This window comes from Mitsuaria sp. CC2, assembly GCF_048957715.1.
Classification (GTDB): Bacteria; Pseudomonadota; Gammaproteobacteria; order Burkholderiales; family Burkholderiaceae_C; genus Roseateles.
On record NZ_JARVXN010000015.1, the window covers coordinates 114,629 to 171,438 of the forward strand.

The 56,810-nt window shown below is 69.5% G+C and carries 47 protein-coding genes and 1 riboswitch (2 of these 48 running past the window's edge); of the genes, 20 read left to right on the top strand and 27 right to left on the bottom strand.

All coding sequences use genetic code 11. The features are described from left to right. Positions 1–1,610, bottom strand: the 5' portion of a protein-coding gene (locus tag PV762_RS10950; RefSeq protein WP_421035063.1) for an efflux RND transporter permease subunit. It extends 1,576 nt beyond the left edge of the window; 1,610 of the gene's 3,186 nt are visible here — the first part of the coding sequence; it begins with the start codon at positions 1,608–1,610; its stop codon lies beyond the left edge, outside the window. A 29-nt stretch (positions 1,611–1,639) separates the two neighbouring features. Continuing rightward, on the bottom strand, positions 1,640–2,839 hold the full coding sequence (locus tag PV762_RS10955) for an efflux RND transporter periplasmic adaptor subunit (RefSeq protein ID WP_421035229.1): 1,200 nt from the start codon (positions 2,837–2,839) through the stop codon (positions 1,640–1,642). A gap of 282 nt (positions 2,840–3,121) precedes the next feature. On the opposite strand from PV762_RS10955, the gene PV762_RS10960 reads away from it, so the two are divergent. Together PV762_RS10960 and PV762_RS10965 are read left to right on the top strand one after the other, a co-directional pair. Beyond that, on the top strand, positions 3,122–3,871 hold the full coding sequence (locus tag PV762_RS10960; RefSeq protein ID WP_421035064.1) for a TetR family transcriptional regulator: 750 nt from the start codon (positions 3,122–3,124) through the stop codon (positions 3,869–3,871). A gap of 235 nt (positions 3,872–4,106) precedes the next feature. Continuing rightward, positions 4,107–6,416 (top strand): YgiQ family radical SAM protein, encoded by a 2,310-nt coding sequence (locus PV762_RS10965; RefSeq protein WP_421035230.1) that lies wholly within the window; start codon positions 4,107–4,109, stop codon positions 6,414–6,416. Here PV762_RS10965 and PV762_RS10970 read toward each other — a convergent pair. After that, entirely contained in the window at positions 6,407–6,772 is a 366-nt protein-coding gene (locus PV762_RS10970) for a hypothetical protein (protein WP_421035065.1), read from the bottom strand. The genes PV762_RS10965 and PV762_RS10970 overlap by 10 nt on opposite strands. Further along, a complete protein-coding gene (locus PV762_RS10975) occupies positions 6,769–7,173 on the bottom strand; it encodes a phage holin family protein (protein ID WP_421035066.1) in 405 nt (134 codons plus the stop codon). Before PV762_RS10975 ends, PV762_RS10970 begins: the two co-directional genes overlap by 4 nt. 164 nt (positions 7,174–7,337) lie before the next feature. On the opposite strand from PV762_RS10975, the gene PV762_RS10980 reads away from it, so the two are divergent. After that, positions 7,338–9,674 (top strand): EAL domain-containing protein, encoded by a 2,337-nt coding sequence (locus PV762_RS10980; protein ID WP_421035067.1) that lies wholly within the window; start codon positions 7,338–7,340, stop codon positions 9,672–9,674. A 100-nt stretch (positions 9,675–9,774) separates the two neighbouring features. Here the strand turns inward: PV762_RS10980 and PV762_RS10985 are convergent, their stop codons facing one another. The 3 genes from PV762_RS10985 to PV762_RS10995 form a co-directional block, all read right to left on the bottom strand. Continuing rightward, on the bottom strand, positions 9,775–10,083 hold the full coding sequence (locus tag PV762_RS10985) for a DUF883 family protein (protein ID WP_421035068.1): 309 nt from the start codon (positions 10,081–10,083) through the stop codon (positions 9,775–9,777). Positions 10,084–10,328: 245 nt separating this feature from the next. Continuing rightward, complete coding sequence (locus PV762_RS10990) at positions 10,329–10,631, bottom strand: hypothetical protein (RefSeq protein WP_421035069.1); 303 nt, start codon at positions 10,629–10,631, stop codon at positions 10,329–10,331. Continuing rightward, a complete protein-coding gene (locus PV762_RS10995; RefSeq protein ID WP_421035070.1) occupies positions 10,621–12,111 on the bottom strand; it encodes a hypothetical protein in 1,491 nt (496 codons plus the stop codon). The genes PV762_RS10990 and PV762_RS10995 overlap by 11 nt, the downstream gene beginning before the upstream one ends. A gap of 178 nt (positions 12,112–12,289) precedes the next feature. Here PV762_RS10995 and PV762_RS11000 point away from each other — a divergent pair, with 178 nt between their 5' ends. Next, the gene (locus PV762_RS11000) at positions 12,290–12,913 is read left to right on the top strand and encodes a hypothetical protein (RefSeq protein ID WP_421035071.1); all 624 of its coding nucleotides are present in this window, start codon (positions 12,290–12,292) and stop codon (positions 12,911–12,913) included. A gap of 52 nt (positions 12,914–12,965) precedes the next feature. On the opposite strand, the gene PV762_RS11005 is transcribed toward PV762_RS11000, so the two are convergent. Next, positions 12,966–13,547, bottom strand: coding sequence for a ComF family protein (locus PV762_RS11005; protein ID WP_421035072.1), 582 nt, complete (start codon positions 13,545–13,547; stop codon positions 12,966–12,968). Between the two features lie 162 nt (positions 13,548–13,709). Between PV762_RS11005 and PV762_RS11010 the strand changes: the two genes are divergently transcribed. Beyond that, positions 13,710–14,156: a VOC family protein gene (locus PV762_RS11010; protein ID WP_421035073.1), complete on the top strand. Its 447-nt coding sequence runs from the start codon at positions 13,710–13,712 to the stop codon at positions 14,154–14,156. A 52-nt stretch (positions 14,157–14,208) separates the two neighbouring features. Here PV762_RS11010 and PV762_RS11015 read toward each other — a convergent pair whose 3' ends face one another. The 11 genes from PV762_RS11015 to PV762_RS11065 form a co-directional block, all read right to left on the bottom strand. Then, positions 14,209–15,756, bottom strand: coding sequence for a cryptochrome/photolyase family protein (locus PV762_RS11015; RefSeq protein ID WP_421035074.1), 1,548 nt, complete (start codon positions 15,754–15,756; stop codon positions 14,209–14,211). Positions 15,757–15,802: 46 nt separating this feature from the next. Then, the gene (locus PV762_RS11020) at positions 15,803–16,714 is read right to left on the bottom strand and encodes a hydroxymethylglutaryl-CoA lyase (protein ID WP_421035075.1); all 912 of its coding nucleotides are present in this window, start codon (positions 16,712–16,714) and stop codon (positions 15,803–15,805) included. Between the two features lie 102 nt (positions 16,715–16,816). Further along, positions 16,817–18,799, bottom strand: coding sequence for an acetyl-CoA carboxylase biotin carboxylase subunit (locus tag PV762_RS11025; protein WP_421035076.1), 1,983 nt, complete (start codon positions 18,797–18,799; stop codon positions 16,817–16,819). A gap of 157 nt (positions 18,800–18,956) precedes the next feature. Then, entirely contained in the window at positions 18,957–20,042 is a 1,086-nt protein-coding gene (bioB, locus tag PV762_RS11030; RefSeq protein ID WP_421035077.1) for a biotin synthase BioB, read from the bottom strand. After that, the gene (gene bioD, locus PV762_RS11035; protein ID WP_421035078.1) at positions 20,039–20,761 is read right to left on the bottom strand and encodes a dethiobiotin synthase; all 723 of its coding nucleotides are present in this window, start codon (positions 20,759–20,761) and stop codon (positions 20,039–20,041) included. The genes bioB and bioD overlap by 4 nt, the downstream gene beginning before the upstream one ends. Beyond that, positions 20,758–21,963, bottom strand: a complete 1,206-nt coding sequence (locus tag PV762_RS11040) for an aminotransferase class I/II-fold pyridoxal phosphate-dependent enzyme (protein ID WP_421035079.1) — start codon at positions 21,961–21,963, stop codon at positions 20,758–20,760. The genes bioD and PV762_RS11040 overlap by 4 nt, the downstream gene beginning before the upstream one ends. Then, complete coding sequence (bioA, locus tag PV762_RS11045) at positions 21,953–23,284, bottom strand: adenosylmethionine--8-amino-7-oxononanoate transaminase (protein ID WP_421035080.1); 1,332 nt, start codon at positions 23,282–23,284, stop codon at positions 21,953–21,955. The genes PV762_RS11040 and bioA overlap by 11 nt, the downstream gene beginning before the upstream one ends. Before the next feature lie 53 nt (positions 23,285–23,337). Continuing rightward, the gene (locus tag PV762_RS11050) at positions 23,338–24,150 is read right to left on the bottom strand and encodes an enoyl-CoA hydratase/isomerase family protein (protein ID WP_421035231.1); all 813 of its coding nucleotides are present in this window, start codon (positions 24,148–24,150) and stop codon (positions 23,338–23,340) included. 20 nt (positions 24,151–24,170) lie between these two features. Beyond that, positions 24,171–25,469 carry an alpha/beta hydrolase family protein gene (locus PV762_RS11055; RefSeq protein ID WP_421035081.1) on the bottom strand — a complete coding sequence of 433 codons (1,299 nt, stop codon included), beginning with the start codon at positions 25,467–25,469 and terminating at the stop codon, positions 24,171–24,173. Beyond that, the gene (locus tag PV762_RS11060; protein WP_421035082.1) at positions 25,466–26,011 is read right to left on the bottom strand and encodes a GNAT family N-acetyltransferase; all 546 of its coding nucleotides are present in this window, start codon (positions 26,009–26,011) and stop codon (positions 25,466–25,468) included. Before PV762_RS11060 ends, PV762_RS11055 begins: the two co-directional genes overlap by 4 nt. Before the next feature lie 33 nt (positions 26,012–26,044). Beyond that, positions 26,045–27,652 (bottom strand): carboxyl transferase domain-containing protein, encoded by a 1,608-nt coding sequence (locus tag PV762_RS11065; RefSeq protein WP_421035083.1) that lies wholly within the window; start codon positions 27,650–27,652, stop codon positions 26,045–26,047. Between the two features lie 208 nt (positions 27,653–27,860). Here PV762_RS11065 and PV762_RS11070 point away from each other — a divergent pair, with 208 nt between their 5' ends. The 3 genes from PV762_RS11070 to PV762_RS11080 all read left to right on the top strand — a co-directional run bounded on the left by PV762_RS11070 (position 27,861) and on the right by PV762_RS11080 (position 29,334). After that, positions 27,861–28,634 (top strand): TetR/AcrR family transcriptional regulator, encoded by a 774-nt coding sequence (locus tag PV762_RS11070; RefSeq protein WP_421035084.1) that lies wholly within the window; start codon positions 27,861–27,863, stop codon positions 28,632–28,634. Positions 28,635–28,754: 120 nt separating this feature from the next. Next, a complete protein-coding gene (locus PV762_RS11075; protein ID WP_421035085.1) occupies positions 28,755–29,042 on the top strand; it encodes a hypothetical protein in 288 nt (95 codons plus the stop codon). Beyond that, positions 29,020–29,334, top strand: a complete 315-nt coding sequence (locus tag PV762_RS11080) for a type II toxin-antitoxin system RelE/ParE family toxin (protein ID WP_421035086.1) — start codon at positions 29,020–29,022, stop codon at positions 29,332–29,334. The genes PV762_RS11075 and PV762_RS11080 overlap by 23 nt, the downstream gene beginning before the upstream one ends. Positions 29,335–29,393: 59 nt before the next feature. Here PV762_RS11080 and PV762_RS11085 read toward each other — a convergent pair whose 3' ends face one another. Further along, entirely contained in the window at positions 29,394–30,539 is a 1,146-nt protein-coding gene (locus PV762_RS11085; protein WP_421035232.1) for an MFS transporter, read from the bottom strand. Positions 30,540–30,761: 222 nt separating this feature from the next. Between PV762_RS11085 and PV762_RS11090 the strand changes: the two genes are divergently transcribed. Further along, complete coding sequence (locus tag PV762_RS11090) at positions 30,762–31,718, top strand: LysR family transcriptional regulator (RefSeq protein WP_421035087.1); 957 nt, start codon at positions 30,762–30,764, stop codon at positions 31,716–31,718. Between the two features lie 98 nt (positions 31,719–31,816). Here the strand turns inward: PV762_RS11090 and PV762_RS11095 are convergent, their stop codons facing one another. Both PV762_RS11095 and PV762_RS11100 read right to left on the bottom strand, forming a co-directional pair. After that, positions 31,817–34,720 (bottom strand): TonB-dependent receptor plug domain-containing protein, encoded by a 2,904-nt coding sequence (locus PV762_RS11095; RefSeq protein ID WP_421035088.1) that lies wholly within the window; start codon positions 34,718–34,720, stop codon positions 31,817–31,819. Between the two features lie 385 nt (positions 34,721–35,105). After that, on the bottom strand, positions 35,106–37,859 hold the full coding sequence (locus PV762_RS11100; RefSeq protein ID WP_421035089.1) for a TonB-dependent receptor plug domain-containing protein: 2,754 nt from the start codon (positions 37,857–37,859) through the stop codon (positions 35,106–35,108). Positions 37,860–38,281: 422 nt separating this feature from the next. Between PV762_RS11100 and PV762_RS11105 the strand changes: the two genes are divergently transcribed. Together PV762_RS11105 and PV762_RS11110 are read left to right on the top strand one after the other, a co-directional pair. Further along, positions 38,282–38,752: a (2Fe-2S)-binding protein gene (locus PV762_RS11105; RefSeq protein WP_421035090.1), complete on the top strand. Its 471-nt coding sequence runs from the start codon at positions 38,282–38,284 to the stop codon at positions 38,750–38,752. Between the two features lies 1 nt (position 38,753). Continuing rightward, on the top strand, positions 38,754–40,973 hold the full coding sequence (locus PV762_RS11110) for a molybdopterin cofactor-binding domain-containing protein (protein WP_421035091.1): 2,220 nt from the start codon (positions 38,754–38,756) through the stop codon (positions 40,971–40,973). 15 nt (positions 40,974–40,988) lie between these two features. Here PV762_RS11110 and PV762_RS11115 read toward each other — a convergent pair whose 3' ends face one another. Next, positions 40,989–41,189, bottom strand: coding sequence for a heavy-metal-associated domain-containing protein (locus tag PV762_RS11115; RefSeq protein WP_421035092.1), 201 nt, complete (start codon positions 41,187–41,189; stop codon positions 40,989–40,991). 127 nt (positions 41,190–41,316) lie between these two features. Here PV762_RS11115 and PV762_RS11120 point away from each other — a divergent pair, with 127 nt between their 5' ends. From PV762_RS11120 to PV762_RS11130, 3 genes are read left to right on the top strand one after another with little or no spacing between them, the layout of a single operon-like run. Next, positions 41,317–43,599 (top strand): heavy metal translocating P-type ATPase, encoded by a 2,283-nt coding sequence (locus PV762_RS11120; protein ID WP_421035093.1) that lies wholly within the window; start codon positions 41,317–41,319, stop codon positions 43,597–43,599. Continuing rightward, the gene (cueR, locus tag PV762_RS11125; RefSeq protein WP_421035094.1) at positions 43,596–44,060 is read left to right on the top strand and encodes a Cu(I)-responsive transcriptional regulator; all 465 of its coding nucleotides are present in this window, start codon (positions 43,596–43,598) and stop codon (positions 44,058–44,060) included. Before PV762_RS11120 ends, cueR begins: the two co-directional genes overlap by 4 nt. Continuing rightward, positions 44,057–45,037 carry a pirin family protein gene (locus PV762_RS11130; RefSeq protein WP_421035095.1) on the top strand — a complete coding sequence of 327 codons (981 nt, stop codon included), beginning with the start codon at positions 44,057–44,059 and terminating at the stop codon, positions 45,035–45,037. Before cueR ends, PV762_RS11130 begins: the two co-directional genes overlap by 4 nt. Before the next feature lie 268 nt (positions 45,038–45,305). Here PV762_RS11130 and PV762_RS11135 read toward each other — a convergent pair whose 3' ends face one another. Together PV762_RS11135 and PV762_RS11140 are read right to left on the bottom strand one after the other, a co-directional pair. Then, the gene (locus PV762_RS11135; RefSeq protein WP_421035096.1) at positions 45,306–46,178 is read right to left on the bottom strand and encodes a pirin family protein; all 873 of its coding nucleotides are present in this window, start codon (positions 46,176–46,178) and stop codon (positions 45,306–45,308) included. Between the two features lie 160 nt (positions 46,179–46,338). Next, positions 46,339–46,965, bottom strand: coding sequence for an FMN-dependent NADH-azoreductase (locus tag PV762_RS11140; protein ID WP_421035097.1), 627 nt, complete (start codon positions 46,963–46,965; stop codon positions 46,339–46,341). Between the two features lie 154 nt (positions 46,966–47,119). On the opposite strand from PV762_RS11140, the gene PV762_RS11145 reads away from it, so the two are divergent. Further along, the gene (locus tag PV762_RS11145; RefSeq protein ID WP_421035098.1) at positions 47,120–48,061 is read left to right on the top strand and encodes a LysR family transcriptional regulator; all 942 of its coding nucleotides are present in this window, start codon (positions 47,120–47,122) and stop codon (positions 48,059–48,061) included. Between the two features lie 19 nt (positions 48,062–48,080). On the opposite strand, the gene PV762_RS11150 is transcribed toward PV762_RS11145, so the two are convergent. Both PV762_RS11150 and PV762_RS11155 read right to left on the bottom strand, forming a co-directional pair. Next, positions 48,081–49,784 carry a hypothetical protein gene (locus tag PV762_RS11150; RefSeq protein WP_421035099.1) on the bottom strand — a complete coding sequence of 568 codons (1,704 nt, stop codon included), beginning with the start codon at positions 49,782–49,784 and terminating at the stop codon, positions 48,081–48,083. A 184-nt stretch (positions 49,785–49,968) separates the two neighbouring features. Further along, on the bottom strand, positions 49,969–50,787 hold the full coding sequence (locus PV762_RS11155; RefSeq protein WP_421035100.1) for an energy transducer TonB: 819 nt from the start codon (positions 50,785–50,787) through the stop codon (positions 49,969–49,971). Between the two features lie 246 nt (positions 50,788–51,033). After that, a riboswitch (TPP riboswitch) is annotated at positions 51,034–51,170 on the top strand. A gap of 116 nt (positions 51,171–51,286) precedes the next feature. On the opposite strand from PV762_RS11155, the gene thiC reads away from it, so the two are divergent. The 5 genes in view from thiC to PV762_RS11180 are tightly spaced (at most 5 nt apart) and all read left to right on the top strand, a layout consistent with a single transcriptional unit that may run on beyond the window. Beyond that, the gene (gene thiC, locus PV762_RS11160) at positions 51,287–53,155 is read left to right on the top strand and encodes a phosphomethylpyrimidine synthase ThiC (protein ID WP_421035101.1); all 1,869 of its coding nucleotides are present in this window, start codon (positions 51,287–51,289) and stop codon (positions 53,153–53,155) included. 5 nt (positions 53,156–53,160) lie between these two features. Next, on the top strand, positions 53,161–54,267 hold the full coding sequence (locus tag PV762_RS11165; RefSeq protein WP_421035102.1) for an FAD-dependent oxidoreductase: 1,107 nt from the start codon (positions 53,161–53,163) through the stop codon (positions 54,265–54,267). Continuing rightward, complete coding sequence (gene thiS / locus PV762_RS11170; protein WP_421035103.1) at positions 54,264–54,482, top strand: sulfur carrier protein ThiS; 219 nt, start codon at positions 54,264–54,266, stop codon at positions 54,480–54,482. The genes PV762_RS11165 and thiS overlap by 4 nt, the downstream gene beginning before the upstream one ends. A gap of 1 nt (position 54,483) precedes the next feature. Next, positions 54,484–55,335: a thiazole synthase gene (locus tag PV762_RS11175; RefSeq protein ID WP_421035104.1), complete on the top strand. Its 852-nt coding sequence runs from the start codon at positions 54,484–54,486 to the stop codon at positions 55,333–55,335. Then, positions 55,332–56,810, top strand: partial view of a bifunctional hydroxymethylpyrimidine kinase/phosphomethylpyrimidine kinase gene (locus tag PV762_RS11180; RefSeq protein WP_421035105.1) — the 5' portion only. Its footprint extends 198 nt past the window's final position; only the first 1,479 of its 1,677 coding nucleotides appear in the window; its start codon is at positions 55,332–55,334; its stop codon lies off the right edge, out of view. Before PV762_RS11175 ends, PV762_RS11180 begins: the two co-directional genes overlap by 4 nt.

The following is a 56,810-nucleotide window of genomic DNA, read 5'->3' on the forward strand; positions in this document are numbered from 1 at the left end:
CTGCGCTTGAGCAGCTTGGCGACCCAGCCTTCGTAGCCCTTGGCGGTGCGCGAGAAGCCGCGGTTGAACCAGCCGAAGAAGCCGCGCTTCTCGTGGTGGTGACCGGCGTCGACCGGCTTGAGCAGCGTCGCGCACAGCGCCGGCGTCAGCGACAGCGCCATCATCGCCGACAGCGCCATCGAGGCCACCATCGCCAGCGAGAACTGGCGGTAGATGTTGCCCACCGAGCCGGCGAAGAAGGCCATCGGGATGAACACCGCGATCAGCACCGTGGTGATGCCGATGATGGCGCCGGAGATCTGGCCCATCGCCTTCTTCGTCGCTTCACGAGGGCTGAGGCCCTCCTCGCTCATGATGCGCTCGACGTTCTCGACGACGACGATCGCATCGTCGACCAGGATGCCGATCGCGAGCACCATGCCGAACAGCGTCAGCACGTTGATCGAGAAGCCCAGCGCCAGCATGATCCCGAAGGTCCCCAGCAGCGCCACCGGCACCACCAGCGTCGGGATCAGCGTGTAGCGCCAGTCCTGCAGGAACAGGTACATCACCAGGAACACCAGCACGATCGCTTCGATCAGCGTTTCCACCACCTGGGCGATGGAGATCTGCACGAACTTCGACGAGTCGTAGGGCACCTTGTATTCGACGCCGGCGGGGAAGTACTTCTTCAGTTCTTCCATCCGCGCCTTGACCGCCTTGGCGGTGCCCAGCGCATTGCCGGACGGCGACAGCTGCACGCCCACGCCGGTGGACGGCTGGCCGTTCAGTCGCGCGTAGGTGCTGTAGCTCTGGCCGCCCATCTCGATGCGCGCGACGTCCTTCAGCCTCACGGTGGAGCCGTCGGTGTTGGCGCGCAGGACGATGTTGCCGAACTGCTCCTTGTTCTCGAGCTGACCCTTGACCACGATGGTCGCGGACATGGTCTGGCTGGTGGTGTTCGGGCGGTCGCCCAGCACGCCGGCCGGCACCAGCGCATTCTGCGCGGTGATGGCGGCGTTGACCTCGGCCGGGCTGAGCTTGTACGACTCCATCTTGGCCGGATCCAGCCAGATGCGCATCGCCTGCTCGGAGCCGAACAGCTGCGCCTGGCCGACGCCGGCGATCCGCTGGATCTCGGGCACGACGTTGCGGGCCGCGTAGTCGCCCAGCGCGATCGGGTCCATCGAGCCGTCCTTGGACGACAGCGTCACGAACAGCAGGAAGTTGGAACGCGCCTTGTCGACGCGCACGCCCTGCTGTGTCACCGCGGCGGGAAGACGGGGCGTCGCGCGCGACAGGCGGTTCTGCACTTCCACCTGCGCCAGGTCGATGTTGGTGCCGGACTCGAAGGTCACCGTGATGGCGCCCGTGCCGTTGGCCTGGCTGACCGATTCCATGTAGGCCAGGCCGGGAGCGCCGTTGAGCTCCTGCTCGATGACGGAGATCACCGCCTCGTCCAGCGTCTTGGCCGACGCGCCCGGATAGGCGACGTTGATCGACAGCGACGGGGGCGCGACGGTGGGGTACTGGGCGATCGGCAGCTGCGTGATGGCCACGCCGCCGAAGACCAGGATGAACAGGGCGATCACCCACGCGAAGATGGGGCGATCAATGAAGAAACGTGCCATGTCTTGGATCCTTCCCGAGCGTCAGGCGCTCAGCGGCTCGCCGCGGCGGAGGCGGCCGGGGCGGCGCCCGAAGCCGCGCCGGACGCGGCGCTGGCCGGATTGAACGGCACCGGATTCACCGGGGCGCCCGGGACGAACATCTTCTGGAAGCCGTCGGCGATGACCTTCTCGCCGGTCTTCAGGCCGTCGAGCACCACCCACTGGTTGCCGATCGCGTTGCCGATCTTGACCTTGCGCGGCGCGGGCTTGTTGTCGGGACCGACCACCATCACCGTGTCGCCGGCCGAGCCGCGCGTCACCGCCTGCTGCGGCAGCAGGATGGCCGAGGGCAGTTCCGCCTGCGCCACGCGGACGCGGACGTACTGGCCGGGCAGCAGCGCGCTGTCGGGATTCGGCACTTCGGCGCGCAGCGTGACCTGGCCCGAGGTCGGATCGACCGTCAGGTCGGTGAACAGCAGCTTGCCGGTGCGCGGCAGCACGACGCCGTCGTCGCCGACGATCTCCACCTGTGCGGCGTTGTTGCCCGCGCTGCGCAACTGGCCAGCGGCCAGCGCGCGGCGCATCGCCTGCACCTCGTTGGCCGACTGCGTGAAGTTCACATAGACGCTGCTGACCTGCTGGATCAGCGCCAGCTGCGTGGCGTCCGCGGCGCCGACCAGCGCGCCTTCGGTCACCAGCGCGCGGCCGATCCGGCCGGCGATCGGGGCATGGACATGAGCGTAGTCCAGGCTCAGCTTGGCCGTCACCGCAGCCGCCTTGGCGGCGGCCACGTCGGCTGCGGCGGCCTTGGCGGTCGCGACCGAGGTGATGTATTCCTGCTGGCTGATCGCCTTCGCATCGGCCAGCGGCTTGTTGCGCGCGGCCTGGGCCGACGCCTGGGCTTCATTGGCCTGCGCCTTGGCCACGTTGGCGTTGGCGCTGTCGAGCTGGGCCTGGTAAGGCGCCGGGTCGATCAGGAACAGCGCCTGGCCGGCCTTCACTTCGGAGCCTTCGGTGAACAGGCGCTTCAGGATCACGCCGTTGACCCGCGCGCGGACCTGCGCGGTGCGCAGCGCCTCCACGCGGCCCGGCAGTTCGGTCTGCAGCGCGACCGCCTGCTGGCCCACCGTCACGACGCCGACATTGGCCGGCGGCATGCCGCCACCCGGCGCGGTGGCCGCCTTCTCGTCCTTGCCGCAGGCGGCCAGCACGGCCGCGATCGAAATCACCAGCGGCAGCAGGTAGAGCATGCGCGCGCCAGCCTTCAGGCTCGGGCGCTCCGACCCCGGCGTTGCTTTCGTCAGAGGGGTAGACATCACGATGGGATTCCTCTCGCAGTACAGATTCGAAGTGCAGATTCGCGGATTCAGGAGCCGGACCGACGCAAGCGCCGGGCGGACAGGGCAAACCGCGGCCCTAGCCATGGCGCTTCCACCACGACGTACGGCATCGGTACGGTTCGACCGAAGACGCGCAGTATATACATACATTCACGCATGTATGTTTCCGTCATGTGCTTCTACAATCGCACAATGGCTCGTCGAACCAAACAGGAAGCCCAGGAAACCCGCGCGCGTCTGCTGGACGCCGCGGAGCAGTTGTTCCATGAACGCGGCGTCTCCCGCACCTCGCTGCAGGACATCGCGCAGGCCGCCGGCGTGACCCGGGGCGCCGTGTACTGGCACTTCGAGGACAAGGTCCAGCTCTTCAACGCGATGATGGAACGCGCCACCATGCCGCTGGAGGAAGACTTCGAGCCGTCGGTGTCGCCCGGCCCCGACCGGCCATTGGACGATCTGCGCCTGAGATTGATGAACGTCATGCACTGCGCGGCATTCAATGCCCGCACACGCCGGGCCTTCGAGATCGCCAACCTGCGCGTCGAGTTCGTCGGGGAGATGGCGTCGATCCGCGGCCGGAAGGTGGCGGCGCACCGGGAATGGACCGAGCACAACCGCGACGCCTTCGAGCGGGCCAGGGCCCTGGGTCAGCTGCCGCCCGACGTCGATGCGCATCAGGCCGCGATCGGGCTGATGGCGCTGATCGGCGGCCTGCTGCACCACTGGATCCTCGATCCGGAAGCCTTCGACCTGATGGAGGTCGGCCAGGCCCGGCTGGAGCATTACCTGTCCTCGCTGACCCTGGTCGTGCCGAACCGCTTCCCTCCCCTGACCGCCGCTGAGCGCGGCGCGCTGGGTCGCCAGCCTGTCTGTGACGCAGGGGGCGGCGACGCTACCGGTGACGCCCCACCGGCGACAGACGCTGTCCATCCTCAGAACTGAGGGCTTATCCGGTGGAAAGCCCTGCATTTGTGCAGGTCGGGCAGGGGACAACCCCAAGCTGCGGCGACAATACCCGGTTGCCCACGCCCGAGCCGCCGCCGTGTCCATCGCTCACCCGCCCACCCGTCCGCTGTCCGATCTGAAGAAGACCGGCCAGAAGGCGCTGACCTCGTACCGCCCGTTCTGGGCGAAGCGCTTCGGTCCCGCCCCCTTCCTGCCGATGTCGCGGGAGGAAATGACGCAACTGGGCTGGGACAGCTGCGACATCATCATCGTCAGCGGCGACGCCTATGTGGACCATCCCAGCTTCGGGATGGCGGTCATCGGCCGGACGCTGGAAGCGCAGGGCTTCCGCGTGGGCATCATCGCGCAGCCGGACTGGCACTCGCCGGACGCGTTCCGGGCCCTGGGCAAGCCCAACCTGTTCTTCGGCGTGGCGGCCGGGAACATGGATTCGATGATCAACCATTACACGGCGGACCGGAAGATCCGCTCGGACGACGTCTACACGCCCGGTGGCGCCGCCGGCAAGCGCCCCGACCGCGCGACGCTGGTCTATACGCAGCGTTGCAAGGAAGCGTTCAAGGACGTCCCCGTGATCATCGGCGGCATCGAGGCCTCGCTGCGCCGCATCGCCCATTACGACTACTGGCAGGACAAGGTCCGGCGCTCGATCCTGGTGGACTCCAAGGCCGACCTGCTGGTCTACGGCAACGCCGAGCGCGCGATCATCGAGATCGCGCACCGCCTCTCGCAGAAGAAGCCGATCGAGACGATCACCGACGTGCGCGGCACCGCCTTCATGCGCAGGCCGGACGACGCCTCGCTGGACGGCTGGTTCGAGATCGATTCGACCGAGGTCGACGCGCCCGGCCGGATCGACGCGCTGCTGAGCCCTTACATGACCACCGAGGAAGCGGCCGCCGACCAGGGCACCGATTGCTCGAAACAGCAGGAACAGGCGCAGGCGGCCGCCATGCCAGGCGCGCCGGGCGCTCCCGCGACGGGTGCTCCGCCGCAGCCGGGCATGCCCGAGATCAAGCCGATCAAGATCATCCGCCAGACGCTGTCGAAGACCGACGGCCGCGCGCTGGTCACGCCGCGCGACCGCACCGTGATCCGGCTGCCGGCCTACGAGCAGGTCAAGAGCGACCCGGTCCTCTACGCCCACGCCAACCGCGTGCTGCACCTGGAGACCAATCCCGGCAATGCGCGCGCGCTGGTGCAGCGGCATTCGTCGGGCGGCGTCGATCGCGACGTCTGGCTGAATCCGCCGCCGATCCCGCTGACGACGGTCGAGATGGACCACGTCTTCGACCTGCCCTATGCGCGCAGCCCGCACCCGGTCTACGCCGACGAGAACGGCAGCCACGACCACGCCACCAAGATCCCGGCGTGGGAAATGATCCGCTTCTCGGTGAACATCATGCGCGGCTGCTTCGGCGGCTGCACCTTCTGCTCGATCACCGAGCACGAGGGCCGCGTGATCCAGAGCCGCAGCGAGGACTCGGTCATCCGCGAGATCGAGGACATCCGCGACAAGGTCAAGGGCTTCACCGGGATCATCTCGGACCTCGGCGGCCCGACGGCCAACATGTGGCACATCGGCTGCAAGAGCCCCGAGATCGAAGCCGCCTGCCGCAAGCCGAGCTGCGTCTATCCGGGCATCTGCCCCAATCTGCACACCGACCACGGTCCGCTGATCAAGCTGTACCGGCGCGCCCGCGCGCTGCGCGGCGTCAAGAAGATCCTGATCGGCTCCGGCCTGCGCTACGACCTGGCGATCGAGTCGCCGGAGTACATCCAGGAACTGGTGACCCACCACGTGGGCGGCTACCTGAAGATCGCGCCGGAGCACACCGAGGGCGGACCGCTCTCGAAGATGATGAAGCCGGGCATCGGTACCTACGACCGCTTCAAGCAGCTGTTCGAACAGGCCAGCGCGGCCGCGGGCAAGAAGCAGTTCCTGATCCCCTACTTCATCGCAGCGCATCCGGGCACGGCCGACGAGGACATGATGAACCTCGCCCTCTGGCTCAAGCGCAACGGCTTCCGCGCGGACCAGGTGCAGACCTTCTATCCCAGCCCGATGGCCACGGCCACGGCGATGTACCACTCCGGCAAGAACCCGCTGAAGAAGGTGACCCGGGACAGCGAGCCGGTCGACATCGTCAAGGGCGAGCGCCGTCGTCGCCTGCACAAGGCCTTCCTGCGCTACCACGATCCCAACAACTGGCCGCTGCTGCGCGAGGCGCTCAAGGACATGGGCCGCGCCGACCTGATCGGCAACGGCAAGAACCATCTGATCCCGACCTTCCAGCCGGCGACCGACGGCGGCTACGAATCGGCACGCCGGAAGAACTCGACGCAGGCCGGCGAGAAGGTCGCGCCGAACAAGCCGCGTTCGGGCCGGATCCTGACCCAGCACACCGGCCTGCCGCCGCGGGTGACCGGTGGAGCGAAGCCGGCCCCGCAGGGCAAGCCGTCATCGGGCGGCAAGCCGGCGCTGGGCGGCAAGCCCGCCGCCAGGCGCGGTCAGCGCTGATCGTCGGCGGGGGGCGCCGCCGGTTTCACCCACTGCCAGACCTTCCATCCCAGGCTGATCCAGGCCCACAGCCTGGCGATCCGTCCCGGCGAACGGTCGGCGGCCTCTGGCTCGCGCCGTCGGAACGCCCGCATCAGCCCCGCCAGACCGCCCGCGGCGGCCAGCGCGGCCACGGTCCGCCACAGGCGCGGGAGGCTGCCGGCCAGCCGGTAGAGGGCATGCCCCCGCTCGACCCACCGCATCGGGCCTTCGAGCCCCTGCACCTCGTGTCGCAGACCGAGCCGCAACTCGGCGCTGCGCAGCTGCAGTTCGAGTTGTCTCAGCTGCAGCCGCTGGCGCGCGTCGCCCCACATCACCGTGGTGCTCCCGGGTCTCCCGCGTCGTGCTCGGGCTCCAGCGCCCGCCGGTCGCGCGCCAGTTCCGCGACGCTCGCCGCGAACGGCTTGCCGGCCGCCAATTGCCGCTTCGCCCAGAACCAGCACCCGGCGGCTCCGGTCAGGAACGCAACGCCCAATCCCGCGCCCACCGGCGCGCGCCACACGTCGGGCACCCACAGCAGCGCGGCGAACACGAGCATCAGCAACGCCGCCACGCCCAGCAGCAGGGCCAGCAGCAGGGCGGTCAGCGCGCCGAACAGCCGCAGCAGTTCCGACTGCAGTTCCACGCCCAGCAACTCCAGCCGCACGCGGGCCAGTTCGAGCGTTCGGTCGGCCACCCGCCGCAGCCGCTCCGTCAGCCCGGGATCGCGTGATTCCATCGCATGTTTCTCCTCTATATCCACCGCCTCTGTGTGCGAAAGCTATCACTGAATCGGGGGAAACGAGGGCGTTCTTTGTCCGATCCGGCTTCAGGCCTTGGGCTAAAGTGCGGTAACGCTTGGTTGCGCGGACCCCGCGCCGCCGGCCTGACAAGGTCCATTCAATGCCTGATCGCCAGCACACGCCGCACTCCGCCGTCGTCGAAGACGACGACCTGCTGCAGTTCCTGGACGACCACGAGCACGCCGACGACGAGCCCGAAGAACCGCGCAAGCCCTGGCGGGTGCTGATCGTCGACGACGACACCGACGTCCACAAGGCCACCGAACTCGCGATGCAGGGGCTGCTGGTCGAAGGCGAGCCGCTGACCTTCCTCCACGCCAAGTCCGCCGGCGAGGCCCGCTCGCTGCTGGGCCACGAACCCGACATCGCCGTCGTGCTGCTGGACGTCGTCATGGAGTCCGACGACGCCGGCCTGCAGCTGGTGCGCCACATCCGCGAGGAACTGCGCCAGCGCGCCGTCCGCATCGTGCTGCGCACCGGCCAGCCGGGCTACGCGCCGGAGATCGAGACGGTCCAGGCCTACGACATCAACGACTACAAGACCAAGTCGGAGCTGACCCGCACTCGGCTCTACACGGTGCTGACCGCCGCGATCCGCTCGTACCGGCAGATCCGTGCGCTGGAGGCGAACCGGCAGGGCCTGGAGATGATCGTGGAGGCCAGCACCGAGCTGGGCCGCCAGCACGGGCTGCACCGCTTCGCCGAAGGCGTGGTCACGCAGTTGTGCGCGTTGCTGGGCACGCTGCCCGAAGGCCTGGTCTGCGTGCAGGCCCCCAACCACAACAGCGGCGACACGACCGGCGACGCCCGCGTGATCGCGGCCGCCGGCCAGTACAGCTCGCTGATCAACCGCCCGCTGCACGCGGTGCCGGCCGGCAAGATCCGCGAATTGCTCTCGCGCTGCCTGTCGGTGGGTCACAACCTCTATGAGGACGGCTGCACCGTGCTGTTCTTCGGCCTGCCCAACGGACGCGCGATGGCCGCGCTGGTCGAGGTGCAGCGCGAACTCGACGAGCTCGACCGCCAGCTGCTGCGCGCCTTCTGCTCCAACATCGCCGTCGGCTTCGAGAACGTCATGCTGTACACGCAGCTGACCGACCAGGCCTACAACGACCCGCTGCTGCAGCTGCCCAACCGCACCCGCTTCATCGAGCTGCTGGAACACAACCTCAAGTCGCCCGAAGGCATCACGCTGGCGCTGATCGACCTGGACGACTTCGCCGACGTCAACGACGCCTTCGGCCACCGCTTCGGCGACCAGGTGCTGCAGGCGGTGTCGCAGCGGCTGGCTCAACGGCTCGGCTTCAACACCGCGATGGCGCGCATCTCGTCGAACGCCTTCGGCCTGCTGGGGCCGGACGACATGGTCAACGCCCACCGCATCGGCACGGCCTTCGCGGATCCCTTCACCGTCGCCGGCGAGCGCCTGCAGCTGTCGGCCACGACGGGCCTGGTGCGACTGGCCCAGTCACGCGCGCTGGGGTCCGAGCTGCTGCTGGACGCGCAGATCGCGCTCAAGCGCGCCAAGGCGGGCAACCGCGGCGCGTCGCAATACTTCTCCCCGGAGATGGGCATCGACGCCCGTGAGCGCTTCAAGCTGCTCAAGGGCCTGCGCGCCAGCTTCGAGGAGCGCCGGCTGTTCGTCGTCTACCAGCCTCAGGTCGAGTTGGCCACGCAACGCGTCATCGGTGCCGAGGCGCTGCTGCGCTGGCGCACCGACGAAGGCAAGTTCGTGCCGCCCGACCAGTTCATCCCGCTGGCCGAGCAATCCGGACTGATCGTCCCGATCGGCGAATTCGTGCTGAGGACCGCCTGCCGCCAGGTGCGCCAATTGCGCGATGCCGGCTATTCCGACTTCCGCATCGCCGTGAACATCTCGCTGGCGCAATTCCGCCATCCGGCCTTCATCGACACGGTGCGCCGCGCGCTGGCCGATGCCGAAGTGCCCGGGTCCGCGCTGGAACTGGAAATCACGGAGTCGATGGCGATGGAAGAGGTCTCCGCCGTGCTGCGCGTTCTCGCGGAGATCCGCGGCACCGGCGCCTCGGTCGCGATCGACGATTTCGGGACGGGCTTCTCATCGCTGAGCCAGTTGCGTCGCCTGGACGTCGAACGGCTCAAGATCGACCGCGCGTTCGTGCGCGAGGCGCAAAGCTCCGCTGCCGGCGCGACGATCGCGCAGATGGTGGTGAACCTGGGATGCAGCCTCGGCATGCGCGTCGTCGCCGAGGGCATCGAGACCGAGGAACAACGCCAGCACCTGCTGGCGCTGGGGTGCCATGAGGGTCAGGGCTGGCTGTTCGCCAAGCCGATGCCTGCGGAAGAACTGGACCGCTGGCTGGCAGCGCCCAAGGCGTGGGAGACGGATTCGCCAACGCCGGTCGCTCCCACGGTGCTGGCACCGCCCTGCGCCACGCCGGTCAACAGCGGTCGATGAACGGCATCAGCCGCTGATCGCCCTCAATGGCTAATCAACGCGGCTGATCAACGCGGCTGATCGACGGCGACGCAAGCGCCGTCGCCGCCCCCCCCCCCGCTCAGCGGCGGGACGTCAGCAGCAGCCCGATCAGCAGGCCGACACCGGCCGCGACGCCCACCGATTGCCACGGATTGTCATGCACGTAGTCGTCGGTCGCCTTGCCGGCGGCCTTCGCGCGGTCGACTGCGGCGGCCTGGAACTCGCCCAGGCTGGACTTGGCACGATCCAGTGTCGTCTGGACGCGGGCGCGCAGCTCGGAAGCCCCGGCGCTGGTCTGGTCAGCGGTGGCGCGGAGCAGCGATTCGGCGTCGGTCACCACCTGATGCAGGTCATTCAGCAGGCGGTCGGAAGAAGAGGTCTTGGCCATGAGCGTTACTCCTGTTGGTCGGTTTGTGGGATCAGAAAGCGCATCGGCGCGGGCCGGAGTCCGGTTGTACGTCTGTCGAGCAGTGCTCGGCAAGTCGCTCTGACGGGTGTCCGACCGCGGCATACGGATATGCCGATTCGCCAATGCGGGGGGCCTTGTCCGCCCTTCCGGCAGATTCCGTTCCCGGATCGAGGCGGAGACAGGAACGGAGATCGGAGCAGAGCAGACGAAGGCTCCGGGAAGACTCAGTTGGGCGAGCCCTCATCGTCGTCGCAAACGGTGTAGTGCCGCACCAGGAAATAGCGCTCGCGGCGTTCGCCTTCGACGATCAAGACCTGACCCTCCAAGGCCTCCAGTTCCGGATCACGGAACGGATTGGCGCCGGCGCGGCGCAGCACCAGGCGGTCGCCGCCGGACACGGCAAGCAGCAACGCCAGGCGCTCGCTCTTGCTGCCGGCATCGGCACGCTCGCGGCACAGGCCGGCGCGCAGGCGCTCCTCGGGGCCTGCGTCGTCCCTTCCATCGGATTCGTCGCGGTCAGCGGGCATGCATGCGTCTCACGTGCAGGAGGCGGCCGTCCTGTTCGGTCGCGATCAGCGCCAGCAGCCGGCGATCGACCCAGCCCTTGTAGACATGGACCGTGCGCTGGCCGGGCGCGCCCGCGATGCGGTAGCTGATCGGCGCGCAGTGTTCGGGATCGATACCGGACTCCTTGAGCATCGGCCGCACGGCGTCGGCCACCGCCGTGGCGGGCGCCGTCTCCGTGGGCAGGAGTCGGGGCAAGGAGCGCGCCAGGTTGCGGCCTTCGCGCTCCAGACGTTCGCGCCGCAGACCGCGCACGCCGCGGTCCTCCACGGAGGCGAAGGCCTTGCGGAAGGCCTTCGTGCGCGACAGCGCATGACCCGCCCCGGCGACCGGCTGCAGCGAGGGGTCGCCGAGCAGGTAGAACTGTCCGAGCGTCTTGAGGTCCATCGGATCGAGGTGGGTGCGCTCGCCGGCGAACTTCTGACGGGCCTCGAGCAGGGCGCGTCCCAGCGAGGCGCCGGCCAGCACCCGTTGCAGGAAATACTGGCAGATCAGGTCGGCCGAGCCGTTGCCCTCGCTGGGGCCGTAGGCGACGGTGGTGCTGCCGAGGAAGCCGCAGGCCCCGTCGGCCAGGTAGCGCAGTGCCATCGGCCAGTCGCCGTCCGCCTGCGCCGGGTCGAAGAGCTGAGCGCCGTAGCAGCACTCCGCGGCGACGACGGTGCCGGCGGTGACGCGGTCGCGCAGCAGGGCTGAACGCATGGCGACCGGAAAGTCCTCGCCACGCTGGCCGTAGTACTCGGGCATGTCCTCGGCGCCGTGGCAGTTGATGAAGTGCATGCGCGGCGCGAGGTCCGCCTTGGCCCATTTCGGGCCCCCAGGCGGCGACAGGTGCAGCCGGTCGGCGTTGCCGAAGGTATTGGTCAGGCTGAGGCGCGTCGAGGCCTGCCAGACCTCGGCCGAAAGTCCGAAGCTGTCGGCGAAGGCGTCGCGCGGCAGGCCCTTGTGGCGGGCGGCCGCGCGGATCAGCTGGAGCAGCAGGTCGGGCTTGGTCGCGCCGGCCAGATCCGGGAGTCGGCCGACGACGCGCGTCGGACCGAGGAAGCGGTTCGGGTCGGTCGAGTAGGCGGCTTCGCAGGCGTACGGCAGGTCGCTGGGGACCAGCTTGTCCGAGTCGCCGAGCTCGCCCCCATGCGCCGGATTCTTCAGCGGGACCATCGGCATGACGTCGGGCCCGCCGATGAGCACGAAGTAGTGCGGCAGGCGCGCATGGGCCAGCGCGTCGATGGCGCCCTTGAGCGACTTGGCGTCCGGCCGCGCCGGCACGGGAGCGACGCCGTAAGGCTTCATCGTCGAGGCGAGGTCTACCGCCACGACCAGCGTGTCGACGCCGCGCCGCTTGTCGGCGGCGGCCAGCGCCTTCAACGCCGCATCGATCTTCGCGAGCGCCGCGGCGCCGTACTTGGCGCGCAGCGCGCCGCGATGAACGATCACCAGCTTGTCCATGGGAGTTCCTCCTCCGTGCGTGAGTTCCGGTTCTCTCGCCGGGAAACGTTGATCCGAAGCATTATTCGGAAAGGGTTGATCCTAGGCATCGGCGGCCCGTGCGGCAATGCACAAGCGTGGGAGGCCTATGGCTCGCTGTCATCAAGCGTGCATGCGGGCTTTGCAAGATGCGCCCGCCATGCAAGCATCCGTAACACCTCCCCGCAAGACCGAGCTGGCGCGCGAGATGCTCGCGCCGGGACAACGCCGGCTGCCGCCCGCGCTGCGCGCCCTGCTGATCACCGTCGACGGCAAGCGCAACGCCGAGGAGTTGCGCCAGCTCGGCCGTGGCCTGGGCCTGGGCGACGACGGCCTGACGCGCCTGGTCGACCAGGGGCTGGTCGAAGTGCCGGTCATCGTCGTGCCGCCACCCTCGGCCGCCAAGCGCCCCGCTGCGCCAGTCGCCCCCCGTGCCCCCGAGGCCCCCGAGGCTCCCAATGCTCCCGCTGTTCCGACGGTTCCCGTCGTCACCGGCCTCGACGTCATCGACGAAGCCGAGGTTCGCGAAGCCGCCGCGCTGGCGCGCGCCGCGCAGGATCGGGCGCGCCGGCTCGTGTCGGCGAAGTTCTTCGGCCTGGACCTCGTCACCCGCATGCTGGCCGGCCGCGAGGGCGAACTGCGGGACCTGGCCCGACAAGCCGATACCGAAAGCCGCTTCCTGGAATGGGTCGACCTCTGCTGCGAGCGCATCGAGGCCGAATCCGACGCAGAGCGGGCGACGAAGTTCCGCGACAGCGTGGCGCAGACCTTGACTGCCGGCTGAGCATTGACGGAGCGCCTGTGGAGCGCCGGCAGATCCTCGCCATCCGAGGCCCTCATGCCCAGGTCAGCGCGGCCACGAACAGCTGATCGATCTTGCGGTACTTGCGCAGCAGCAGGCTGGCCGCTTCCATCGTGGTGCCGCTGTCGACGACATCGTCGATGAGCAAGGCGTTCCACAAGCCCTGGTTGCGGATCTCGTCGTGCAGCGAGAAGGCGTGGGTCAGCGCGAGCAGTCTTTCCTCGCGTGTCGGGTAGTCCTTCAGCGGGCGCGGCAGCGGCGTCTTGAGCAGCAGACGCTCGAACACGGGCACACGCAGCTGCAACGCCAGCTCGCGCGCGACCAGCGACATCGGCTGCCAAGGCCGCACACGGGATGGGGGCATGGGCACGATGAAGCCGATCGTCCCCAGGCGCGGGAGGATGAAGTTGCGCACCGCGCGGGCGAGCGGCTCGGCCTGCGACCGGTCGCCGCGGACCTTCAGCTGGAAGAGGGCCTCGCCGGCGTCGGTGCGGGTGTGGTCGAACCTCGGACGGCCCTCGCTGTCGTTGCCGAGGTAGACGCTGCTCAGCAGCTGCTTGTCGAGCACGAAACCCGCCGACCATGGACCGTCGATCTGCCGCAGGGAGACTTTCATCGAAACGCCTTTCGAACGTGGAAAGGCGCTTGGTTGGCGGGTCGAACGGATGGTTCGAGGTGCACGCGTCGCCGTCCGCTGGCGGCAGCGCATGACGTCGACCGAGGCTATCGCCTATGCTGAAGCCTTGCTTCGTCCTGAAGCGGACTCGGAGGAGTTGCGATGAAACCCACGCCTGCCGGCTGGCCTCGTCTGTCCAGCGCCGTGTTCTACGACAGCGCCGCCGAGGCGATCCCGTGGTTGTGCGAAGCCTTCGGGTTCGAGGTACAGATGCGGGTGGACGGGGACGACGGCTCGGTGGTGCACAGCCAGCTGACCTTCGGCGAGGCGCTGATCATGGTCAGCGAGTGCGGCGGCGGGGAGCGGTCGGAGCGCTTCGGCATCCCCCTGCGCAGCCCGAAAGGCGTGGGCGGCGCCAACACGCAGAGCCTGATGGTGTATGTCGACGACGCCGCCGCGCACTGCGAGCGCGCCCGCGCGGCCGGGGCCACCATCGTCTACGAACCGAAGATCGAGGACTACGGCCCCGAGTACTGGGCCGACAAGAGCTACGGCGTGCTCGACCTCGGCGGGCACCTGTGGTGGTTCGTGGAGCGGATCAGGGGTTGAGCCGAGCGGCCGAGAACCGCAGCGGCAGCACCGGCCGACGGGCAGCCGCACCTCAGCCCTTGGCGCGCAACGCTGCCGCCCGGGCCCGTATGCGTCCGCGCTCGGCATCATCCAACCGGTCCAGCCCGCGCACTTGCGGCGCCAGTCTCGGGTGGTCGACGAAGCGCTTCTCGTGGCGCAACAGGAAGTCCCAGTACAAGGTCGTGAAGGGGCAGGCCCGCTCGCCCACCCGCTGCTCGGGCCGATAGCGGCAGCCGCGGCACAGCGGGCTTTGCCGGTCGATGTACTGGCCGCTCGCGACGTACGGCTTGCTACCCATCAGGCCGCCGTCGGCGTACTGGCTCATGCCGAGGGTCTTGGGCAGCTCCACCCACTCGACCGCGTCCACATAGACGCTCAGGTACCACGCGTGGACCTGCGTCGGCTCGACGCCGTAGAGCAGCGCAAACAGTCCGGTCACCATCAGCCGCTGGATGTGGTGCGCGTAGCCGTGTTCCAGCGTCTGACCGATGGCGTCGCGCAGACAGGCCATGTCGGTGTCTCCGGTCCAGTACCAGGCCGGGAGATCGTGGTGGGCGTCCAGCGCGTTGCTCTCGGCATAAGCGGGCATGCACGTCCAGTAGATGCCGCGCACGTACTCGCGCCAGCCGAGGATCTGCCGGATGAAGCCCTCGCCGCTCGCGAGCGGGACGCGGCCCGCGCGCACCGCGATCTCGGCGGCTGAGACGACTTCCCGCGCCGTCAGCAGTTTCAGGTTGAGCGCCGCCGACAGCTGCGCGTGATAGAGCCAGGGCTCGCCCGGCCACATCGCGTCCTGATACGGGCCGAAGAGCGGCAGGCGCTCCGCAACGAACGCGTCGAGCGCCTCCAGGGCCTGGGCGCGCGTGACCGGCCAGGCGAAGCTCGCCAGGCTGCCGGGATGGCTGCCGAAGCGCTCCCGCACCAGCGCGATGACCTCGCGCGTCATGGCGTCGGGCTCGAAGCGAGGTGGTTGCGGCAGATCGAATCCCGGGCCGTCGGCGCCGAAGGACTTCCGGTTCTCGGTGTCGAAATTCCATCGCCCGCCAAGCGGCCCGGCGCCGTCCATGAGCACACCGATCCGCTCCCGCTGCTCGCGATAGAAGAACTCCATGCGAAGGCCGCGATGTCCGCGCGCCACCGAGTGCGCGGCGAAGTCCTGCGGCGTGGTGAGGAAGTGGCGGTCCTCGCGCAGGTCCAGCGGTATGCCCGCTTCATGGGCAACGGCCTCCAAGGCCTGGAGCACGCGCCAGTCCCCCGGTCGGGTCAGGACCAGGCGCAACGGTCGCAAGATCGCGAGGTCCGCGCGCAGCTGCGCCGCCAGGCTCTCGCGGGTGTCCGGGTCATCGAGACTTCGGTAATGCAGCGACCGGCCCGCCGCGCGCACGGCTTCGGCGAAATGGCGCATGGCGGCGAGGAACAAGGCGATGCGCGGCTGACTGCTCCACACGTGCGTGGATTCCTGCGACACCTCGGCCATCCAGACCGCATCCTGGGCAGGGTCGAAGCCATCGAACGCGGCGGCGTCCAGATCGAGCTGATCGCCCAGCACCAGCACCAGTTGGCGGAGCGGATCAGTCAAGAGGAAGTCCGGTTTCTTGCGACCACGCCGCTCGACGCTCGCCGCATCACCCGTTGCGTTTCGCCAGGATCGCCTTCCCCACGCGCGAGACGGGCGGACGGCCCAGCACGCCGGAGATGAACGCGCCCGCGTCGACCAGCTTGTCGATGTTGATGCCGGTCTCGATGCCCAGGCCGTTCAGCAGGAACACTACGTCCTCGGTCGCGACGTTGCCGGTCGCGCCTTTCGCGTACGGGCAGCCGCCGAGGCCGGCGACGCTCGCGTCAAAGGTGTGGATGCCCATCTCCAGGCAGGCGTAGATGTTGGTCAGCGCCTGGCCGTAGGTGTCGTGGAAATGCCCGCTGACCTCGACCAGCGGGTAATGCTTCAGCGCACGTTCCATCGCGGCCTGCACCTTGCGCGGCGTGCCGACGCCGATCGTGTCGGCCACGCCGAGGTGGTCCACGCCGATGGCCTTCATCAGCCGCACGACGCGCTCGACCTCGTCCGCCGACACATCGCCCTGGTACGGGCAGCCGACGGAACACGACAGCGCGCCGCGCACCTTGATGCCGGCCTCGTGCGCCGCGGCCACGACCGGCGCGAAGCGCTCGATGCTCTCCGCGATCGAGCAGTTGATGTTCTTCTGCGAGAAGGCCTCGGACGCCGCCGCGAAGACGACGATCTCGTCGGGCTTCGTCGGCAACGCGCCCTCCAGGCCCTTCATGTTGGGCACCAGCACGCTGTGCCGCACGCCGGGCCGGCGCTCGATCGCCGCCATCACCGCCGTGTTGTCCGCCATCTGCGGCACCCACTTCGGCGACACGAAGCTGGTGACCTCGATCTCCTTCAGACCGGCGTCCTGCAGCAGCGAGACGAGACGGGCCTTGTCGGCCGTGCCGACGTTCTCCTTCTCGTTCTGCAGGCCGTCGCGCGGGCCGACGTCAACAAGAGTGACTCGGGTGGGCAATGGGGTCATGAGGTTGTCCTTTGGATCCTTTGAGGAGCCGACGCCGCGAGTGGAGCCGGTCGGACTCCCTCTCCCGCTTGCGGGAGAGGGCGGGGGTGAGGGCCAGCAGCCTCACGCCTGCAACCGGAGCAGCTCGGCGCCGTCGCCGACCTGATCGCCGATCGCGAACAGCAGCTCCGCCACCACGCCATCGCGCGGCGAGGTGATGGTGTGTTCCATCTTCATCGCTTCCATCACCGCGAGCGGCTGGCCCTTGGTGATCGCATCGCCCGGCTGCGCCAGGAAAGCCACCAGCTTGCCGGGCATCGGCGCGGTCAGTCGACCCGCTTCCGATTGACCCTGACCCGCGTGGGCGATGACGTCGACCTCGGTCACCAGCGCCGAGCCGTGCGCGCCGAACACCGCCACCTGCTCGCCGACCTTGTAGGTCGACACGGTGACGCGACGCTCGCCCAGGTAGAGCTCATGCTGCGCCGGTCCCTTCGAGCGCACCGCCAGCGCGATCGACTCGCCGCCGACCGTCAGCGACAGGCTGCCGTGATGGTGACGCGCCAGCAGCACCTGGTGATGCTCGCCGTCGACGTCCAGCTCGAAGCGGCGCTGCGCTGCGCCGAACATCCGCCAGCCGTCGCGACGGCTCCAAGGATCGGTCGACTCCGTCAGCCCCTCTTCCGCCAGCGTATGCGCCACAACAGCGGCTGCGGCGTCCGCCAGCGGCAATCCCGGCTGACCGAACAGCACGGCCTTCTCGCGCTCGATCAGCGCAGTGTCCAGATCCGCGTTCGTGAACGACGCCGTCGCTGCGCAGCGGCGCAGGAACGCGACGTTGGTATGCAGCCCGACGATGTGCGTATCGCGCAGCGACGCGTCCAGCAGCGCCAGCGCCTGCTCGCGCGTCTCGCCCCACACGATCAGCTTGGCGATCATCGAGTCGTAGAACGGACTGATCGCGTCGCCCTCGCCCACGCCCGAATCGATGCGTACGCCCGCGCGCCGGAACGCCTCGTGCGCCGGCCAGCGCGCCACCGACAAGGTGCCGGTCGCGGGCAGGAACCCGCCCTCGGGGTTCTCGGCGCAGATGCGGGCCTCGATCGCGTGACCGTGCATGCGCAGCTGGTCCTGCTTCAGCGGCAGCGGCTCGCCGGCGGCGACGCGCAATTGCCACTCGACCAGATCCTGGCCGGTGATCGCCTCCGTCACCGGATGCTCGACCTGCAGCCGCGTGTTCATCTCCATGAAGTAGAAGCGGCCGTCCTGTTCGGCGATGAACTCGACGGTCCCCGCGCCCTGGTAGCCGACCGCCTTCGCGGCCGAGACCGCAGCGGCGCCCATCTCGGCGCGGCGTTCCGCCGTCATGCCGGGCGCCGGCGCTTCCTCCAGCACCTTCTGATGCCGGCGCTGCACCGAGCAATCGCGTTCGAACAGGTAGACGCAATCGCCGTGGCTGTCGCCGAAGACCTGGATCTCGATGTGCCGCGGGCGCTGCACGTAGCGCTCGATCAGCACCGCGTCATCGCCGAAGCTGTTGATCGCCTCGCGCTTGCACGACGCGAGCGCGGCGTCGAATTCCTCGTCCGCGTGGACCGCGCGCATGCCCTTGCCGCCGCCGCCCGCGCTGGCCTTGATCAGCACCGGGAAGCCGATGCGATTGGCCTCGCGGCGCAGCAGCGCCGGATCCTGATCGGCGCCGTGATACCCCGGCACCAGCGGCACGCCGGCCTGTTCCATCAGGCGCTTGGATTCGGCCTTGAGACCCATCGCCTGGATCGCCGACGGCGGCGGTCCGATGAACACGAGACCCGCGTCCGCGCAGGCCTGCGCGAACTCCTCGTTCTCGCTGAGGAAGCCGTAGCCCGGATGGACGGCCTGCGCGCCCGTGGCCTTGGCGGCCTCGAGGATGCGCTGCCATTGCAGGTAGCTGTCGCGGGGCGCGGGGCCGCCGATGCGCACGGCCTCGTCGCAGGCCTGCACGTGGCGCGCGTCGGCATCCGCGTCGGAATAGACGGCGACGGTCTTCACGCCGAGACGGCGCGCGGTGGCGGCGACGCGGCAGGCGATTTCGCCTCGGTTGGCGATCAGGATCTTCTTGAACACGGGTGTCTCCTCATGTTTCGGGTCCTCGACGCGTCGCGGCTTGTGGCCGCTTCGCGCCGGGTGCGCCCGGACGAGCGCGCGTTGCGATCGTCCGGGGCCGCGCGACGGTCTGGGCCGTCACGCGTCGTCGGGTCGGTTCAGGTCAGGCCGACGGCGCTCAATGGCGATGGCCGCAGGACGCCGCGGCGTCCTCGCCGACCGGCGCGCAGCCCGGCACGGTGTCGGCGCTCAGCTCGGCCTCCGTCGCGCAGTGCATGCCCAGGCGGTCGATCAGCTGGCGGTCCTTCTCGGCCTGCGGGTTGCTGGTGGTCAGCAGCTTGTCGCCGTAGAACATGCTGTTCGCGCCGGCCAGGAAGCACAGCGACTGCATCGTCTCGGGCATTTCCTCTCGGCCGGCGGACAGGCGCACCATCGCGCGCGGCATCGTGATGCGGGCCACGGCGATCGTGCGGATGAACTCGAACGGGTCCAGCGCTTCCGTGCCCGCCAGCGGCGTGCCTTCGACCTGGACCAGGTTGTTGATGGGCACGGACTCCGGATACGGTTCCAGGTTGGCCAGCTGCGCGATCAGGCCGGCGCGCTGGCGGCGGGTTTCGCCCATGCCGACGATGCCGCCCGAGCACACCTTCAGGCCGACGCCGCGCACGCGCTCCAGCGTGTCGAGACGGTCCTGGTAGGTGCGCGTCGTGATGATCTGGCCGTAGAACTCCGGCGAGGTGTCGAGGTTGTGGTTGTAGTAGTCCAGCCCCGCCTCGCGCAGCTGCTCGGCCTGGCCGTCGCCCAGCATGCCGGCGGTCAGGCAGGTCTCCAGGCCCATCGCCTTGACCTCGGAGATCATCTCCCCGATGGCTTCCAGATGACGCTCCTTCGGCGAGCGCCAGGCGGCGCCCATGCAGAAGCGGGTCGCGCCGTTGGCCTTGGCGGCGCGGGCGGCTTCCATCACCTCCTGCAGCGGGATCAGCTTCTCGGCCTTCAGGCCGGTGTCGAAGTGGGCCGACTGCGGGCAATACTTGCAGTCCTCCTCGCAGCCGCCGGTCTTGATGGACAGCAGCGTGGACAGCTGGACCGCGTTCGGATCGAAGTGCTCGCGATGCACCTGCTGCGCGCGGAACAGCAGGTCGTTGAACGGCAGCTCGAACAGTGCGGCGATCTCGTTGACGGTCCAGGGCTTGGCGTTGCGCCGTTGCTCGTCGGTGGTGGGCGTCAGCGTCTGGATCTGGTTGACGGTCTGCTTCATCGTCATGCTTTCAATGCGTTCAACAGCAGCGGCTGCTGCAGATGCGCGGCCACGGCCGCGGGAGAAGGATCTGGGAGCCGGGGCACATGGCCCCAGCACGGCACACTCAAGCCCTGGTCGAGTCGGGCGTGCAAGGCGGCCAGATTGTCCGCCACATGGGATTGATGGGGGTCGGCGGTGTTGGCCACCCAGCCCGCGAGGCGCAGGCCGCGCGCCAGGACGGCCTCGGCCGTCAGCAGCGCGTGGTTGATGCAGCCCAGCCGCAGGCCGACGACCAGCACCACCGGCATCGCCAGGTCGACGGCCAGGTCGGCCGTGTCCCAGTCGTCGGTCAGCGGCACGCGGAAACCGCCGACGCCCTCGATCAGCGCGAAGTCGCCTTTCGACGCGGAGCGCCGGATCGCGGCCAGCAACGCGTCGCGGTCGATGTCGCGGCCTTCGAGCTTCGCGGCGATGTGCGGCGCGCAGGGCTCGCGGAACTGCAGCGGGCCGACCTCGTCCATCGTCATGCCCTGCGTCTGCGCGGCGTGCAGCTGGGCGACGTCCTCGTTGACCCAGACGCCGCCGGCGTCCTGCGTCTGGCCGGCGGCCAGCGACTTGATCGGCGTCACGTACCGGCCCAGGCCGTCGAACGCGCGCGTCAGTCCGGCGGTGATGCAGGTCTTGCCGATCTCGGTGTCGGTGCCGGTGATGAAGAAGCCGTGGAGCGGATGCATCGTGCTCATGCGCAAGCCTCCAGCGCGGCGACGAGACGATCGACATCCGCCGCCGTGTGCGTCGCGCACAGCGTGATGCGCAGCCGCGCCTCGCCTTTGGGCACCGTCGGAGGACGGATGCCGGGCACGCGCAGGCCTTCGCGCTCCAGCGCGCCGGCGAGCGCCATCACCTCGGCGTTGCCGCCGACGATCAGCGGCTGGATCGGCGTCTGCGACTCGGCGAGCTGCCAGGTCAGCGTCGGATGGCGATCCAGCAGCGCTCCGATGCCCTCGCGCAGCCGTGCCTGCAGGGCACGCAGCGACGCACGGCGTGCACGGCCGACGTCGCCGCGGATCAGGTCCAGGCTGGTGAGCAGCGCGTGCTCCACCGCCGGGGGCGAGGCCGTGGAAAAGATGTAGTTCCGCGCCGCCTGTAGCAGGTAGCCGGTGATCGTCGGATGGGCGACGACGAAGGCCCCCGCAAGTCCCGCCGCCTTGCCCAGCGTGCCGACGACGATCAGCCGTTCGCTGCGCAGCTGGAAGTGCTCCAGAGAGCCGACGCCGTTCTCGCCGAGCACGCCGAGCCCGTGCGCGTCGTCGATGATCAGCCAGGCGTCGAATTCCTCCGCGGCGGCCAGAAGCGCCGGCAGCGGCGCGATGTCGCCGTCCATGCTGAAGACGGCGTCGGTGACGATCAGCTTCACGCGCGCCGTGCTGGCCGCCAACTGCCGGCGCAGGTCCTCGACGTCGCAATGCGCGTAGCGCGCGACCTTGGCCTTCGCCAGCCGGGTGCCGTCAATCAGCGAGGCGTGGTTCAGCGTCTCGCTGAAGATTTCCGCATCGGCGTCGCCCAGCGCGGTCACCACCGCGAGGTTGGCCATGTAGCCAGTGCAGAAGCCGATCGCCTTGGCGCCTGGAATGTGGGGCTCGAACCAGCGGCCCAGCAGCGCTTCCACGTCGTGGTGCGCGCGCGAATGGCCGCTCACCAGCGGCGATGCGCCGGAGCCGCCGCCGTAGACGTGCGCGCCCTCGATGAGCGCGTCGGCCACCGCCGGATGCGCGGCCAGACCGAGGTAGTCGTTGCTGCAGAACATCGTCAGCTCGCGCGCGAGGCCGTCGGCGCCGCGCACGGTCTGGCGCGCCGCCGTGCCGGTCTCGGCGATGCGGGTGAAGCGCGTCAGGTCCTGGGCCCGGATCGCGTCCAGCTTGGCCTGCAGGTGATCAAGCAGCATGGAGCACCTCCTCCAGCGTCGCGCGCACGGCGTCCGCGAGGAATCTGGCCGTCGCTTCATCGATCAGGTACGGCGGCATCAGGTACACCGTCTGGCCGATCGGACGGATCAGCAGCTCATGCTTGCGCCCGGCGAGGTGGAACTTCTCGGAGAAGCGATCGACCGGCGCGGTCGTCTTGGGATTGATGTCGAAGGCCAGGATCATTCCGCGCTGACGCAGATGTGTCACGCGCGGATCGGCGGCGAGCGGGGCGAAGGCCTCGGTGAGCCGCACCGCCTGCTGCTGGTTGCGTTCGAGCTGACCGGCATCGAAGCGATCCAGCACCGCATTCGCGGCGGCGCATGCCAGCGGATTGCCGGTGTAGCTGTGCGAGTGCAGGAAGCCGCGCGTCACGTCCTGCGACCAGAACGCCTCGTAGACGTCGTCCGTGGTCAGCACCAGCGACAGCGGCATCGTCCCGCCGGTGATGCCCTTGGACAGCAGCACGAAATCGGGCCAGTCCGCCTTCGTCGCGGGCACCGTCTGCTCCCACGCGAAGAAGGTGCCGGTGCGACCGCAGCCCACGGCGATCTCATCCGCGATCAGGTGCACCCTGAATTCGGTGCACAGCGCGCGCAGCGCCTTCAGGTAGCTCGGCGCGTACATCGACATGCCCGCGGCGCCCTGCACCAGCGGCTCGACGATGACGGCGGCGATGTGGGCGTGGCGCTCCGCGAGCAGCGCCCGCATCTCCTCGATCGCCTGCGCCTCGTTGCCCAGACGCTGATCCGGCGACGTGACGGTGTGGCTGCGCATCAGCAGCGGGTCATAGGCGTCGCGGAAGATCGCGACATCCGTGACGGCGAGCGCGCCGATGGTTTCGCCGTGATAGCCGTGCTTCAAACAGACGAACTCGCGCTTGTCCGTGAGGCCGCGGTTGCGCCAGGAATGGAAGCTCTGCTTCAGCGCGATCTCGACCGCCGAGGCGCCGTCGCTGCCGAAGAACAGGTGACCCAGCGCGCCGCCGGTGCGCGCGGACAGGCGCTCGGCCAGGCGCACCGCCGGCTCGTGCGTGCAGCCGGCCAGCATCACGTGCGGCAGCGTGTCGAGCTGATGCTTGATCGCATCGTTCAGGTCCCTGTCGGCGTGGCCGAAGAGGTTGACCCACCACGAGCTGTTGGCGTCGAAATAGCGCCGGCCCTCGTGGTCGAACAGCCAGGGGCCGTCACCCCGGGCGATGGGCAACGGCGGCACGTCCTGCGCGCGCGCCATCTGCGTGCACGGGTGCCAGACCGCCGCGAGGCTGCGGCGTTGCCAGTCTTGTCGTACTGCTTCGGACATTCAGAAACCTGCTCTTGGGAAACCAGGACGCGGCGCTCGAGCGGACGATCGCGTCAGGCCAGCCACGAGGGCTTGGCCTTCGAAAGAAAACTCTGCACGCCCTCGCGCCCTTCGGCGCTGGCGCGGATGTCGGCGATGCGGCGCGCGGTGTCGTCGCGCAGCGTGGCCGTGATCGGGGCATGGGCGACGTCCTGGACGAGGCGCTTGCAGGCTTTCACCGCCGCCGGGCCGTTGGCCAGCAGCGCGGCGACGAGCGCTTCGACCTTCGCGTCCAGCGCCTGCGCATCGGTGGCCAGTTCATGGACAAGTCCGAGCCGGTGCGCCTCGGTCGCGGAGAAACGCTCCGCCGTCACGAAGTATCGGCGCGAAGCCTGCTCGCCGAGTGCGCGCACGACGTAGGGACCGATGGTCGCAGGCAGCAGGCCGAGCTTGGCCTCGGACAGGCAGAAGCCGGCAGACTCGGCCGCGACGACGATGTCGCACACCGACACCAGTCCGACGCCGCCGGCGTAGACGTCGCCCTGCACGCGCGCGATCACCGGCACCGGGCAGCTGTAGAGCGTCCACAGCATGTGGGCCAGGCGGCCGGCGTCGGCGTGGTTCTCGTCCCAGCTGTAGCCGGCCATCGCCTTCATCCAGTTCAGGTCGGCGCCGGCGCAGAAGGCCTTGCCCTCGGCGGCCAGCACGATCGCACGCAGCGACGGATCGCCGCCGAGCGCGTCGAACACCGCGGTGAGTTCACCGATGACCGTGTCGTTGAAGGCGTTGCGGACGTCGGGACGGTTCAGCGTCACGCGCGCAACGGCGTCGTTCGGACCGCTCCGCTCGACGCGCAGCGTGGTGGGGATGAAATCGTTCGAGGGCATCGTCGGGGACAGGATCGAGGTCATGGTTGGCTCCACACGACGGTGCGGTTGACGGCGTAGAGGCGGCAGCGCTCTTCGCCGTCCGTGTGTTGATCGCAGAGTGCGAGCGCGTGGGACTGCGCGTCGTCGCCGGTGGCGAGTCCCCAGTGGCGGCCGTTGGTGGCGAAGGCGCGCGGCTCCTTCGCCGCCAGGAACCGGCGATAGCCGTTGATCACGCGCCCGTCGTCCGGCAAGGCCGAGGTGTCGTCGATCGAGACGACGCCGTCCAGCGGCATCGGCAAGGCGCCGGGGATGGGGAAGCCGAGCGGCTGAAGGAACTCGTCGACGATCGGCTGCCAGAGGTCGTTGCCACGCGCGAACAGCTGGTGGCCGTCCTCGCCGAAGGCCGGCATCAGACGCGTCTGCGCCCGGCCGCCGCCGTCGCGGTAGGCCTGGGCCCATCGCTCCTGGTACTTGGCGGCGATGAACTGGTCGTTCCCGGTGAACACCCACAAGGTCGGCACCGCCTCGCGGCCGTGGGACGCGCGGCGACCGAAGTCGTGGAAGCGGTTGGCGAGTTCTTCCGGACGGCACGGCTCGCCGGCGTTCGCGCCGGGACCGGGTCCGTAGCCGCCAGCGAAGTCGATCGCAGCGACCAGCCCCGGGATGCGCTCGCCGGTCGCCGCCATCGCCGCGAAGCCGCCGACCGACTGGCCCATCACCACGACGCGCTGCGCGTCGATGTCGACGGACGACTGCATGAAGCGCACGACCGCGGCGACCTGCGTGGCCAGCGCCTTGGCGGCCACCTTGTACTGGGGCACGTCGCAGCGCACGCTGGAATCGGGATCGCCCTTCGCGGCCGTGTCGCCGTAACCCAGCCGGGTCGGCACGGCCACCGCGAAGCCCTTGCGGACGAAGAAGCGCGAAGCGCTTTCGAGGCGCTGGCGCTTGACCGCGGCGCGCTCCTGTTCCGACGCGGCGGGGCGGCCGTGGTTCAGCACCACCAGCGGGAACGGCCCCGGACCGGGGGGCCGATAGGTCGTCACCACCAGGTCCCCGATCAGCGTCTGCCCGCGATGGTCCTCCACCAGCGCCTGCACGCGGATGACGGATTCGCGGATGTCAGTCGCCACGCGCTCGGGCGCTGGCGTCGCTGGCGCCAGGGCCTGCACAGCGGGCGCGACGCCGGCGGCAAAGGCCACGCCCGTCGTGCCCGTCATGCCCGTCACGCCCATCACGCCCATCACGCCCGTCACGCCGAAGGCAGCGACCAGCAGACCGCCTCGCAGGCGAGTCACGAGGCACATCGCCACGCAGCGCGTCTGGGATCGACTCATGCCGAGGCCTCCGCGACGCCAAGCGCCTTGCGCATCAGCACGCTGCGATAGGTCTTCCCGGCCCACTGCACGTCGCCGATGAGCGCGTAGCCGCGTCGCTCGTAGCGACGGCGCAGCGCCTCGGCGGGCACGGCCGTGTCGAGCGCGACATGCGCGTAGCCCTGCGCGAGCGCCCAGGCTTCGGCGACATCCATCAGCCGCTCGCCGACGCCCTGCCCCCGGCACGACGGATGCACGGCGAGCTGGGCGAGGATCGCCGTGTCGGCCTGGGTGTAGCAGTCGGGCACCGGATCGCCGAGGTAGCGGCCATCGGGCCGCTTCGGCGGCGCGACGGTCACCGTGCCCACCAGCTCGCCACCGGCGCTCAGCGCGACGAAGGCCTGGCCGGAGGCCACGCGTTCGCGCGTGGTCTGCACACTCTGGTCGACCGCGGTGAAGTTCCATCCCTGCGCCGCCAGCGATGCGTAGGCCAGGTGCAGCAGCGCGGTGAGCGCCTCGATGGAGTCCTCGGGGGTCAGCGGTCGCAGGGTCAGGGCGGTCATCGTCGGAGCGGGCGTTCAGAAGAGATCGGCACCTTACATCCGGAACACGCCGAACTTCGTCTCGGGGATCTCGGCGTTCAGCGCGGCGGAGAGGCCCAGCGCGAGCACGCGGCGCGTGTCGGCGGGATCGATGACGCCGTCGTCCCACAGCCGGGCGCTGGCGTAATACGGATGGCCCTGGTCCTCGTACTGCTGGCGGATCGGCGCCTTGAAGGCCTCTTCCTCGTCCGCGGACCATTGACCGCCCTTGCCCTCGATGCCGTCGCGCTTGACCGTGGCCAGCACCGACGCGGCCTGCTCGCCGCCCATGACCGAGATGCGGGCGTTCGGCCACATCCACAGGAAACGCGGCGAGTAGGCGCGGCCGCACATGCCGTAGTTCCCGGCGCCGAAGCTGCCGCCGATGATCACGGTGAACTTGGGCACCTGCGCGCAGGCCACCGCCGTCACCATCTTGGCGCCGGCGCGGGCGATGCCTTCGTTCTCGTACTTGCGGCCGACCATGAAGCCGGTGATGTTCTGCAGGAACACCAGCGGGATCTTGCGCTGGCAGCACAGCTCGATGAAGTGGGCGCCCTTGTTGGCGCTCTCCGCGAAGAGGATGCCGTTGTTGGCCACGATGCCGACGGGCATGCCCTCGATGTGGGCGAAGCCGCAGACCAGCGTGTTGCCGTAGCGGGCCTTGAATTCGTCGAAGACGCTGCCGTCGACGATGCGGGCGATGACCTCGCGCACGTCGAAGGGCTTGCGGGTGTCGGTGGGGATCACGCCGTGCAGTTCGGCGGGATCGTAGGACGGCGCCTGCGGCGCCTGGGTCAGCAGCTCGCCCTGCTTGCGCCAGTTCAGCCGCGCCACGGACTGGCGCGCGATCGCCAGCGCGTGGGTGTCGTTCTCGGCCAGGTGGTCGGCCACGCCGGACAGGCGCGTGTGCACGTCGCCGCCGCCCAGGTCCTCGGCGCTGACGACCTCGCCGGTCGCGGCCTTCACCAGTGGCGGGCCGCCCAGGAAGATGGTCCCCTGATTCTTGACGATGACGGTCTCGTCGCTCATCGCCGGCACGTAGGCGCCGCCGGCCGTGCAGGAGCCCATCACCACGGCGATCTGCGGAATGCCCTTGGCCGAGAGATTGGCCTGATTGAAGAAGATGCGGCCGAAGTGGTCGCGGTCCGGGAACACCTCGTCCTGGTTGGGCAGATTGGCGCCGCCGCTGTCCACCAGGTAGATGCAGGGCAGGCGGTTCTGATCGGCGATCTCCTGCGCGCGCAGGTGTTTCTTGACGGTGATCGGGTAGTAGGTGCCGCCCTTGACGGTGGCGTCGTTGCAGACGATCACGCACTCGACGCCGGACACCCGGCCGATGCCGGCGATCACGCCGCCGCCAGGGGCCGCGTTGTCATACATGTCCAGGCCCGCCAGCGGGGCCAGCTCCAGGAACGGCGTGCCGGGGTCCAGCAGCATCTCCACGCGGTCGCGCGGCAGCAGCTTGCCGCGTCCGACGTGCTTGGCGCGCGCGGCCTCGCCGCCGCCCTCGGCGATCTTCGCCAGGCGGGCGTTGAGGTCGTCGATCAGGCCGCGCATCGCGTCCGCATTGGCCTTGAAGTCGGCCGAGCGGGCGTTGAGCTTGGTGGACAGCTGGGGCATGGGTCTGGGTCTCCGGTCTTATGAGCCGCGCTCAATTCTGTGCGGAAGCGCTGGCTGAAGGCGCTGTTCCGGGATCGCCGGCGCGGCGCAAGGCGCGAAGCATAAGTCAGATGACAGCAGTTTCCAAGCCGGACCCGAGCATGGATCGCACCGACTTGAGCCCGGCTCAATAAACCCGGAGAATCCGCTTCTCATGAGCCCCGCACCGATGTCCAGAGAAGACGCCCGCCTCGATCCGCCCTCCGCGGCTGCGCTGCCCGCGCAGCGCCGCTCGCCGGTGGGCGCGAAGGCCGAGCAGCGGGTGAAGGACATCCTGCGCGCGAGCCGCGCCGTCTTCGCCGAGCGTGGCTACGAGCGCGCGACGACGACCGAGATCGCGCAGCGGCTGGGGATCTCCGAGGCGACGGTCTTCACCTACTTCCGCGGCAAGCGCGAGCTCTGCATGCGGGTGATCGGCGACTGGTACGACGAGATCATCGAGGCGATCGAATCGGGCCTGCCGCGCGGGCGGCCGATCCGGGACCAGCTGGAGTTCGTCGTCCACACCCACCTGCGGCTGTTCCTGATCCAGGGCACGGGGTTGTGCGAACTGGTGCTGTCGGAAGGCCGCAAGCGCGACGCGCCGGTGGCGCGGGGCGAGGGCCAGGACTTCGGTGCCGCCTTCGTCGATCTGCAGCGCCGCTACACCGCGCCGCTGATGGACCTGCTGGCGCGCGGCCAGGCGCAGGGCGAGGTCCGGCAGGACATCCCGCTGCGCCTGCTGCGCTCGCTGGTGTTCGGGCCGATGGAGCACATGCTTTGGGAGGTGATCATCGCCGGCCGGCAGATCCAGGTGGACGCGGCGGCGCGCGATCTGGTCGCGCTGCTGTGGCCGGCGCTGCAGGCGCCGGACCAGGAGCTCAAGGCCCTGCGTCGACTGAAGGCCCGCGTGGCCGAGGCGCTGGACGGCGGCGGCATGGACGCCGTCGACGGCAAGGCCTGACCCTCAGCGCAACGCGTCGAAGCGCGCAAGACCTGGGAAGGTCAAAAGATCAGCAGTTGAGGTCATCGCTCTCCAGCCCCTGTTCGGGAACGATGACGGCTCCGACTTTCGAGTCATTCCATGGAGACCGACAACGTGAACCACGACATCGATCCCGCAGCTCAGGAGCTGCTGGGCGCTGGCATTGCGCCGATGCAGATCCCTCCACCCACTGCCCCCGGCGCGTACGCGCCTCGCATCAGCGAGGACAACTTTGATCAGGAAGCCTGGGACTGTTGGTATCGGGAGCAGATCCGCCTGTCGATCGAAGACCCGCGACCGAGCATTCCTTTCGATGACTTCGTCGACTGGATGGAGCGCAAGCTTCAGGACATGAGGAGCCGCCATGCTCAATCCCAAAACGATTGAATGTCGCGCCCGCGCGCTGCTTCGCATCGATCTGATCCTCGAGGAAATGGCCCGACACAATCAACTGGCTGCAGAAGAGTTCGGTCGGCAGATGGTCAAGAAGCTGCGATTGGCCCTGTCGTTCCCGATGCTTTATCGCGCCTCGTCGTGCGTGGCCGGGATCCGCGAGATCGTCCTCACCCCCAACTACTTCGTACCGTATCGCGTCACGCCCGAGGCCATCGAAGTACTGGACCTCGTTCACACGCGACAGAACTGGCCGGACCCCTCAGCCTCTGCACTGGCAAGCTGATTCCCGGCGAAAGGGCGACCGCATGCGGTCGCCCTTCCTCATTGCGGCCATCGCTGAAGTCAGCGAGCCCGCCGTTCGATGAGCACGCTGATCGCCGCCAGACCGATCCCGAACACGGCAAGCCCTGACCCCGCCACCGGCAACGAGCGCAGCGATGCACCGTGCGTCAGCATCCACCCACCCAGCCACGCACCGCCCGCATTGCCCAGGTTGAACGCCGCGATGTTGAGCGTCGACACCAGCGCCGGCGCGTCGGGCGCCTGCTGCATCATCCGCATCTGCAGTCCGGGCACCGTCGCGAAGGCGGCCATACCCCAGACGAAGACGGTCACGATGGTCGGCCATTGCCAGTCGAGCACCATCGCCAGCAGCGCCTGCACGATCGCCAGCGCGACGAGCACGCCCATCAGCGACGGCATCAGCTTCCAGTCCGCCAGCTTGCCGCCCATTGTGTTGCCGACCGTCAGGCCCAGGCCGAACAGGAACAGCACGCCCGTGATCCATCCCGTCGACAGGCCGGTGACCTCCGCCAGCATCGGCGCGATGAAGGTGAACGCGGTGAAGATGCCGCCGAAGCCGACCGCCGTCAGCGCCAGCGCGATCAGCACCTGCGGGCGCTTGAGCACCGACCAGTCGTTGCCCGCCTGCGCGGCGGTGTCGGCGTCCTTCGTCTTCGGCAGCAGCGCGACCAGCGCAATCGCCGCGACGATGCCCAGCCCGGCCACCGCGCCGAAGCTCGCGCGCCAGCCCCATTCCTGGCCGATCAGGTTGCCCAAGGGCACGCCCAGCACGTTGGCCAGCGTGAGGCCGGTGAACATCAGCGCGATCGCGCCGGCCTTGCGGTCGGGCGCGACCAGCTCGCTCGCCAGCACGGCGCCGATGCCGAAGAAGGATCCGTGCGCCAGGGCCGCGACGATGCGGCCTGCCATCACCGTCCAATAGCCACCGCCGATCGCCGACAGCAGGTTGCCCGCGATGAACAGCGCGATCAGCACCAGCAGCGCCCGCTTGCGCGGCCAGCTCGCGCTGAGCGCCGCCAGCGGCGGCGCACCCAGCGCCACGCCGAGTGCATAACCCGTCACCAGCAGACCCGCGCGTGGCAGGCTCACCGCCAGGTCCTGCGCCATTGCCGGCAGCAGACCCATGATCACGAACTCGGTCGTGCCGATCGCGAAGGCCGCCAGCGCCAGGGCCAGGATAGGCAGCGGGAAGCCGCGCGGGGCCGCCGGTTTGGCGCCGGTATCGCCAGCCTGGCCGGCCTCGTCGAGGGTGGAAGACAGGGAGGTCACGAGCGACTCCAACGTTGATTCAATGGTCCGCACTGTGATCTGTCGCTCGCAAGATGGGAATCCATCGAAAGTGATAAGCATCTGTTCCAGAATGGAAAAGATGGCGCCGTCATGATGCGGCTCCCACGGAGATCCGGAATGAATGAACTCGATGACATGCGCCTATTCGTGCGGGCTGTCGCCGCGGGCAGCCTGTCCGCGGCGGGGCGGGAGCTCGGTTTCTCCCCGGCCGTGGGCAGCAAGCGGCTGGCGCGGCTGGAAGCGCGGCTCGGCGTGCGGCTGCTGCAGCGGAGTTCACGGCGTCTGGCGCTGACCGACGAGGGCGCGATCTACCTGGAGCGCTGCCAGACCATCCTCGCCGACATCGACGACGCCGAGGCCGAGCTCACGCAGGGACGCCAGCAGGCGCGCGGGCTGCTGCGCGTCACCTCGACGGTCGCGCTGGGCCGCCGCTGCGTCGGCCCGCTCGCCGCCGAATTCATGCGCGAGCATCCCGACGTCACCGTGCAGGTCTCGCTCTCCGACGCGCTCGTCGACCTGATCGAGGAAGGCTTCGACTGCGCCGTGCGCATCGGCGGTCCGGCGGACTCGCGGCTGGTCGCGCGCCGGCTCGGACCCAATCGGCGCGTGCTCTGCGCGACGCCGGACTACCTGCGCCGCCGCGGCACGCCGCGCTCGCTCGAGGACCTCGCCAGCCACGACTGCATCCTCCAGGAGCGCATCGCCACGCGCCAGTCGGACTGGCTGTTCATGCCGGCCGACCCGTCAGTGTCGGCCTCCCCGCGCACGGTCACCGTGCAGGGCCGGCTCGTCACCGACAACGGCGAGCAGGCGCATGACTGGGCCCTCGCCGGACTGGGCCTGGTGCGCCGCGCGGTCTGGGACGTCGTCGACGAACTCGACGATGGCCGCCTCGTCGAGGTCCTGCCCGAATGGGCCGGCGAGGTCGGCCCGCTGCAGCTCGTGTTCCCGTCGCGCCGCCTGCTGCCGGCGCGGACGAGACTGTTCATCGACGCGCTGGCCGCGCGCTTCGAGCATTCCAAGGACCAGGCCCGCGTGCCCGCGCCCCTGCCTCCGAAGAAGCGTCGCCGTTGAAGTTTCGCCACGGCGGCGCACGGACGAAAAAAAGGGACCTTGCGGTCCCTTTCGGTGTTGCGTTCAGAGTGTCTCGAACCGGCCGGAGCCGGCATCGATCACTTGAAGGTGTAGTTCGCCGACAGCGCCCAGTAGCGACCGGTCCCGCTGTGCAGGCCCGGGTTCCAGCCCAGGATCGTGTTCGCGGCCGTGTTGGTGCCGGGGTAGTACGGCGCCTTCTCGTCCATCACGTTCTGGATGTTCAGCGACAGGGACAGGTCCTTGAAGCCGGTGTACGTGTAGCCGACGTCGAAGGTCATCCACTTGCCGACCGCGCAGTTCGGATAACGCTTGATGTACTCGTCACGGCCGTTGGTCGGCGTGGTCGGCACGCCCAGCACCGTGCGGCCGGTCAGGCCGTCGGGGTTGGCGCCGCCCCAGTGGCAGGTGTTGCCGGAGTAGTACTCAGGCACCGCGCCATCCATGCGGCGGATGAACGACACACCGCTCACCCAGTTCATCGCGCCCATGATCGAATGACGGCCGTCGATTTCCAGCGTCGAGGTCGCACGGAACTTCAGGCGCGGCGTATCGCCCACCGAAGTCGCCCAGTCGGCCAGGCCGCCGTTGGTGCCCACCAGGTTGTTGCGCGCATCGCCTGCGTGCTCCTCGCGGCTGTACCGGGTCATGTAGGTGCCGCGCAGCTGGTTGGTCCAGCGCAGGCCTTCCTTCGGGACCATGTTGGTCTTGAGCTCGAAGTCGATGCCCGAGACCTCGGTCGTGCCCTGGTTGACCCACGGGGTCTGCACGAACAGCAGCGGACCGGAGTTCGCCTGGCCCGGCAGTTGGAGCGACGGATTCTGGTCACGCAGGATCAGGCCGGGATAACGTTCCGGGTGGTCGACCACGCTCTGCACGTCAAGCAGGGCCACTTCACCCTTCTTGACGATGTTGAAGTAGTCGACCAGGATGTCCACGTTCTTGCTCGGCGAGAAGATCACGCCGAACGAATGGCTCTTGGACTTCTCGGGCTTGAGTTGAGGATTGGACGTACCCACGCCGGCCACGCTCTTCGAGCAGTCGGTCGGTGCCGCTCCCGGCTTGGGCGTGGAACCGTCTTCCTCGCAACGCAGCGGGTCGATGACACCGTTGACGAAGTACTGCGCGCCGCCCGGAGCGATCTGCGACACGGCCGGGGCGCGGAAGCCTTCGGAGTAGGTGCCGCGGAACGAGAGTTGCGGCAGTGCCGTCCACTTGGCGCCGACCTTCGGCACGAAGTTGGTCTTGATGCCGGGGTACTTGTCGGCACGCCCCGCGAAGTCCATCTCGAACGTCTTGAAGAACGGTGTGCGGAACTCGACGAACGCCGACTTCACCGTGCGGCCGCCGTCGATCTGCGTGTTGGCCAGACCCAGGATCTTGCCCGTGGCATTCAACGTATCGGGCGTGATCTCCAGTGTCTCGCGACGGATTTCAACACCGGCTGCCGCGCCGATCGCGCCGCCCGGCAGCGAGCCGAATTCGGTGGCGACCTTGGCATCCCACTGCCAGATCGACGCATCGGCGTTGTTGGTCAGCGGACGCGACAGGTTGGGATCGGCGGCGATCTGCGCCAGCGTGCGGCCGTTCGGGCCGAGCATCGTGCGCAGCACGTCCAGGTTCAGGAAGCCGAAGCTGGTTTCCTCACGCTTGGCCTTGTTCCACAGGACCGCGCTTTCCCAGTCGAAGTTGCCGGTCGTGCCCTTGACCCCGCCCAGTGCGCGGTACTGCTGGTTGGTCAGCTCGCTGCCGCCGCGGATGTTCTCGAAACGCATCTGCACAGCGGCGCGCGCGTTCGGGAACGGGTTGTCCGGATGTCCGATTTCCAACACCGGCTGGAACGGCGCCGCCACGTTGCCCAGCAGGAAGTTGCTGGCCGGGTTCAAGCCGCTGATCGTGCGGGGGGCACCCAGGTAATCGCGTTCGGTACGCGCGTAACCGGCTTCGGCGAACGCGGTGATGTCGTTGTTGACACGGAAGGTCGCACGGGAGATCAGGCTGCCGTCGGTGCCCTTGTTCTGCGCCTCGTTGTAGTTGTCGAGGTTGAAGTTGCAGAACTGTCGGTTGAGCGCCGGAGCCTGGGTGATGCCGTGCTGGGCGCCGCCCGTGATCAGATTCGCCGGGTCGCAATCCTTGCGGTTGATGACGTTCGCCGCGGTGCCCTGCGGGAAGTTCAACTGTCCGGCGGTGCCTTCACGCGTGAAGAACGGCTGTGACGAGACGAACGAGCCGTAGGGGTTCAGGCGTACGTTGATCTTGGCGTAGTCGTCGGCGTGGATGTCCTTGACGTCACGGGTCATCGTGCGACCGCGATGCGTGATGTCCGCGCTGACCAGGACGTTGAAGCCGTCCTTGGCGAAGTCGCCGAAGCCGAACGCGCCGTTGACCGTCTGGCGGCTGAATTCGCCGTCGTCGTTGGCGCCCACCGTGGCGCCCATCTGGATGCCTTGGTAGTCGTTCTTGGTGATGAAGTTGATGACGCCGCCGACCGCGTCGGAGCCGTACACCGCCGAAGCGCCGTCCTTGAAGATTTCAACGCGCTCCAGGGCGGACACCGGAATGGTGTTCAGGTCGTACAGGGTCGACGTGCCGTTGTTCGGATTCGCGTAGGCGGCCGGCGTGAGGCGGCGGCCGTTCAGCAGCACCAGCGTGGACGTCGAGCCCAGGCCGCGCAGCGAGGCGGTGGCGACGCCACGCGAGAAGCTGTTCTGTCCCGGGGTGTCGAAGTAGCCGTCGGTGCCCAGCGCCGGCACCATCTTCATCAGCTCCAGCGCGGTCTTCGCACCGCTGGCACGGATCTCCGCCGCCGTGATCCGGTCGATCGGCGATGTGCCTTCGGCAGCCGTGCGGCGGATGTTGGAACCCGTGACTTCCACGCGTTCCAGTTGCTGCGACTCCTGCGCGGCAGCGATGCCGCAGGCCAGCGTGCTGGCGATCGCGATGCTGGTGAGTACCAGCGCCCTGTGGGTAAGTTGACGAGACATTGCGGTCCTCTTCTGAAGTGGGGTCGCACCCGGTGATGGCGCTGTTTCCCGAACGGTTGCAGAGCGCACCCGGGTCGATGTGCCCGGTGCGGTGCGTGAGCTGATTTTTTCAGTAGCTCAAACGTGTGGTTCACTGACTTAAACATTTGGTACATCGCGCAGCAAAAGAGCGACACACCTATAAGAAGAAACCCGGCAGTCATGGCTCAAAGCAGGGGGAACCCTATCCCCAGAAACCCCCTCAAATGCAGGCGTAAATCACACGGATATGCCGGGTCATTGCCATGACGAGGGCATCTCCGATGTCGAAAGACAGGGCTTTCCGACGCGGACGGACGAAAAAAAGCCCGGCCAAGGCCGGGCTTCAAGGTGATCGCGGCAGCGATCAGAAGTCGTAGGACGCGCCCACCTTGTAGCTGCGCGGACGGATCCGGTACCCATCGCGCAGGTTGACCGGACGCTCGTCGCCCATCAGGTTGTTGATGTTCAACGACAGCCGCAGGTTCTTGATGCCGGTGTAGCCCAGGCTGAAGTCGGTGCGGATGTCCTCGTCGATGTAGCAGGGCAGCGAACCCGGCTTCAGGCTGCTCTGGCAGGCGGCCTCGCCCCAGGTGTCGAGGTCGGCTTCGCTGCGGTTCAGCGCCGTGCGCGAGGTGTAGTTGAAGCGCACGCCGGTGGTCCAGTCGCCCTTGTTCCAGGCGGCCGAGAACACCGCCTTCAGGCGCGGGTTCTCGTACAGGCCGACCTGGTTGGGACGCCACTTGTTCGCATCGATGTCCCAGGCCTTGTAGGTCAGCGCATAGGCCGCCGCCACGCCCAGGTTCAGCGTGCCGAACGATCCCGCCGCCACACGGCCCTTGACGTCGATGTCCACGCCCGAACTCTCGGTCTTCCCGAAGTTCTCGTACTGCAGCAGCATGGACGTGATCTGGCCCGCGCCCCACGACAGCGACTGGCCGGACACCTGGTTGGCGCGGGCGACCCACGCCAGCTCCTGCGCCGTCAGCGCGCCGCGGCTGATGACCGTGTCGTAGCCGGCCTGCCCTTCGCGCGCCAGCACGTAGTCCGGATCCCGCGAGTTGATCTCGTTCTTGCGCTCGATGCTGAAGTAGTCGACGGCGATCGAGGCGTTCTTGGTCGGCTCGAACACGAAGCCCAGCGTCACGCTCTTGGAGGTTTCGGGCTTGAGGTCGGGATTGGCCGAGATCATCACCGGCAGCGACGCGCGGCAGCCGCTGGCCAGGGCCAGCGCGGCGTCGGACTTGTCGGCGGCGGTGCCGTCCTTGAGGATGTCGTTGATCGCCGTGGCGGTGGCGCAGCGCTTCGGGTCCACCATCTGGTTGTAGAAACCGGTGACGCCGACCTGGCCCAAGGTCTCGGGGATGTTGGGCGCGCGGAAGCCGCCGGCCACCGTGCCGCGCAGCAGCAGCTGCGGCAGCACTTCGAAGCGAACACCCAGCTTGGGCGAGACGCGTCCTTCGAAGCCCGAGGCCTTGTCGAAACGCAGCGCGCCGTTGAGCTCCAGCTTCTTCAGCACCGGGGCGTTCAATTCGATGAAGGCCGCCTCCAGGTTGCGCTCGCCGTCGATCAGCACCGAGCCGCGGCCGACGATCTGCGCCTTCAGGACGTTGTCCGTGGACTTGATGCGCACGCCTTCCTGACGGTGCTCCGCGCCGACCGCAAAGGCCAGCGGGCCGCCCGGCAGTTGCAGCAGTTCGCCGCTCAGCTTGGCATCCACCCAGGTCTGGTGGTTCTTGCCCTGCGAGCCGTTGACCGGGAACAGGCGCTCCAGCAGCTCGCGGCTGTTGCCGCCGCCGATCTTGTACTCGCCCGACTCGACAGCCGCGAACAGGTCGCGCGAACCCCAGCGGGCCAGCTTGTCCGCCTCGGCGGCATTGCGGCCCACGGAGACTTCCCAATCCATCTCGCGGAAGGTGCCCTGTACGCCGGTCAGCACGCGGTACTGCTTGCCGGTGCCGTCGTAGTTGAACAGGCCGGGATCGTCCATGAACCGGTAATCGATGCCGCGGGGCTGGCCCGTGGGGTTCGCCGGATTCGAGGCCGACAGCACCGGATGCGGCACCGACTGCGCGACCTTGTTGTAGCCGTCGTACCAGCGCGAGGTGGCGCCCGCGCCGATGGCCATCGGCACGGTCAGGTACTCGGTGGTTGTCTTCGAATAGGACACCTCGGCGAAGGCCTGGATGTCCTCCGTGACCTTCAGGCGGCCGGCGCTGAACAGGTTCACGCGCTTGGCCGGATCGGAGACCGCATTCAGGCCGTTGACGTCGGTCACGCACTGGCCCGCCGCGTTCAGCGTCGTGCAGCCCGTCACCGGCACGCGGTTCGTGCCCACGCGCAGGTTGCCGGGGTAGGAATTCAGGCTCTTGTCGCCGAAGGTCGACAGGAAGAAGCCCTTGTGCCACGCCGGATAGTCGTCCTTCACGTCGGCCACGGTGTAGCCGTCGCGCTTGTACGCCTCGATGTTGGCGAAGACGTTGAAGCGGTCCTTGTCCAGGTCGCCGAAGCCGGCCACGAGGCTGGCCTGACGCTGCGCGCCGACGGCCGGATGTTCGTTGAACGTGGTGCTGACGGAGGCACCGACGCCGTTGTACGAGCGGCGCGTGATGATGTTGATCACGCCGGCCATCGCGTCGGAGCCGTAGATGGCGGAGGCGCCGTCCTTCAGGATCTCGACGCGCTCGACGGCGTCGGCCGGGATCGCATCGACGTTGACGAAGGTGTCCTTGGCGCCGTCGGCCAAGCCGAAGTTGGCGACGCGGCGGCCGTTCAGCAGCACCAGCGTGGCGCCCTTGCCCAGGCCGCGCATCGACACGCCCGAGGCACCCGAGGCGAAGCTGGAGGTGTTGCCGTCGTCCTTGATCTCGCTGCTCGAGGTCGACGTCAGCGTGTCCAGCACCTGGCGAACGGTGTTGGCGCCGGTGCGGCGGATCTCTTCACGGTTGTAGACCTGCACCGGCGAGGCGGTTTCCGACGCCAGACGCTTGATGTTGGAGCCGGTCACCTCGACGCGTTGAAGCTGGGTCGTGTCCTGTGCCTGGGCTTGCGCGACCTGCGCGCAGCAGAGCAGCGCCGCGGCGGCGCTCAGGGACAGGGAGAGCTGGTTTTCTTTTCTCATACTTCCACTTGCGATTGAGGGGGCGGATTCTGTGGAGCGCCCTGGCCCATGTCCGTCGTCATCCATTGCAAAACAGCAACAATCGTTCACGCCACAGCATCCACTCTTCGCATGGACGGGCGAAAAGCGCCCGACTGCTGCAAAAGCGGGCGAACCGAGCGCGAAAACGGGGCATGGCAGCGGTGCCAGGAAGGGAAAACCCTTGACACCTGAAATGGCACCATTCGGGTGCGCCCAGCGCCCTTTCATTCGCATGAACCCTTCCGGGTTATCTCCAGGCGGACGCCCCGCAAGACCTGGCCCCGGGCGCTGGATGTTCGAAAGGGATACGCTTGCGCACCCCCGCCGCAAGACCCGGCCCCTGACAAGGAAGAAGGACCGGGCGCGGCGGATCCGCCCAGGCGTCCCCAGGAGGAACCCCCATGTCCATTTCGATGACCGTGAACGGCAAGGCGGTGACGCTCGATGCCGATCCGCAGATGCCCCTGCTGTGGGCGCTGCGCGAAGACCTGCAACTGACCGGCACCAAGTTCGGCTGCGGCATGGCGCTGTGCGGCGCCTGCACCGTGCACCTGGACGGCCAGCCGGTCCGCTCGTGCCAGACGCCGCTGGCATCGGCGGCCGGCAAGAAGATCACCACGATCGAAGGCGTGGGCGCGACGCCCGCCGGACGCGCCGTGCAGCACGCCTGGCTGAAGATCGACGTCCCGCAGTGCGGCTACTGCCAGAGCGGCCAGATCATGAGCGCCTGCGCGCTGCTGGCCGGCAAGAAGAAGCCCACCGACGCCGACATCGACGGCGCGATGAGCGGCAACGTCTGCCGCTGCGGCACCTACAACCAGATCCGGGCGGCGATCCACGACGCCTCGGCCACGCTGGCGAAGGGAGGCTGAGATGGATGCCTTCCTCACCCACGTCGCCATGCCCGCCCGGCCCGCGGACGATCAGCCCTCACCCGCCGCGCCGACGTCTGCTGGACGCCGCGCGCTGCTGAAGGGCGGCGCCGCCTTGACCGTTTCGTTCGCGCTGCCGCTGGCGGCGGGCCGAGCGGCGCTGGCGCAGACGGCCACGGGCGTCCCCGCCTCCAACACCTTCGCCCCCAACGCCTGGCTGCGCATCACGCCCGACAACCGGGTCACCGTCGTCTGCGGCTCGGCCGAGATGGGCCAGGGCGTGCTGACCGCCATCCCGATGATGGTGGCCGAGGAGCTGGACGCCGACTGGGCGCTGGTCTCGGTCGAGCAGGCGCCGGCGGATGCGGCGTACAACAACCCGATGTTCGGCATGCAGGCCACCGGCGGCAGCACGACCGTGCGCGCGCACTGGACGCCGGTGCGACTCGCCGGCGCCGCGGCGCGTCAGATGCTGATCGCCGCGGCGGCGCAGCAGTGGAAGGTGGACGCGTCGACGCTGCGCACCGAGCGCGGCCAGGTGATCGGCGCCAACGGCCGCAAGGCGAGCTACGGCTCGCTGGTCGGCGCCGCCGCGAAGCAGCCAGTGCCGGAAAAACCCGCGCTGAAGGACCGCAAGGACTTCCGCATCATGGGCAAGCCGACGCGCCGCCTGGACAGCGCGGCCAAGATCAACGGCACCGCCAAGTTCGGCATCGACGCGCACGTGGACGGCTTGCTGGTCGCGGTGATGGCGCGCGCGCCGATCGCCGGCGCCAAGCCCAAGGCCTTCGACGAGGGCAAGGCCAAGGCGGTGAAGGGCGTGCGCAAGGTCATCGCCATTCCTTCGGGCGTGGCCGTGCTGGCGGACGGCTACTGGGCGGCCAGGCAGGGGCGAGACGCGCTGGGCATCGAATGGGACCTGGGCGCGCACGTCGACCTGTCGTCCGGCAAGGTGTCGGCCTCGCTCGACGAGGGCCTGCAGAACGCCACCGCGATCGCGCGCGACGTGGGCAACGTCAAGGACGGCAGCGCCAACGCCGCGCGCAACCTGAGCGCGCAGTACGACGTGCCCTACCTCGCGCACGCCGCGATGGAGCCACTGAACTGCCTGGCCTGGGTCAAGGGTGACGAGGTCACGATCTGGGCAGGCACGCAGAGCCAGGGCCCGGCGCAAGGCATCCTGTCGCAGGTCGCCCAGGTCACGCCGGCCAAGGTGAAGGTCAACACGATGCTGCTGGGCGGCGGCTTCGGTCGGCGCTTCGCGCCGGACTTCACCATCGACGCGACGCTGCTGTCCAAGCTCAGCGGCAGCCCGGTGAAGCTGATCTATGCCCGCGAGGACGACATGGCCGCCGGCTACTACCGGCCGACGTCGCGCGTGCGTTTCGAGGCGGGCCTCGACGACCAGGGCCAGCCGCTGATGCTGCGCGCGGACGTCGCCAGCCCGTCGATCATGGCGGCTTCGGGCTTCATGAAGATCCCCGAGAACGGCGTCGATTCAATGGCCGTCGAAGGCCTCGCGGATCACCCCTACGAGATCCCGCACCAGCGCATCGCCTACGGCCGCGCGGAACCGGGACCGCAAGTGTGGTTCTGGCGCTCGGTCGGACATTCGCAGAACGCGTTCTTCATCGAGAGCTTCATCGACGAGCTGGCGCATGCGGCCAAGGTCGATCCGCTGAAGTACCGGCTGGGGCTGCTCGAAAAGCACCCGCGCGCGCGCGGCGTACTCCTGCTGGCCGCGGAGAAGGCCGGCTGGAGCCGCCCGCTGCCCAAGGGCCGGCATCGCGGCATCGCGGTGGCGGAAAGCTTCGGCACCTGGGTCGCCGAAGTGGCGGAGGTGTCCGTGTCCAAGGACGGCGGCATCACCGTCCACCGCGTGACCGCGGCCGTGGACTGCGGCCAGATCGTCAACCCTCAGACGATCGCCCGCCAGATCGAAGGCGCCGTGGTCTACGGCCTGTCCGCCGCACTCTACGGACGCATCACCTTCAAGGACGGGAAGGTCGAGCAGAGCAACTTCCACGACTACCCGGTGCTGCGCCTGAACGAGATGCCCAAGGTCGACGTGCACATCGTCCAGAGCAACGAAGCCCCCGGCGGCATCGGCGAACCCGGCACGCCGCCGATCGCCCCGGCCGTGGCCAATGCGATCTTCGCGGCCACGGGAAAGCGGCTGCGCCAGCTGCCGTTCGACAGCGAAGCGCTCAAGCAGGCCTGAGCGCCCGCCCCACGCTCACGAGGCCGGCGCCGGCGGGTAGCCGGCCTCGCCGAGCACACCCGCCAGTCGCTCCCGGCTCAGGCCGCTCGCCACCTTCACGGTCTTCTGCGGCAGGTCGACGTTCACCTCCGCGTGCGCGTCGGCCTCCTTCACCGCCTCGGTCACCGCCGCCAGGCAGTGGCCGCAGCTCATGTCGGGCAGCTTGAATTCATGCATGTCGGACTCCTTCGGATCACATTCCCGGACGGAGCGTAAACCTTGCCACCGTGGCAAGGTCAAGAGACCTCTCCCATCGGGGGCATGCCCTTGACCTTCCCATCATGGCAAGCTTGACACTCCCGCCATGACCACCGCCACCACGCACCTCCCCGTCGCCTCCGGCGAGCGCCAGCTCGCCGTGTCCGGCATGACCTGCGCCAGCTGCGTCCATCGCGTGGAACGCGCGCTGCGCAAGGTGCCCGGCGTGGAGGGCGCGGAAGTCAACCTCGCCACCGAAAGCGCCACCGTGCGCGCCCCCGCCGGCATCGCCGTCGAAGCCCTCGTCGCCGCCATCGCCAAGGCCGGCTACGACGCCCACGAGATCGTCGGCGAGGACGACACACCGCCCGCGCCGCCGCCCTGGGCCGCCACCGGCTGGCCCGTGCTCACCGCCGCGCTGCTGACTTTGCCGCTGATCGCGCCCATGATCGCCATGGTCTGGGGCGCCCACTGGATGCTGTCCGGCGGGTGGCAGCTCGCGCTCGCCACGCCCGTGCAGTTCTGGCTGGGCGCGCGCTTCTACCGCGCGGGCTGGGCCGCGCTGAAGGACCGCAGCGGCAACATGGACCTGCTCGTCGCGCTGGGCACCAGCGCCGCCTACGGCCTGAGCGTCTACGAACTCGTGCGCCAAGGCCCGATGAGCACGGCCCTGTACTTCGAATCGGCCGCGGCCGTCATCACGCTGGTGCTGCTGGGCAAGTGGCTGGAAGGCCGCGCGAAGCGCCAGACGCTCAGCGCCATCGCCGCGCTCAAGCAACTCCGCCCGGAACAGGCGCACGTGCGCCGCGGCCCCGCCGGCGCGCAAGCCGAGATCGACGTCCCCCTCGCGCAGCTGCGCCTGAAGGATCTGATGGTCGTGCGTCCGGGCGAACGCATTCCCGCCGACGGCCGTATCCGCGAGGGCCGCAGCGCCGTCGACGAGTCGCTGATCAGCGGCGAGAGCCTGCCGGTGGACAAGGCCGAAGGCGATCGCGTGGTCGGCGGCGCGGTCAACGGCGACGGCCTGCTGCTGGTGGAAGTCACCGCGCTGGGCGCGGAGTCGACGCTGTCGCGGATCGTGCGTCTGGTCGAGTCCGCGCAGGCGCACAAGGCCCCCATCCAGCGCCTGGTCGACCGGGTCAGCGCGGTGTTCGTGCCGGCCGTGCTGGTGATCGCCGCGGTGACCCTGCTGGCGTGGGGCGTGTCCACGGGCGACTGGGAACGCGCGCTGATCCACGCGGTCGCCGTGCTGGTGATCGCCTGCCCCTGCGCCCTGGGCCTCGCGACGCCGGCGGCGATCATGGTCGGCACCGGCGTCGCCGCGCGGCGCGGGCTGCTGATCAAGGACGCCGAGGCGCTGGAGCACGCACGCCGGGTCGAACTGGTCGTGTTCGACAAGACCGGCACACTGACGGAAGGCAAGCCGCGACTGACGGACTTCGTCGCGGCGCCGGGTGTCGGCGGGGCGCCGGGTGTCGGCGGGGCGCCCGGCATCGGCGAGGCGGAGGCCGCCGCGGAGGCGGAGCTGCTGGGCCTCGCGGCGGCGCTGCAGATGGGCAGCGAGCATCCGCTGGCCCGCGCGGTGCGCGATGCCGCGTTCGAACGCGCGCTGACGACGGCACCGGCCGCCGGCATGCGCGCGATCGCGGGACGCGGCGTCGAGGGTCGCGTCCAGGCGCGCACCCTGATGCTGGGCAGCGGTCGCTGGATGGCGGAACTCGGCGTCGACCTGTCGCCGCTGGCCGCACAGGGCCGGTCGGCCCTCTCGCGCGGCCGCACGGTGTCGTGGCTGGCGGCCGCGGACGGCCCGGGCGCGCCGGCGCTGCTGGCGATGCTCGCGTTCGGCGATCGCGCCAAGGCCTCGTCGGCCGCGGCGATCGCCGACCTGAAGGCGCTGGGCCTGCGCACGCTGATGCTCAGCGGCGACAACGCCGCGGCGGCCAAGGCCGCGGGCGAGGCCCTCGGGCTGGACGAGGTGCGGGCCGAGCTGCTGCCGGAGGACAAGGCCCGCATCGTGGCGGAACTGCGCGCGAACGGCACGCACGTCGCCATGGTGGGCGACGGCATCAACGACGCGCCGGCGCTGGCCGCCGCGGACGTCGGCCTGGCGATGGGCGGCGGCACGGACGTGGCGATGGAAGCGGCCGGCATCACGTTGATGCGCGGCGATCCGCGGCTGGTCGCCGAAGCGATCGCGCTGTCGCGCGCGACGGTCGCCAAGATCCGTCAGAACCTGTTCTGGGCCTTCATCTACAACCTGCTGGGCGTGCCGCTGGCGGCGCTGGGGCTGCTGAGCCCGGTCATCGCCGGCGCGGCGATGGCGCTGTCCAGCGTCTCGGTGCTGGGCAACGCGCTGCTGCTCAAGCGCTGGAAAGGAACCGCGCGATGACCGCTCTCGCCTCACCGACGCCGGCCAGGGCCGCTGCGAGCGCCGCCACGTCGGGCGCGCCGCTGACCATCGGCCAGGCGGCCGAGCGCTCCGGCGTGTCGCCCAAGATGCTGCGCCACTACGAGTCGCTGGGCCTGCTGCCGCCGGTCGCGCGCACGGCGTCGGGCTACCGGCTCTACGGCGAGAAGGAGGTGCACACGCTGCGCTTCATCCGCCGCGCGCGCGACCTGGGGTTCTCGATGGCGGAGATCGCCGAGCTGCTCAAGCTCTGGCAGAACCGGCGCCGCGCGAGCGGCCAGGTCAAGCGCATCGCGCAGAGCCACATCGCCGACCTGGACCGCCGCATGGCCGAGATGCAGGCGATGCGCCGCGCGCTGGCCGAACTCGCGGACTGCTGCCACGGCGACGACCGCCCCGATTGCCCCATCCTCGACGATCTCGCACAAGGAGCCACCCCATGAACGCCCCCTCCGAATCTTCCGGCACTTCCGTCCCTTCCGGTCATCCCTCCGCTGCTCCGCACGCCGATCCCGTCCCGGCCCGCTGGGAACGCCTCGAGGCGCACCTCGGCAACGTCGGCGGCCTGACGATCCGGCGCGCGGTGCCCACGCCGAAGCGTCGCATGATCGCCGCGTGGTGCTTCCTCGATCACGCCGGCCCCGCCGACCTGACCCCGGACAACGCCATGCGCGTGGGCCCGCATCCGCACACCGGGCTGCAGACCTTCAGCTGGATGATCGAGGGCGAGGTGCTGCACCGCGACAGCCTGGGCTCCGAGCAGATGCTGCGACCCGGCCAGGTGAACCTGATGACCGCGGGCCGGGGCATCAGCCACACGGAGGAGTCGCAGTCCGACCGGCTGCAGCTGGCGCAGCTGTGGATCGCGCTGCCCGATGCGGTGCGGCATCGCGAGCCGGCCTTCGAGCACTTCCCCGAGCTGCCGTCGTTCGCCACCGGCGGCTTCGACACGATGCTGCTGGTGGGCGAGTTCGGCGGTCGCCGCTCGCCGGTGCCCAGCCACACGCCGCTGCTGGGTGTCGACCTGAGCGCCGCTCGCGCGGCCGAGGCGACGATCCCGCTGCATCCCGAGCACGAGTACGGACTGATGGTGCTCGAGGGCGAACTCTCGGCGACGCTCGACGGAGAAGCTACCGGCCACAGCAAGCCCGGCGAGTTGCTCTACATCGCGCCGGGCGCGCAGTCGCTCAAGCTGCTGTCGGGCGGCGGCAAGAGCCGCGCGCTGCTGCTGGGCGGCCCGCCGTTCGGCGAGCCGGTGCTGCTGTTCTGGAACTTCGTCGGCCGCACCCGCGAGGAGATGCAGGTCTACGCCGAGGAGTGGAACAGTCGCGAGGACGGCGGCCGCTTCGGCGAGGTCCGCGGATTCGACGGCCCACGCCTGCTGGCGCCGGTGGTGCCGCCGCTCAAGACGCCGCGCTGACGCGCTGGCATGAGCGGCCTCCGTCAGCTGGTCGCGCCGGAAGGCGGGCGCGATGCGCTCGTCCGCCGCAAAGGATGGACGGATGGACGGCATGCGGCGGCACGGGATCGCGAAGCCGGCTTGGTGGCGCCACCGCCGCGGCCGCGCGATGCCACTCACCGGTACGGGACGGACAAGGCCGCCAGCGATTCCGGGGAATCGATGACGGCCTTGTGCGGTCGGGGCCGATCCGCGAACGATGCGCGGACCTCCGGCCGATCCCGGTGAATCAGGCGAACTTGCCGGCCTGGAAGTCCCGCACCGCCTGCAGCAGTTCGCCTTCGGTGTTCATCACGAAGGGACCGTACTGGGCGATCGGCTCGGCCAGCGGCTGGCCGGCGATCAGGATGGCACGCGCCCCATCGTCGGACGCCGTCAGGCGCGCGCCGTCCGAGCCCGGCGTGTTGGCCAGGATCGCCATGCGGCCGCTGGGCACCAGGCACCCGGTATCGAAGCGCAGCGCGCCCCGGTACACGTACAGGAATGCGTTGTGCGTCGCCGGGAGGGCCTGCTCGAAGCTCGCGCCGGGGTCCAGATGCACGTCGAGGTAGATGGGCTGCGTCGCCTCGCGCTGCATCGCGCCGCTCACACCGTGGCTCTCGCCCGCGATCACGCGCACCGTCGCGCCGGGCAGCGTCAGCTCCGGAATCTCGGCGCTGGCGATGTCGCGGTACCAGGGGTCGCGCATCTTGTCGCGGCCGGGCAGGTTCAGCCACAGCTGGAAGCCTTCCATGCGGCCTTCCTGCTGCTCGGGCAGTTCCGAATGGATCACGCCGCGGCCGGCGGTCATCCATTGCACGCCGCCCGGGCCGAGCAGGCCTTCATGGCCTGCCGAGTCGCGATGGCGCATCTGTCCCTCGAGCATGTAGGTCACCGTCTCGAAGCCGCGATGCGGATGGTCGGGGAAGCCGGCGATGTAGTCCTCGGCCTGGTCCGTGCCGAAGGCGTCCAGCATCAGGAAGGGATCCAGACGCCGCTGCAGGTCCTGCGTCAGCACCCGCGTCAGCTTGACGCCGGCGCCGTCGCTGGTGGCCCTGCCCTGCACCAGGCGCTCGACCTGGCGGGGCGTCCGAAGAGAGGTGACAGGGGTGGCGGCGGTCATGATGGATTCCTTTCCGAAATGTCGAAATGTCGATCGATGTCTGTGCCGGCCGTCAGCGGATGCTGCCGGCCCGGCATGGGGCTTGGGGGTCCAGGAGGGAGCCCCCATGCCCCGTGGAGGGCGCGCGCGGTCGATCGGGCCGGCGGCGCCCGACCGGCGATCAGGCCGGTTGCGTTTCGCCGAACAGCGCGGCGATTTCCTCGCGGGCGGTGGCCAGGCCCTTGGCCGCGGCTTCCTCGCCCATGTTGAGGCCTTCGGCCAGCACGAACTTCACGTCGGTCATGCCGAGGAAGCCCAGCGTCAGCTGCAGGTAGGGCACGATGTTGTCGGCCGGCTGGCCGCGATAGACGCCGCCGCGGGTGCTGACGACGATGACCTGCTTGCCGGTGACCAGGCCTTCGGGGCCGTTGGCGCCGTACTTGAAGGTCGCGCCGGCGCGGGCCACCGCGTCGATCCAGTTCTTCAGCTGCGAGGTCACGCCGAAGTTGATCATCGGCGCGGTCAGCACGATGACGTCGGCGGCCTTCAGTTCGGCGATCAGCTGGTCGTTGAAGGCCACGCGGTCGGCCTGCGCCTGGGTGCGGGCGTCGGCGGGCGTGAACAGCGCGCCCAGCGTCGCTTCGTCCATCGCGGGCAGCGGACGCACCGCCAGATCGTGCACCACGGTCGTGGCGCCGGCGTTGCGGGCGACCAGTCCGGCGACGACTTCATTGGCCAGCAGGGTCGAGACCGAGCCTTGGCCCTCATGCAGACGGCGGGCGCTGGAGTTGATCTGAAGGATGTTCATGGTGCGGTTCTCCGGGGCGTTTCGGCTGGATCAGCCGGGGTGTGATGGGATGGAATGAACTGTATTGATCACCCCTCAGCACCGGAAGACGCCGAGCTGGATAAGATTGTTCCATTCAACGAACAATCGCTCCCCACCCGGGAGCGCCCCGTCCATGAGCCTCGATGCCGACGACCTGCTGGTCTTTGCCCGCGTGATCGAAAGCGGCAGCTTCAGCCGCGCGGCGGAGCGGCTGCAATTGCCGAAGTCCACCGTGTCGCGGCGGATCGCGGCGCTGGAAGAGCGGCTCGGCGAGAAGCTGCTCCAGCGCAGCACGCGGCGGCTGACGCTGACCGAGTTCGGCCAGGGCGTGCTGGAGCACGCGCGGGTGCTGGCGGGCGAGGTCGACGGCGCGCTGGCGCTGGCCTTGCATCGGCAGCAGCGGCCGACCGGCCGCCTGCGCGTCTCGATGCCGGCGGATTTCGCCAACCAGATGCTGACGCCGATGTTGAGCCGCTTTGTCGGCGACTACCCGGAGGTGCAGCTGGAGCTGGATCTCTCGCCGCGGCGCGTGGACCTCATCGCCGAGGGTTTCGACATCGCGGTGCGCATGGGCCAGTTGCCGCCGGACAGCCAACTCGCGGCGCGGCGACTGGCGATGTTCAGCAGCGGCTTGTATGCCTCACCGCAATACCTGGAGCGACACGGCGAGCCGCAACTGCCCGAAGGGCTGCTGAGCATGCACGGCCTGATGATCCTGAGCCGCGCCGGCGAGCCGCTGCCGTGGCGGCTGTTCGGCAACGTCGACGCCCAGGCGGACGAGCGCATCGAATGGGTCGGCGTGCCCGACAGCCGCACGCTGGTCAACGCGCCGGACATGCTGCTGCAGATGGCCCGCGCGGGCCTGGGCATCACCTGGGTCGGCAACCAGTACGCGCAGGCCTTCGTCGATCGCGGCGAGCTGCTGCGCGTGCTGCCGGCCTGGTGCGCGGAGCCGTCGACGTGCTGGGCGGTGTTCCCGCAGCGTCGCCTGATGCCGCTGCGCACGCGGCTGTTCCTGGACGCGATGGCCGCGGCGCTCACGCCGTTCGATCAGGCGGCGATGTACGGGATGTAGGCGGCGGGCACGGGCGCGCTCAGGCGCCTCGCCGGCGCAGGGCCTCCTCGACCGCCCGATCGCAGGCCTCCAGCAGCGTCAGCAGGCGGGACGACGAGGTGTCGAACAGGCCCGAGGTCGAGGGCCCTCGATCGATGCCGCCGACGATGTAGTCGATGCCGAGTTGGTCCTTCACCGCCATCGCTTCGCATTGGAGGAGCCGCTCCCGGTCGTCCTCCGGCAGGTCGGGCAGCAGCGCCAGGCCCTGCCTGCGGACCGCGTCATCGACCACGTCGCCTCGGATGCGGTCGGCCAGGTCCTGTGGCAGTCCCGGCGCGAGGACGGTCGAGAGTCGGTGGCGGGCCGACAGGATCGCGCCCGTCGGGTCGTTCGATCGCCCCAGTTCGGCGACCAGCCGATCCAGGGTGGGTGACACGCCGGCTCCGGCGCCGTCCGGGTCCGACACCACCTCCAGCATGCTCGCCAGCACGCTCTCCAGCATGTCGAGCCCGAAGAGGTGCAGGTTGCCGACGGGATCGTTCTGCCCGCCGTGCGGCTTCGCCCCCTGGAATCGGGCGAGGAACTTCTCCGTCGAGTCCTTCGGCGTCAGACCGCAATGGCAAGCCAACGCCGCAAGACGATCGACGCCTTCGACGAGCCGTTGATCGAGACGGCTTCGTGCAGACGCAGCGCCTTCCACCTCCACGGCCGAGAGCGCCTCCGCGATCGCTCCGGCCGGCGTCACGCAGAAGTCACCGGAACCGTCGAACGCCAGCCGCAGCTCCCGGCAGGCCGCCGCCACGGTGCCCGGCCGGGGATCCCTGTGCAGGGCCTCGCACAGCAGGAGCAGGTCGCGCTTGCCATTGCCATACAGTTCGAAATCGTCCCGGGTCAGCGGCCCCTCCTGATCCTTGAGCCGGCGCGCCAGGTCGTCGATCACCCCCCTCACGTGGGCCACGTCGCCTTCTCCGAGCAGCAGCGTCCTCAACCACATGAAGGTACGGAACAACTCCAACCGCGCTTCGGGAAAATCGGACCCTCCTTGAAACGCCGGCGCGGTCAACCCCGGCAGGTTCGCGAAGTGCCGCTGCTCCCGGATCGATCGGATCCAGCGCTGCTTCGCCTGGCTGGCGAAAGCGGCAGCCGAGAACGACGCGGGTCCGGTCGCACGCGATGCCAGGGACACCGGCGCTGCCGTGGGCTTCTGCGACGCGGGCAACCGCGGGTGCGGTCCCGGCAGACCCGCGGGGCGTTGCGGACTCGACCTGTCCTGCGCCGCGTCCAGGGCCCGACCGAGCGCGGCCGTCACGTCAGGCAGGGCGCCGCCGCCTGGCAGCAGATCCGTCTCGAGAGCGCGCAGCACCCGGTCCACCATCGCGGGGGGCGCTCCCGTCGCTTCCAGGCAATCGCACAAGGCGCGCAGCGCCCGCTTGCCCTCGCCGAGGAAGCTGCACTGCGCCTTGGCCTGATCCGGTGCGTTGCCGGTATGGCGCGCCGTGAGTTCGTTGAAGGCGTCGCGGAGACAGACCCAACGGGGATTGCCGCCGAGCAGGAACTCCAGCCGGAAGATCCCGGCCCCGACCTCTTCCAAGGTTCGTTGGAACATCGGCGTCTGGGCGAACGCTTCCAGCGGGATCGTCCCGTCGAAGTACGTCTGTGGCCGGTCGACCAGCGCCCTGACGACCGACTCGTAGGTGGGCGTGACGCTGAAGTCGACAACCAGCCTGCAGACGCCTTCGGGCATCCCGTCCGGCGCGGCCGGAAGGGAAGACGGAGGAGAGGAAGAAGACGGCAACGAATGCATGGCGCCCCTGGATCGGCATGGACAGGGGGCTTTGGTGCGCGCTCCACGCCGTTCCGGTTCGCGGCCGCCGCGCAGGTCGCGGCGTGCATCGACGTCCCGTCCGATCAGCGATCGCCCGGGTGCGTCATTCGACCTGGAAGCCGATCTCCACGCTGACCTGACGCGGCGTCGGGATCGGCGCGAAGCGCCACTGCTTGACCGCGTTGACCGCGGCCGTGCTGAGCTTGCGGTCCGGCGACCGCATCGCCTGCGCGTTGTCGACGGAGCCGTCGGGGCGCACGGTGAACTGCACCTGCACCGAGCCGGCGCGCTGCTGCGCCAGCAGCGCGCGCGGATATTCGGGATCGACCTTGCGCAGCAGCTTCAGCGGCACGGGTTCGTCGTCGGGTTCAGGCTCGGGCGCCTTGCCGGCCGGCGCGGCGGTCGACGGCGCGGCCATCGACACGACCTGCGGCGCCGGCGCTTCGGACATCGGCTGCGGCACGGACGACGGCGGCGCGATCGTCTGCGCGGCGGATTGACCGATCCCCGCAGGCGCGGGCGTCGGCGAGGCAACCACTGGCACCGAGGCCGTGTCCCCCGCGCGTGCTGCGAGTGGACGCTCGACGGCGGGTTCGGGTTCCGGCCGGCGCGCGACCGGCGCGGGGGCGGTCGTGGCCACGGGTCGGGCGACCGGCTTGGGCGCTTCGGGCTTTGTCTCGTGCGCGGGCTTCTTCTCGCCCTTCTCGGCGTGGAACTTGATCCACTGGAACACCTTGTCGGCGTCGCGCTTGGCGCGGTCGACGTCGCTCATCGGTGCTGTCTTGGAATCGACCACTGCGGCGGACGTGGCCGCCGCCGGCGCGGTCTGCGCCTGCGCGGCGACGGCGATCAAGGACAGGGTCAAGACCTGACACACCGCCAGGCCGCGGCGCGGCACGCTCAGAAGACTACGGCTGCTCATCACTCCACCCTCTTGTTGCGCTGGTTGCTCTCTTTTGGAGACAACGCCGGTCTTGTCTGCTGCTGTTGAAATCGGTTTCTTCGCGCCCCGGCCTGAGCGCCGCAGTGTAAGAAGTCACCGTGGTGACGGCCCCTCGGTGTTTCCCCGGAATCAGGATGTAACAGTACCTCCGATGTCCCTTGACATCGGGCTGGCGTCTAGGAATTCACGTCCCGCCCGGGCCGGGTGTTGCGCGGCCTATACTGCGCGCCTGCTCCGGGGAGCCCTGGGTCGACGATGCGCGCCGCGCACCGACGACACGGGCTGAGACATGGCGATGAAGCCGTGGACCCGCTGAACTTGATCCGGTTCGTACCGGCGTAAGAAGAGCCTGCCTTCCCGAAGTGCGCCCTCCCGGCCCCGTGCCCGGACGGCGCGGAAGGCCCGGTCCATCCGGCCCTCTCCTGCGCGCCTGCCCGTCCTGATCGGTCCAGCCTCCGGCGCCCAACCGGAGACCCCGATGAACGACCTGACCCCCGCCGACGCCACCTTCCACGAGCGCCTCGCCGCCAGCCGCGCCCCGCTGCCCTCCTCGACCAAGACGCATGAGCACGGCGTGCTGCATCCGCACCTGCGCGTGCCGCTGCGGGAGATCGCGCTGACCAACGGCGAACGACTTGCGGTCTACGACACTTCCGGCCCGTACACCGATCCCGCCGTCGCCACCGACGTGCGCCGCGGCCTGCCCGCCACGCGCGCGGCCTGGGTCGAGTCGCGCGGCGACACCGAGCCCTACGCCGGCCGCGCCATTCAGCTCTTCGACGACGGCTTGCGCGAGGCCGCGCAGCAGGACGCCCTGCGCGCGCAGAGCGCCGCGCTGACGCGCCCGCCCCGTCGCGCGAAGCCGGGCGCCAACGTGACGCAGATGCACTACGCGCGGCGCGGCATCGTCACCGCCGAGATGGAGTACGTCGCGATCCGCGAGAACGGCCGCCGCGCCTGGATGCACGAGTACCTGTCCGACACCGAGCGCGAACAGCGCCTGCGCGGCCAGGGCCTGGGCGCGCAGATCCCCGGGATCATCACGCCCGAGTTCGTCCGCGACGAGGTCGCCCGCGGCCGCGCCATCATCCCGGCCAACATCAACCACCCGGAAGTCGAGCCGATGGCGATCGGCCGCAACTTCCTGGTCAAGGTCAACGCCAACATCGGCAACTCGGCCGTGAGCTCGGGCATCGAGGAGGAGGTCGAGAAGCTCGTGTGGGCGACGCGCTGGGGTGCGGACACGGTGATGGACCTGTCCACCGGCCGCAACATCCACACCACGCGCGACTGGATCCTGCGCAACAGCCCCGTGCCCATCGGCACCGTGCCGATCTACCAGGCCCTGGAGAAGGTCGGCGGCGTGGCCGAGGACCTGACCTGGGCGCTGTTCCGCGACACGCTGGTGGAGCAGGCCGAACAGGGCGTCGACTACTTCACCATCCATGCCGGCGTGCGGCTGCCCTTCGTGCCGATGACGGTCAAGCGCCGCACCGGCATCGTGTCGCGCGGCGGCTCCATCCTGGCGAAATGGTGCATCGCGCACCACCGCGAGAACTTCCTGTACACGCACTTCGAGGAGATCTGCGAGATCATGAAGGCGTACGACGTGAGCTTCTCGCTGGGCGACGGGCTGCGGCCGGGTTCGCTGGCGGACGCCAACGACGAAGCGCAGTTCGCCGAGCTGCGCACGCTGGGCGAGCTGACGAAGATCGCGTGGAAGCACGACGTGCAGACCATGATCGAAGGTCCGGGGCACGTGCCGATGCACATGATCCAGGCCAACATGACCGAGCAGCTCAAGCACTGCGACGAGGCGCCGTTCTACACGCTGGGGCCGTTGACCACCGACATCGCGCCGGGCTACGACCACATCACCAGCGGCATCGGCGCCGCGATGATCGGCTGGTTCGGCTGCGCGATGCTGTGCTACGTGACGCCGAAGGAGCACCTGGGGCTGCCCGACCGCGACGACGTCAAGCAGGGCCTGATGGCCTACAAGATCGCGGCGCACGCGGCCGACATCGCCAAGGGCCATCCGGCGGCCCGGGCGCGCGACGACGCGCTGTCCAAGGCGCGTTTCGAGTTCCGCTGGGAGGACCAGTTCAACCTCGGCCTCGATCCGGAAACCGCGCGCGCGTTCCACGATGAGACCCTGCCCAAGGACAGCGCGAAGGTGGCGCACTTCTGCTCGATGTGCGGACCGAAGTTCTGCTCGATGAAGATCACGCAGGACGTGCGGGAGTACAGCGCGCAGCTGGAAGCGGACGCCGCGGGCATGAAGGCGAAGAGCGCCGAGTTCCTCGCCGGCGGCGGCGAGCTCTACATCCCGATCCGCCAGGCCTGATCGCGATGGCCGCGATCGCCATCGCCGGGGCGGGGCTCGCCGGACGCCTGCTCGCGTGGACACTCTCTCGGGCCGGTCACGCCGTCGAGGTCTTCGACGCGTCGTCCGGTCCCGCGCCCGCGTTCGACGCGCAGGGCGCGGCCGCGTTCAGCGCCGCCGGCATGCTCAGTCCGCTCGCCGAGCAGGAACAGGGCGGCGCGGAGATCGCCGCGCTGGGCTGGCGATCGCTCGCGTTGTGGCCCGACATCGTGGCCTCGTTGTCCGGGACGGCACCGGACTCGACCCCGGTCTCGAGGTCGTCCTCGAGATCAAGTCCGGCACCGGGCCCCGTGCCGCTGCGCATCGAGGGCAGTCTGCTGCTGTCACATCGTGCGGACCTGGGCGCGGCGGAGCGTGCGCTGAGGCGCATGCCGGGCGCGGAGCCGCTCGACATGGACGCGCTACGCACGTTGGAACCGATGCTGGCGCCGGGCCTGCGCGGCTGGCTGCTGCCGCGGGAAGGCCTCATCGCGCCGGTGCCCGCGATGGCCGCGCTGCACGCGGGCGCGACGGCTGCCGCGGCGCGCTGGCACTGGTCGCGTCCCGTCGACCAGGTGGTGCCCGGCGCACTGCACTTCGCTGACGGCGGGCACTGGCACGGCGACTGGGCGATCGATGCCCGCGGGCTGGGCGCGCGGCCGCCGCAGCCCTTGCGCGGCGTCCGCGGCGAGATCGTCACGCTGTCCCTGCCGGGGCACGGTCTGCGCCGGCCCGTCCGGCTGCTGCATCCGCGGCATCGCGTCTATCTCGTGCCGCGTTCGGACGCGGAGATCGTCGTCGGCGCCAGCGAGATCGAGAGCGAGGACCGCAGCCCGGTCTCGCTGCGCTCCGCCGTCGAGCTGATGGCGGCGGCGCAGAGCGTGCTGCCGGCGCTGTCGGAGGCGCGCATCGTGCGGCTCGACCGGCATCTCCGGCCGGCGCTGCCCGACAACCTGCCCTTCCTCCATCACGAGCCCGGCCTGTTGCGCATCAACGGCCTGTACCGGCACGGATGGCTGCTCGCGCCGGCGTTGGTCGAGCGTCTGCTCGACACGGCCGGCCTGGCCGCGCCTTTCCTGGAGCACTCCCCATGACCGCCCTCCCCTCGATCACCGTGCGGCTCGACGACCGCACCGTGGCCATGCCCGCCGGCGCGACGCTGGCGCACTTGCTCGAACGCGAACGGCGCGAGGCCGCCGCTGTGGCGACCGCGCTGAACGGCCGCTTCGTGCCTCGCGACGCGCGCGCCGACACGGCGCTCAACGACGGCGACGTCGTCCTCTTCTTCCAACCGATCGTCGGAGGCTGACATGCCGCTCACCGCCCATCCACCATCCACCGATCGACCAGCGATCGTCCCGAAGGCGACCGATCCGCTGCTCATCGACGGCGTCGCGCTCGACAGCCGCTTCTTCCTCGGCACGGCCGGGTATCCCAGTCCCGCGACGCTATGCGACGCGATCCGCGCGGCCGGCTCGCAGGTGCTGACCGTCGGCCTCAAGCGCACGCTGCAGGCGGGCGACAACGGCGCGTTGACACAGGCATTCGCCGTCGGGCGCGAGCAGGGCGCCCGGCTGCTGCCCAACACCGCCGGCTGCCGCAGCGCGCGCGAGGCGGTGCAACTCGCCCACATGGCGCGCGAACTCTATGGCACCGCCTGGATCAAGCTCGAAGTGATCGGCGACGACCACACGCTGCAGCCCGATCCGTTCGAGCTGGTCGCGGCGGCGACGGAACTCGTGCGCGAGGGCTTCGTCGTCTTCCCCTACTGCACGGAGGACCTGATCGTCGGCCGACGACTGCTGGACGCCGGTTGTCCGCTGCTGATGCCCTGGGGCGCACCCATCGGCTCGGGCCAGGGGCTGCTGAACCTGCACGGGCTGCGCACGCTGCGCGAGCGCCTGCCCGACACGGTGCTGGTGATCGACGCGGGCCTGGGCGCGCCGTCGCAGGCGGCACGTGCGATGGAGCTCGGCTTCGATGCGGTGCTGCTGAACAGTGCGGTGGCGCAGGCCGGCGATCCCGTGGCGATGGCCGGCGCGTTCGGCGACGCGGTGCGCGCGGGGCGGCGCGCCTTCCATGCCGGCTTGATGGCGCCGCAGGCCTTCGCGGTCGCGAGCACGCCGGTCAGCGGCCACGCTTTCCTGTTGGGGGACGCATGAACGATACGAACGACCGCAGCGCACACGGCGATCGACGCGAGTCCCACGCGACGACGATGCCATCACCGCAGGTGCCCCATCCGAGTCTGCCCTCGCCCTGGGCGCCGCCGGTCGACCCGGACCTCCTGACGCTGCCGCCGTGGACCGACGATCCGTCGCCGCCGATCATCTGGAGCGCCGCCGGCACCGACAGCGGCGGCGGCGCGGGCTTGAGCGCGGACACGCGCGCGGCGGCGGCCATGGGCGTTCACCTGTGCCCGGTCGTCGCGGCCGTGACGGCGCAGCACTCGATGGGCGTGAACGCGGTGTTCCCCCTGCCGGCCAGCCAGGTGCGCGCGCAACTGAGTGCGCTGAGACAAGACCTGCCCCCGCGCGTCGTCAAGACGGGCCTGCTCGCGAGCGCGGCGACGGTCGACGCGCTGCTGGCGCAGATCGGCGACGCGCCGCTGGTCGTCGATCCGGTGCTCGGCGCGAGCGCAGGCGGCGCGGCGTTCTGCGACGACACGCTGCTCGGCGCCTATCGTCATCAGCTCATCCCGCGCGCGACGCTGATCACCCCGAACCGGCGCGAGGCGGAGCGGCTGCTCGGCGTGGCGTCGGGTCAGTTGCCGGTCCCGGAGCTGGCCGCGATGCTGCGCGGCATGGGCGCGCGGGCCGTCTGCATCACCGGCGGCGACGATGCGGCGCAGGTGGACGGACTCTCGATGGACTGGCTGGACAGTGCGCTGGCGACCGGATGGATCGCCTTGCCGCGGCTGTCCGGCCGCGACGGCGCGACGCCGCACCATCACGGCAGCGGCTGCACCTTCGCCACCGCGGCGGCCGCGGCGCTCGCGCGCGGCTTCGCGGTGCCGGACGCGGTGATCCTCGCGAAGATGCTCACCTGGTGCGCACTGCGCGACGGCCATGCGGCGGGCGCTGGCGCCGGGCCGCTGCGACCGGACCGACGCTTCGTCGAAGACGCCAGCGCGATGCCGGTGATGAGCTTCGACGACGAGACCTCGCCCGACCGCGCGACGCTGACGCGTTGGCGCGAGGTGCTGTGGCCGTCATCGCGCCGCGCGACGCCCTTCGTCACGGGGCTGTACGCGATCACGGACCGACCGGAACGCGTGACGGCGCTCGCGCTGAGCGGCCACTTCACCCACCTCCAGCTGCGCATCAAGCGCGGGCTGTCGATCGACGAAGACGCGTTGCGCGCGGCGATCCGCGAGGCGGTGCGCGACATGGCGGGTCGCTCCGCGACCCTGTGGATCAACGACCACTGGCGCCTGGCGCTCGACGAGGGTGCACGCGCGCTGCACCTCGGCCAGGAGGACTGGTCGCACCTGAGCGCCGAGGACCGCGAGGTACTGCAGCAGCGCCGCGGGCGGCACGGCGTGCGGCTCGGACTGTCGAGCCACAGCCTGTGGGAACTGGCCCGCGCGCGGGGCGTGGCGCCGGACTACATCGCCTGCGGCCCGCTGTGGCCGACG

What these genes read in the sequence shown, in the direction of transcription:
- PV762_RS10955 (WP_421035229.1), bottom strand. Translation starts at nt 2,839, where the DNA reads ATGCTCTACCTGCTGCCGCTGGTGATTTCGATCGCGGCCGTGCTGGCC.
- PV762_RS10960 (WP_421035064.1), top strand. Translation starts at nt 3,122, where the DNA reads ATGGCTCGTCGAACCAAACAGGAAGCCCAGGAAACCCGCGCGCGTCTG.
- PV762_RS10965 (WP_421035230.1), top strand. Translation starts at nt 4,107, where the DNA reads ATGACGCAACTGGGCTGGGACAGCTGCGACATCATCATCGTCAGCGGC.
- PV762_RS10975 (WP_421035066.1), bottom strand. Translation starts at nt 7,173, where the DNA reads ATGGAATCACGCGATCCCGGGCTGACGGAGCGGCTGCGGCGGGTGGCC.
- PV762_RS10980 (WP_421035067.1), top strand. Translation starts at nt 7,338, where the DNA reads ATGCCTGATCGCCAGCACACGCCGCACTCCGCCGTCGTCGAAGACGAC.
- PV762_RS10985 (WP_421035068.1), bottom strand. Translation starts at nt 10,083, where the DNA reads ATGGCCAAGACCTCTTCTTCCGACCGCCTGCTGAATGACCTGCATCAG.
- PV762_RS10990 (WP_421035069.1), bottom strand. Translation starts at nt 10,631, where the DNA reads ATGCCCGCTGACCGCGACGAATCCGATGGAAGGGACGACGCAGGCCCC.
- PV762_RS10995 (WP_421035070.1), bottom strand. Translation starts at nt 12,111, where the DNA reads ATGGACAAGCTGGTGATCGTTCATCGCGGCGCGCTGCGCGCCAAGTAC.
- PV762_RS11000 (WP_421035071.1), top strand. Translation starts at nt 12,290, where the DNA reads ATGCAAGCATCCGTAACACCTCCCCGCAAGACCGAGCTGGCGCGCGAG.
- PV762_RS11005 (WP_421035072.1), bottom strand. Translation starts at nt 13,547, where the DNA reads ATGAAAGTCTCCCTGCGGCAGATCGACGGTCCATGGTCGGCGGGTTTC.
- PV762_RS11010 (WP_421035073.1), top strand. Translation starts at nt 13,710, where the DNA reads ATGAAACCCACGCCTGCCGGCTGGCCTCGTCTGTCCAGCGCCGTGTTC.
- PV762_RS11020 (WP_421035075.1), bottom strand. Translation starts at nt 16,714, where the DNA reads ATGACCCCATTGCCCACCCGAGTCACTCTTGTTGACGTCGGCCCGCGC.
- bioB (WP_421035077.1), bottom strand. Translation starts at nt 20,042, where the DNA reads ATGACGATGAAGCAGACCGTCAACCAGATCCAGACGCTGACGCCCACC.
- bioD (WP_421035078.1), bottom strand. Translation starts at nt 20,761, where the DNA reads ATGAGCACGATGCATCCGCTCCACGGCTTCTTCATCACCGGCACCGAC.
- PV762_RS11040 (WP_421035079.1), bottom strand. Translation starts at nt 21,963, where the DNA reads ATGCTGCTTGATCACCTGCAGGCCAAGCTGGACGCGATCCGGGCCCAG.
- bioA (WP_421035080.1), bottom strand. Translation starts at nt 23,284, where the DNA reads ATGTCCGAAGCAGTACGACAAGACTGGCAACGCCGCAGCCTCGCGGCG.
- PV762_RS11050 (WP_421035231.1), bottom strand. Translation starts at nt 24,150, where the DNA reads ATGCCCTCGAACGATTTCATCCCCACCACGCTGCGCGTCGAGCGGAGC.
- PV762_RS11055 (WP_421035081.1), bottom strand. Translation starts at nt 25,469, where the DNA reads ATGAGTCGATCCCAGACGCGCTGCGTGGCGATGTGCCTCGTGACTCGC.
- PV762_RS11060 (WP_421035082.1), bottom strand. Translation starts at nt 26,011, where the DNA reads ATGACCGCCCTGACCCTGCGACCGCTGACCCCCGAGGACTCCATCGAG.
- PV762_RS11065 (WP_421035083.1), bottom strand. Translation starts at nt 27,652, where the DNA reads ATGCCCCAGCTGTCCACCAAGCTCAACGCCCGCTCGGCCGACTTCAAG.
- PV762_RS11070 (WP_421035084.1), top strand. Translation starts at nt 27,861, where the DNA reads ATGTCCAGAGAAGACGCCCGCCTCGATCCGCCCTCCGCGGCTGCGCTG.
- PV762_RS11075 (WP_421035085.1), top strand. Translation starts at nt 28,755, where the DNA reads ATGGAGACCGACAACGTGAACCACGACATCGATCCCGCAGCTCAGGAG.
- PV762_RS11080 (WP_421035086.1), top strand. Translation starts at nt 29,020, where the DNA reads ATGCTCAATCCCAAAACGATTGAATGTCGCGCCCGCGCGCTGCTTCGC.
- PV762_RS11090 (WP_421035087.1), top strand. Translation starts at nt 30,762, where the DNA reads ATGAATGAACTCGATGACATGCGCCTATTCGTGCGGGCTGTCGCCGCG.
- PV762_RS11095 (WP_421035088.1), bottom strand. Translation starts at nt 34,720, where the DNA reads ATGTCTCGTCAACTTACCCACAGGGCGCTGGTACTCACCAGCATCGCG.
- PV762_RS11100 (WP_421035089.1), bottom strand. Translation starts at nt 37,859, where the DNA reads ATGAGAAAAGAAAACCAGCTCTCCCTGTCCCTGAGCGCCGCCGCGGCG.
- PV762_RS11105 (WP_421035090.1), top strand. Translation starts at nt 38,282, where the DNA reads ATGTCCATTTCGATGACCGTGAACGGCAAGGCGGTGACGCTCGATGCC.
- PV762_RS11110 (WP_421035091.1), top strand. Translation starts at nt 38,754, where the DNA reads ATGGATGCCTTCCTCACCCACGTCGCCATGCCCGCCCGGCCCGCGGAC.
- PV762_RS11115 (WP_421035092.1), bottom strand. Translation starts at nt 41,189, where the DNA reads ATGCATGAATTCAAGCTGCCCGACATGAGCTGCGGCCACTGCCTGGCG.
- PV762_RS11120 (WP_421035093.1), top strand. Translation starts at nt 41,317, where the DNA reads ATGACCACCGCCACCACGCACCTCCCCGTCGCCTCCGGCGAGCGCCAG.
- cueR (WP_421035094.1), top strand. Translation starts at nt 43,596, where the DNA reads ATGACCGCTCTCGCCTCACCGACGCCGGCCAGGGCCGCTGCGAGCGCC.
- PV762_RS11130 (WP_421035095.1), top strand. Translation starts at nt 44,057, where the DNA reads ATGAACGCCCCCTCCGAATCTTCCGGCACTTCCGTCCCTTCCGGTCAT.
- PV762_RS11135 (WP_421035096.1), bottom strand. Translation starts at nt 46,178, where the DNA reads ATGACCGCCGCCACCCCTGTCACCTCTCTTCGGACGCCCCGCCAGGTC.
- PV762_RS11140 (WP_421035097.1), bottom strand. Translation starts at nt 46,965, where the DNA reads ATGAACATCCTTCAGATCAACTCCAGCGCCCGCCGTCTGCATGAGGGC.
- PV762_RS11145 (WP_421035098.1), top strand. Translation starts at nt 47,120, where the DNA reads ATGAGCCTCGATGCCGACGACCTGCTGGTCTTTGCCCGCGTGATCGAA.
- PV762_RS11150 (WP_421035099.1), bottom strand. Translation starts at nt 49,784, where the DNA reads ATGCCCGAAGGCGTCTGCAGGCTGGTTGTCGACTTCAGCGTCACGCCC.
- PV762_RS11155 (WP_421035100.1), bottom strand. Translation starts at nt 50,787, where the DNA reads ATGAGCAGCCGTAGTCTTCTGAGCGTGCCGCGCCGCGGCCTGGCGGTG.
- thiC (WP_421035101.1), top strand. Translation starts at nt 51,287, where the DNA reads ATGAACGACCTGACCCCCGCCGACGCCACCTTCCACGAGCGCCTCGCC.
- PV762_RS11165 (WP_421035102.1), top strand. Translation starts at nt 53,161, where the DNA reads ATGGCCGCGATCGCCATCGCCGGGGCGGGGCTCGCCGGACGCCTGCTC.
- thiS (WP_421035103.1), top strand. Translation starts at nt 54,264, where the DNA reads ATGACCGCCCTCCCCTCGATCACCGTGCGGCTCGACGACCGCACCGTG.
- PV762_RS11175 (WP_421035104.1), top strand. Translation starts at nt 54,484, where the DNA reads ATGCCGCTCACCGCCCATCCACCATCCACCGATCGACCAGCGATCGTC.